48 protein-coding genes (1 of these 48 cut by a window edge) are annotated in these 57,671 nt (G+C 66.3%); 18 read left to right on the top strand and 30 right to left on the bottom strand.

Going from position 1 to position 57,671, the window contains the following annotated elements:
- Window positions 1–108 precede the first annotated feature (108 nt).
- The 4 genes from crcB to OY559_RS09495 all read right to left on the bottom strand — a co-directional run bounded on the left by crcB (window position 109) and on the right by OY559_RS09495 (window position 5,102).
- Window positions 109–522 carry a fluoride efflux transporter CrcB gene (gene crcB, locus OY559_RS09510; RefSeq protein ID WP_277729808.1) on the bottom strand — a complete coding sequence of 138 codons (414 nt, stop codon included), beginning with the start codon at window positions 520–522 and terminating at the stop codon, window positions 109–111.
- Window positions 523–547: 25 nt separating this feature from the next.
- Window positions 548–1,915 (bottom strand): replication-associated recombination protein A, encoded by a 1,368-nt coding sequence (locus OY559_RS09505; protein WP_277729807.1) that lies wholly within the window; start codon window positions 1,913–1,915, stop codon window positions 548–550.
- A gap of 47 nt (window positions 1,916–1,962) precedes the next feature.
- Window positions 1,963–2,586, bottom strand: a complete 624-nt coding sequence (gene lolA, locus OY559_RS09500; protein WP_277729806.1) for an outer membrane lipoprotein periplasmic chaperone LolA — start codon at window positions 2,584–2,586, stop codon at window positions 1,963–1,965.
- 152 nt (window positions 2,587–2,738) lie between these two features.
- On the bottom strand, window positions 2,739–5,102 hold the full coding sequence (locus OY559_RS09495) for a DNA translocase FtsK (RefSeq protein ID WP_277729805.1): 2,364 nt from the start codon (window positions 5,100–5,102) through the stop codon (window positions 2,739–2,741).
- Window positions 5,103–5,389: 287 nt separating this feature from the next.
- Between OY559_RS09495 and trxB the strand changes: the two genes are divergently transcribed.
- From trxB to OY559_RS09465, 6 genes are all read left to right on the top strand, one after another.
- The gene (gene trxB / locus OY559_RS09490; RefSeq protein ID WP_192201158.1) at window positions 5,390–6,343 is read left to right on the top strand and encodes a thioredoxin-disulfide reductase; all 954 of its coding nucleotides are present in this window, start codon (window positions 5,390–5,392) and stop codon (window positions 6,341–6,343) included.
- 24 nt (window positions 6,344–6,367) lie between these two features.
- On the top strand, window positions 6,368–7,255 hold the full coding sequence (locus OY559_RS09485) for a metallophosphoesterase (protein ID WP_277729804.1): 888 nt from the start codon (window positions 6,368–6,370) through the stop codon (window positions 7,253–7,255).
- Between the two features lie 11 nt (window positions 7,256–7,266).
- Window positions 7,267–8,394 (top strand): GNAT family N-acetyltransferase, encoded by a 1,128-nt coding sequence (locus OY559_RS09480; protein ID WP_277729803.1) that lies wholly within the window; start codon window positions 7,267–7,269, stop codon window positions 8,392–8,394.
- 41 nt (window positions 8,395–8,435) lie between these two features.
- On the top strand, window positions 8,436–9,182 hold the full coding sequence (gene aat, locus OY559_RS09475) for a leucyl/phenylalanyl-tRNA--protein transferase (protein ID WP_277729802.1): 747 nt from the start codon (window positions 8,436–8,438) through the stop codon (window positions 9,180–9,182).
- A gap of 87 nt (window positions 9,183–9,269) precedes the next feature.
- Complete coding sequence (infA, locus tag OY559_RS09470) at window positions 9,270–9,488, top strand: translation initiation factor IF-1 (RefSeq protein WP_055943174.1); 219 nt, start codon at window positions 9,270–9,272, stop codon at window positions 9,486–9,488.
- A 197-nt stretch (window positions 9,489–9,685) separates the two neighbouring features.
- On the top strand, window positions 9,686–10,048 hold the full coding sequence (locus OY559_RS09465; protein ID WP_277729801.1) for a hypothetical protein: 363 nt from the start codon (window positions 9,686–9,688) through the stop codon (window positions 10,046–10,048).
- Between the two features lie 68 nt (window positions 10,049–10,116).
- On the opposite strand, the gene clpA is transcribed toward OY559_RS09465, so the two are convergent.
- Together clpA and clpS are read right to left on the bottom strand one after the other, a co-directional pair.
- On the bottom strand, window positions 10,117–12,396 hold the full coding sequence (gene clpA, locus OY559_RS09460) for an ATP-dependent Clp protease ATP-binding subunit ClpA (RefSeq protein WP_277729800.1): 2,280 nt from the start codon (window positions 12,394–12,396) through the stop codon (window positions 10,117–10,119).
- Between the two features lie 151 nt (window positions 12,397–12,547).
- On the bottom strand, window positions 12,548–12,868 hold the full coding sequence (gene clpS, locus OY559_RS09455; RefSeq protein ID WP_277729799.1) for an ATP-dependent Clp protease adapter ClpS: 321 nt from the start codon (window positions 12,866–12,868) through the stop codon (window positions 12,548–12,550).
- Window positions 12,869–12,966: 98 nt separating this feature from the next.
- Here clpS and OY559_RS09450 point away from each other — a divergent pair, with 98 nt between their 5' ends.
- From OY559_RS09450 to hflD, 4 genes are read left to right on the top strand one after another with little or no spacing between them, the layout of a single operon-like run.
- Entirely contained in the window at window positions 12,967–13,449 is a 483-nt protein-coding gene (locus tag OY559_RS09450) for a hypothetical protein (RefSeq protein WP_277729798.1), read from the top strand.
- Window positions 13,450–13,911 (top strand): NUDIX hydrolase, encoded by a 462-nt coding sequence (locus OY559_RS09445; protein WP_277729797.1) that lies wholly within the window; start codon window positions 13,450–13,452, stop codon window positions 13,909–13,911.
- Window positions 13,908–15,026 carry a tRNA 2-thiouridine(34) synthase MnmA gene (gene mnmA, locus OY559_RS09440; protein WP_277729796.1) on the top strand — a complete coding sequence of 373 codons (1,119 nt, stop codon included), beginning with the start codon at window positions 13,908–13,910 and terminating at the stop codon, window positions 15,024–15,026. The genes OY559_RS09445 and mnmA overlap by 4 nt, the downstream gene beginning before the upstream one ends.
- Window positions 15,023–15,634, top strand: coding sequence for a high frequency lysogenization protein HflD (hflD, locus tag OY559_RS09435; protein ID WP_277729795.1), 612 nt, complete (start codon window positions 15,023–15,025; stop codon window positions 15,632–15,634). The genes mnmA and hflD overlap by 4 nt, the downstream gene beginning before the upstream one ends.
- A gap of 63 nt (window positions 15,635–15,697) precedes the next feature.
- Here hflD and acnB read toward each other — a convergent pair whose 3' ends face one another.
- The 3 genes from acnB to OY559_RS09420 are packed head-to-tail and all read right to left on the bottom strand — an operon-like array spanning window position 15,698 to window position 18,946.
- Window positions 15,698–18,289: a bifunctional aconitate hydratase 2/2-methylisocitrate dehydratase gene (gene acnB / locus OY559_RS09430; RefSeq protein ID WP_277729794.1), complete on the bottom strand. Its 2,592-nt coding sequence runs from the start codon at window positions 18,287–18,289 to the stop codon at window positions 15,698–15,700.
- Between the two features lie 52 nt (window positions 18,290–18,341).
- Entirely contained in the window at window positions 18,342–18,743 is a 402-nt protein-coding gene (locus OY559_RS09425) for a type II toxin-antitoxin system VapC family toxin (protein ID WP_277729793.1), read from the bottom strand.
- The gene (locus OY559_RS09420; RefSeq protein WP_277729792.1) at window positions 18,740–18,946 is read right to left on the bottom strand and encodes an AbrB/MazE/SpoVT family DNA-binding domain-containing protein; all 207 of its coding nucleotides are present in this window, start codon (window positions 18,944–18,946) and stop codon (window positions 18,740–18,742) included. The genes OY559_RS09425 and OY559_RS09420 overlap by 4 nt, the downstream gene beginning before the upstream one ends.
- Before the next feature lie 231 nt (window positions 18,947–19,177).
- Here OY559_RS09420 and acnA point away from each other — a divergent pair, with 231 nt between their 5' ends.
- Both acnA and OY559_RS09410 read left to right on the top strand, forming a co-directional pair.
- The gene (gene acnA / locus OY559_RS09415; protein ID WP_277729791.1) at window positions 19,178–21,946 is read left to right on the top strand and encodes an aconitate hydratase AcnA; all 2,769 of its coding nucleotides are present in this window, start codon (window positions 19,178–19,180) and stop codon (window positions 21,944–21,946) included.
- A 234-nt stretch (window positions 21,947–22,180) separates the two neighbouring features.
- Complete coding sequence (locus OY559_RS09410) at window positions 22,181–22,660, top strand: LppP/LprE family lipoprotein (RefSeq protein ID WP_277729790.1); 480 nt, start codon at window positions 22,181–22,183, stop codon at window positions 22,658–22,660.
- Here the strand turns inward: OY559_RS09410 and OY559_RS09405 are convergent, their stop codons facing one another.
- Window positions 22,661–23,056: a nuclear transport factor 2 family protein gene (locus OY559_RS09405; RefSeq protein ID WP_277729789.1), complete on the bottom strand. Its 396-nt coding sequence runs from the start codon at window positions 23,054–23,056 to the stop codon at window positions 22,661–22,663.
- Window positions 23,057–23,217: 161 nt separating this feature from the next.
- On the opposite strand from OY559_RS09405, the gene OY559_RS09400 reads away from it, so the two are divergent.
- Together OY559_RS09400 and OY559_RS09395 are read left to right on the top strand one after the other, a co-directional pair.
- Window positions 23,218–24,897, top strand: coding sequence for a long-chain fatty acid--CoA ligase (locus OY559_RS09400; RefSeq protein WP_277729788.1), 1,680 nt, complete (start codon window positions 23,218–23,220; stop codon window positions 24,895–24,897).
- Window positions 24,898–25,162: 265 nt separating this feature from the next.
- Window positions 25,163–26,029, top strand: a complete 867-nt coding sequence (locus OY559_RS09395) for a crotonase/enoyl-CoA hydratase family protein (protein WP_277729787.1) — start codon at window positions 25,163–25,165, stop codon at window positions 26,027–26,029.
- A 178-nt stretch (window positions 26,030–26,207) separates the two neighbouring features.
- On the opposite strand, the gene OY559_RS09390 is transcribed toward OY559_RS09395, so the two are convergent.
- From OY559_RS09390 to prfB, 4 genes are all read right to left on the bottom strand, one after another.
- Window positions 26,208–28,400, bottom strand: coding sequence for an ATP-binding protein (locus tag OY559_RS09390; protein WP_277729786.1), 2,193 nt, complete (start codon window positions 28,398–28,400; stop codon window positions 26,208–26,210).
- Window positions 28,401–28,403: 3 nt separating this feature from the next.
- Window positions 28,404–29,543 carry a cyclic di-GMP phosphodiesterase response regulator RpfG gene (locus tag OY559_RS09385; protein ID WP_142125418.1) on the bottom strand — a complete coding sequence of 380 codons (1,140 nt, stop codon included), beginning with the start codon at window positions 29,541–29,543 and terminating at the stop codon, window positions 28,404–28,406.
- 356 nt (window positions 29,544–29,899) lie between these two features.
- Entirely contained in the window at window positions 29,900–31,411 is a 1,512-nt protein-coding gene (gene lysS / locus OY559_RS09380) for a lysine--tRNA ligase (RefSeq protein WP_277729785.1), read from the bottom strand.
- A gap of 102 nt (window positions 31,412–31,513) precedes the next feature.
- Window positions 31,514–32,639, bottom strand: a protein-coding gene (prfB, locus tag OY559_RS09375; RefSeq protein WP_277729784.1) for a peptide chain release factor 2 whose coding sequence is annotated in 2 segments (ribosomal slippage) — window positions 31,514–32,563 and window positions 32,565–32,639 — 1,125 coding nt in all. Because the reading frame shifts where the segments join, the coding sequence is not laid out codon by codon here.
- Window positions 32,640–32,754: 115 nt separating this feature from the next.
- Here prfB and OY559_RS09370 point away from each other — a divergent pair.
- Window positions 32,755–34,683 (top strand): tetratricopeptide repeat-containing diguanylate cyclase, encoded by a 1,929-nt coding sequence (locus OY559_RS09370; protein WP_277729783.1) that lies wholly within the window; start codon window positions 32,755–32,757, stop codon window positions 34,681–34,683.
- On the opposite strand, the gene OY559_RS09365 is transcribed toward OY559_RS09370, so the two are convergent.
- A complete protein-coding gene (locus OY559_RS09365) occupies window positions 34,680–35,564 on the bottom strand; it encodes a LytTR family DNA-binding domain-containing protein (RefSeq protein WP_277729782.1) in 885 nt (294 codons plus the stop codon). The genes OY559_RS09370 and OY559_RS09365 overlap by 4 nt on opposite strands.
- Before the next feature lie 154 nt (window positions 35,565–35,718).
- Here OY559_RS09365 and OY559_RS09360 point away from each other — a divergent pair, with 154 nt between their 5' ends.
- Window positions 35,719–36,930: an acyltransferase family protein gene (locus OY559_RS09360; protein ID WP_277729781.1), complete on the top strand. Its 1,212-nt coding sequence runs from the start codon at window positions 35,719–35,721 to the stop codon at window positions 36,928–36,930.
- 9 nt (window positions 36,931–36,939) lie between these two features.
- Here OY559_RS09360 and recJ read toward each other — a convergent pair whose 3' ends face one another.
- The 14 genes from recJ to hrcA form a co-directional block, all read right to left on the bottom strand.
- Window positions 36,940–38,667, bottom strand: coding sequence for a single-stranded-DNA-specific exonuclease RecJ (gene recJ / locus OY559_RS09355; protein ID WP_277729780.1), 1,728 nt, complete (start codon window positions 38,665–38,667; stop codon window positions 36,940–36,942).
- Window positions 38,664–39,617 carry a phosphoglycerate mutase gene (locus OY559_RS09350; protein ID WP_277729779.1) on the bottom strand — a complete coding sequence of 318 codons (954 nt, stop codon included), beginning with the start codon at window positions 39,615–39,617 and terminating at the stop codon, window positions 38,664–38,666. Before OY559_RS09350 ends, recJ begins: the two co-directional genes overlap by 4 nt.
- Before the next feature lie 4 nt (window positions 39,618–39,621).
- Complete coding sequence (greA, locus tag OY559_RS09345; protein ID WP_185742123.1) at window positions 39,622–40,086, bottom strand: transcription elongation factor GreA; 465 nt, start codon at window positions 40,084–40,086, stop codon at window positions 39,622–39,624.
- A gap of 8 nt (window positions 40,087–40,094) precedes the next feature.
- Window positions 40,095–43,340 (bottom strand): carbamoyl-phosphate synthase large subunit, encoded by a 3,246-nt coding sequence (gene carB, locus OY559_RS09340; protein WP_277729778.1) that lies wholly within the window; start codon window positions 43,338–43,340, stop codon window positions 40,095–40,097.
- Between the two features lie 131 nt (window positions 43,341–43,471).
- Complete coding sequence (locus tag OY559_RS09335; protein ID WP_277729776.1) at window positions 43,472–44,101, bottom strand: hypothetical protein; 630 nt, start codon at window positions 44,099–44,101, stop codon at window positions 43,472–43,474.
- Window positions 44,101–45,225 carry a glutamine-hydrolyzing carbamoyl-phosphate synthase small subunit gene (gene carA / locus OY559_RS09330; protein WP_277729775.1) on the bottom strand — a complete coding sequence of 375 codons (1,125 nt, stop codon included), beginning with the start codon at window positions 45,223–45,225 and terminating at the stop codon, window positions 44,101–44,103. The genes OY559_RS09335 and carA overlap by 1 nt, the downstream gene beginning before the upstream one ends.
- Window positions 45,226–45,450: 225 nt before the next feature.
- A complete protein-coding gene (gene dapB / locus OY559_RS09325) occupies window positions 45,451–46,170 on the bottom strand; it encodes a 4-hydroxy-tetrahydrodipicolinate reductase (RefSeq protein WP_277729774.1) in 720 nt (239 codons plus the stop codon).
- Window positions 46,171–46,250: 80 nt separating this feature from the next.
- Window positions 46,251–46,964, bottom strand: coding sequence for an MOSC domain-containing protein (locus OY559_RS09320; protein ID WP_277729773.1), 714 nt, complete (start codon window positions 46,962–46,964; stop codon window positions 46,251–46,253).
- Window positions 46,961–48,076, bottom strand: coding sequence for a prephenate dehydrogenase (locus OY559_RS09315; RefSeq protein WP_277729772.1), 1,116 nt, complete (start codon window positions 48,074–48,076; stop codon window positions 46,961–46,963). Before OY559_RS09315 ends, OY559_RS09320 begins: the two co-directional genes overlap by 4 nt.
- 19 nt (window positions 48,077–48,095) lie before the next feature.
- Complete coding sequence (locus OY559_RS09310; protein WP_277729771.1) at window positions 48,096–49,982, bottom strand: DUF3857 domain-containing transglutaminase family protein; 1,887 nt, start codon at window positions 49,980–49,982, stop codon at window positions 48,096–48,098.
- Between the two features lie 108 nt (window positions 49,983–50,090).
- On the bottom strand, window positions 50,091–51,209 hold the full coding sequence (gene dnaJ, locus OY559_RS09305; protein WP_277729770.1) for a molecular chaperone DnaJ: 1,119 nt from the start codon (window positions 51,207–51,209) through the stop codon (window positions 50,091–50,093).
- 128 nt (window positions 51,210–51,337) lie between these two features.
- Window positions 51,338–53,254 (bottom strand): molecular chaperone DnaK, encoded by a 1,917-nt coding sequence (gene dnaK, locus OY559_RS09300; RefSeq protein ID WP_277729769.1) that lies wholly within the window; start codon window positions 53,252–53,254, stop codon window positions 51,338–51,340.
- 104 nt (window positions 53,255–53,358) lie between these two features.
- Window positions 53,359–53,877: a nucleotide exchange factor GrpE gene (gene grpE / locus OY559_RS09295; RefSeq protein ID WP_142125400.1), complete on the bottom strand. Its 519-nt coding sequence runs from the start codon at window positions 53,875–53,877 to the stop codon at window positions 53,359–53,361.
- 42 nt (window positions 53,878–53,919) lie between these two features.
- Complete coding sequence (hrcA, locus tag OY559_RS09290) at window positions 53,920–54,969, bottom strand: heat-inducible transcriptional repressor HrcA (RefSeq protein WP_142125399.1); 1,050 nt, start codon at window positions 54,967–54,969, stop codon at window positions 53,920–53,922.
- An 89-nt stretch (window positions 54,970–55,058) separates the two neighbouring features.
- On the opposite strand from hrcA, the gene recN reads away from it, so the two are divergent.
- Window positions 55,059–56,726, top strand: coding sequence for a DNA repair protein RecN (gene recN / locus OY559_RS09285; RefSeq protein WP_277729768.1), 1,668 nt, complete (start codon window positions 55,059–55,061; stop codon window positions 56,724–56,726).
- Window positions 56,727–56,828: 102 nt separating this feature from the next.
- Here recN and fur read toward each other — a convergent pair whose 3' ends face one another.
- Entirely contained in the window at window positions 56,829–57,233 is a 405-nt protein-coding gene (gene fur, locus OY559_RS09280; RefSeq protein WP_277729767.1) for a ferric iron uptake transcriptional regulator, read from the bottom strand.
- 102 nt (window positions 57,234–57,335) lie between these two features.
- On the opposite strand from fur, the gene bamE reads away from it, so the two are divergent.
- Window positions 57,336–57,671, top strand: the 5' portion of a protein-coding gene (bamE, locus tag OY559_RS09275; protein ID WP_142125396.1) for an outer membrane protein assembly factor BamE. It continues 57 nt past the right edge of the window; only the first 336 of its 393 coding nucleotides appear in the window; the start codon lies at window positions 57,336–57,338; its stop codon lies beyond the right edge, outside the window.

The following is a 57,671-nucleotide window of genomic DNA, read 5'->3' as shown; positions in this document are numbered from 1 at the left end:
GGTGCGTTAAATTTTCGTTCGCGATCGCGCCGCTCGTCCGCTCGCAAAGCGGAAGCGTCATATAAAGGGATCGTTGGCCGGCCGCAGCAGTCGTCGGCGTTGTGGGCGCTACCAAGCCGGCGCGCGTACCGTATCGGCGAGGCGTGCGCCAAGCCACACCAGGAGCAATCCGGTGAGCAGGGTGACCGCCAGATAGCCCAACGCCATGCCTTGGCGTTCCGTCCGCGCGAACAACAGGCACTCCACCATCAGTGCCGAGTACGTGGTCAACGCGCCCAGCACCCCGACGAGCAGGAACGCGCGCCAGTACAGTGCGGAAGGCCCACGCCCTTCCAGCCAGATGGCGAGAAAGCCCGCTGCGAAGGAACCGATCATGTTCACGGCGAACGTGCCCCATGGAAATCCGGTTCCGAGTTGCCGCAGCAGCGCGCCCCCAAGCCAGAAGCGTGCCGCCGCACCCAGGGCGCCGCCGGCCATCACCAGCACAAGTTGTTGCCACCAGAGTGCAGCGTGTGCCGGCATCGGTCGTCTTCCGTCTATGGGGAGGTCATTCGTCGCGCCCTGCCTGCGTTCGCGCCCGATGGCGCGCCTCACGCAGGCGGTCGAGCTTTTCCTTGAGCTTGATCTCGAGGCCGCGCTCGACGGGGGCATAGTAGACCCGCTCCCCCATCGCATCGGGGAATGCCGTCTGGTCCAGTGCGATGCCGCCGGCAGCATCGTGGTCATACTGGTAACCGGTACCGTAGCCCAGTTCCTTCATCAGTCTGGTAGGCGCATTGCGCAGGTGCAGCGGCACGTCCTGCGTGCCGTACTCGCGCACATCGCGCTTGGCGGCATTGAACGCCATGTAGCCCGCATTGGATTTGGCGGTGCTGGCCAGATAGATCACCAGTTGCGCGAGCGCAAGGTCGCCTTCCGGACTGCCAAGCCGTTCGTAGGTATCCCAGGCGTCGATCGCCATCTGCAGGGCGCGCGGATCGGCCAGGCCGATGTCTTCCACCGCCATGCGCGTCATCCGTCGCGCCAGATAGGCCGGATCGCACCCCCCATCGAGCATGCGTGCCAGCCAATACACCGCGCCGTCGGGATTGGAACTGCGCACCGACTTGTGGAGCGCGGAGATCTGGTCGTAGAACTGCTCGCCACCCTTGTCGAAGCGGCGCGTCCGGTCGGCCAGCACCTGCACCAGCGTCTGCGGCGTGATGCGCCCGCCTTCGTCGGCTGCCAGCTCGGCGGCGATTTCCAGCAGGGTGAGCGCGCGCCGCACATCGCCATCCGCTGCGGTGGCGATCTCGAGCAGCGCGGCATCATCGACCTGCAGCCCGAGTCCGCCGAGTCCATGCTCCGCGTCATCCAGGGCGGCCTGCAGCGCGTGCCGGATGTCATCGGGCGAAACGGCTTCCATCACGTGCACACGGCAGCGGGACAGCAGTGCCGAGTTCAGTTCGAACGAAGGATTCTCGGTGGTCGCGCCGACGAAGATGATCGTGCCGCGTTCGATGTGCGGCAGGAATGCATCCTGCTGCGCCTTGTTGAACCGGTGCACCTCATCCACGAACAGCACCGTCCGCCGTCCGCCAGCGAAGCGCTGCGCGGCTTCGGCGAGTACCTGGCGCACCTCGGGCAACCCGGACAGCACCGCGGAGATCGCCTTGAACTCGGCGTCCGCATAACGCGCCAGCAACAGGGACAGCGTGGTTTTGCCACAGCCGGGCGGCCCCCACAGGATCATCGAGTGCACATGGCCGGATTCCACCGCGCGACGCAGCGCGCTGCCCGGCGCCAGCAGTCGGCGCTGGCCCACCATGTCATCCAGCGTGCGCGGCCGCATGCGCTCTGCCAGCGGCCGCAGCGCATCGGTGTCGATGCTCAGCAGGTCGGTCTGCGGTTCAAGCGGGGTGCGTGTCCTGGCCACGCGTCATTGTAACGTCGCGGCCAGTCGGAACTCGCTTGATGGAACGGTCAGGGACCACCGACCACGTCCACGCCCTTTGCGGGTGTGTACTTGAAGGTGCCGGCTGCGAACGCCGGGTTGCGCTTCCAGCCGGAGAAGTCGATCTCGGTGCGCTGGCCGACGGCGTCCTTCACCTCCATCTTTACCAGCGTGCCGCCGGTGAAAGCGAGCCGTGCGGTCTGGAAACTGGCATCGCCTTCCTGCTTCGGCGTGAGCGTCAGCCACTGCACGCCACCCTGCCCTGCGGCTTCGGCGACCTTGAACTGCTGGTCCAGCTTGCCGGGATCGATCAGTGCGGCCAGCGGACTGTTTTCTTCCTCGATGCCCTGCTCGCGCACGGTGGCCTGCTGCAGATCGGGATCGTAGACCCACACCTGCTTGCCGTCGGCCACGATCAATTGTTCGTAGGGCTTGTTGTATTCCCATCGGAACAGGCGCGGCGCGGACAAGGCCACGCGACCGCTGGAGCTTTCCTTGAGCTTGCCGCCGCCGTCGTAGACCTTCTGGGTGAACTGGCCATCCAGGCCTTTCAGGCCGGTGGTGAAGGTCTTCAGTTCATCGCGTGCACCGGCAAAGGCACTGGTGGCGAGCAAGGCAGTGGCGAGGACGGCTAGGCGTGCGGTGCGGAGCATGGTGTGTTCCGGAATGAAGGGCATGGAGCGGAGTGTGGCCGGACGAAACTGAACAGGGCATTGGCGCCCGGCTGTTGTGGGAGCGACGTCAGTCGCGATGACGCGTTGCCGAAGATCGATCGCGACTGACGTCGCTCCCACAGAATCAGGCCTCAGCGCGGCGGAGGCGGCGCGAGGACCTGGCGGTCGCCGTTGTGCTCGGGCGGGGTCACCACGCCGGCCGCTTCCATGGCTTCGATCAGGCGCGCGGCGCGGTTGTAGCCGATCTTCAGGCGGCGCTGCACGCCCGAGATGGAAGCACGGCGGCTCTCGGTGACGATCTTGACCGCTTCGTCGTACAGCGGGTCGGACTCGTCGCCGCCACCGCCCCCGGATTCCGGCAGTCCGGTCGGGCCGACGACGATGCCGTCGCCCATGGTCTGGACTTCCTCAAGCACGCCTTCGATGTAGTCGGCGCTGCCGCTCGCCTTCAGGTGCTCCACAACGCGGTGCACTTCCTCGTCGCTGACGAAGGCGCCGTGGATGCGCTCCGGCATCGCCGTGCCCGGCGGCAGGTACAGCATGTCGCCGTGACCGAGCAGCGTTTCCGCGCCGGACTGGTCCAGGATGGTGCGCGAGTCGATCTTGGAGCTGACCTGGAATGCGATGCGGGTGGGAATATTGGCCTTGATCAGGCCGGTGATGACGTCGACGGATGGACGCTGCGTGGCCAGGATCAGATGGATGCCGGCGGCGCGCGCCTTCTGCGCCAGACGGGCGATCAGCTCTTCGACCTTCTTGCCGACGATCATCATCATGTCGGCGAACTCGTCGATGAAGATGACGATGAACGGCATCGGTTCGAGTGGACGTGGCGCTTCGGCCAGATCCGGGTTGGGCTTGAACAGCGGATCCATCAAGGGCTGGCCCGCGTCCATCGCGTCCTTGACCTTCTTGTTGAAGCCGGCCAGGTTGCGCACGCCGACCGCGCTCATCAGCTTGTAGCGGCGCTCCATCTCCGCCACGCACCAACGCAGACCGTTGGCGGCCTCCTTCATGTCGGTGACCACTGGCGCCAGCAGGTGCGGAATGCCCTGGTAGACGCTGAGCTCCAGCATCTTCGGGTCGATCATCAGCATGCGCAGGTCTTTCGGCGACGCCTTGTACAGCAGGCTCAGCACCATCGCGTTGACGGCCACCGACTTGCCCGAACCGGTGGTGCCGGCGACCAGCAGGTGCGGCATGCGCGCCAGGTCGGCCACGGTCGGCCGGCCGGCGATGTCCTTGCCCAGCGCCAGCGTCAGCGGGCTGCCCGACTTGTCGTATTCCTTCGAACGCAGCAGTTCACTGAGGTAGATCATCTCGCGGCTGGTGTTGGGGATCTCCAGGCCGATAACCGACTTGCCCGGGATCACGTCCACCACGCGCACCGACTTGACCGACAGGCCGCGGGCGATGTCCTTGTCCAGCGAACTGATCTGGCTGACCTTCACGCCGGGCGCGGGCTCCATCTCGAAGCGCGTGATGACCGGTCCGGGATAGGCACCGACCACCTGCGCGTCGATGCGGAAATCCTTGAGCTTGAACTCGATCTGGCGCGACAGGGTTTCCAGTGTTTCTTCGGAATAACCCTTGGTCTGCGGCTTGGGATCATCGAGCAGCGACAGCGGCGGCAAGCCGGACTCGTCGCCGCCGGTGCCGTGGAACAACGGGATCTGCTGCTCGCGCTTGGCGCGTTCGCTTTTCTCCACGATGGCCGGCGCGGGCGGCTCGATCTTGACCGGCTCGCGCTTGGCGCGGGCGATGGCATCGGTCTTGCGGACGGTCTCGCGCTCCTCGCGCATCGCCCGCGTCTGCTGCCACTCGTTGGCCTGCTGGCTGCCGCGGCGAAACAGGTCGGGCAACATCAGCACGTACTTGCCGATGCGCTCCATCACTGCGAACCAGGACAGCCCCGTGGCCAGTGTCACCGAGGTGAGGAACAGCACCAGCAGGAACAGGTTGCCGCCCAGTCCGCCAAACAGCTTGAGCAGCGACTTGCCCACCAGCGTACCGAGGATGCCGCCGGCACCGGCGGAAAAATGTTCGGCCGGCACGCCACGCAAGTGCAGCAAGCCCGTCGCGGAAATCAGAAAGCCGACCATGCCGATCAGGCGCAGCGCTGGCCCGAGGTCAGCTTCGCCATCGCCGTCGGTGTCCATGCCGAACAATGCGATCCACGCGATCGCGCCCAGGATCAGCGGCAACAGGAAGGCCACGTAGCCGAACAGCCACAACAGCATGTCGGCAAGATACGCACCCGCCAGGCCGCCCATGTTGTGGACCGGCGCGGTCAGGCTGCCCGACTGCGACCAACTGGGATCCTGCGGTGAAAACGTGAAGAGGCTGGCCAGCAGATACAGCAGCAGTGGCGCGATGGCGATCAGGGCCAGATCACGCCAGAGGCGTTGCCTGCGCGGATTCGGAGGCGACGCCTGCTTGCGCGCAGGCGTGTTGCCGCCCTTGGATTTGCCGTTGTCCGGGAGCTGCTTCGCCACCTTTGGACCAGACCTTAGGAAATTTCTGTTAGTGATTGATAGTAAACGAATCATGTCCGCGGCAACAGCCTGACCATCTCACCGCGACGAACGATTGCCCGACCCCAGACAGCAAAAAACGCCACGTGGCTGCGCAGCGTCTTCATTCGATCCGTCCGGGCTTGCGCATGCACCACCGCTTTCCACCCGCGCGCCTTGATTCGCCGGATACGCACCGCCACTCTATGGGCCTGCGGACGATGCGGACAGCGTCGTTGCCAGCCCGACAACCCCTCACGCGAGTATACATGAGCACTTCGAAGCACTGCCGCCTGTTGATCCTGGGCTCCGGCCCCGCCGGCTGGACCGCTGCCGTCTACGCCGCCCGCGCCAATCTGAAGCCCGTCGTGGTCACCGGTCTGCAGCAGGGCGGGCAGCTGATGACGACCACGGAGGTCGACAACTGGCCAGGCGATGCCCACGGCCTGATGGGCCCGGACCTGATGGCGCGCATGCAGGCGCATGCGGAGCGGTTCGAGACCGAAGTGATCTTCGACCACATCCACACGGCCGACCTGTCCAAGCGTCCGTTCAAGTTGATCGGCGACAGCGGCGAATACACCGCCGACGCGCTGATCATCGCCACCGGCGCGACCGCGAAGTACCTGGGCCTGCCCTCGGAAGAAGCCTTCAAGGGCCGCGGCGTGTCCGCCTGCGCCACCTGCGACGGTTTCTTCTACCGCGACCAGGACGTGGCCGTGATCGGCGGCGGCAATACCGCGGTCGAGGAGGCGCTGTACCTGTCGAACATCGCCCGCAAGGTCTACCTGGTGCACCGCCGCGACACGCTGCGTGCCGAGAAAATCATGCAGGACAAGCTGTTCGCGAAGATCCAGGCCGGCAAGATCGAGCCGGTGTGGCACCACACCGTCGACGAGGTGCTGGGAAACGATGCCGGCGTCACCGGCATCCGCGTGAAGTCGATGCAGGACGGCAGCACGCGCGACATCGACGTGCACGGCTTCTTCGTCGCCATCGGCCATACACCGAACACCGGCCTGTTCGAAGGCCAGTTGGACATGAGCAATGGCTACCTGAAGATCCGCTCCGGCATCGAGGGCAACGCTACGGCGACGACGATCCCGGGCGTGTTCGCGGCCGGCGACGTCACCGACCAGCACTATCGGCAGGCCATCACCTCGGCCGGCTTCGGCTGCATGGCGGCGCTGGATGCCGAACGCTTCCTGGACAAGGACGGCTGATCCGGGCAACGACCTCTTCCACGGATGGACAAGCTGCTGATCAAGCAATGCCTGTTCCACGGAAGCTGGCTGATCTGGCCGTTCGTGGCGTGGCTGGTGTGGCGGCTGCGTGAGCGCCGTGGCCGCTGGCTGATCGTCCTGCTGCTGGCCGGCTGCCTGCTGTTCGCATGGGCCCGCTTCGTCGAGCCGCAGCGCATCCGGGTGCAGGAGACCACGCTGACGGGCACCGGCGCGCGGGCCAGGCTGGTCCTGGTCAGCGATATCCATCTGGGCGTCTACAAGAACAGTCGGTACCTGCAGCGGTTGGTGGACCGGATCAATGCCCAGCAGGCCGACGCGGTGGTGATCGCCGGTGACTTCACCTACGAACCCGATGGCAAGTCGCTGCAACAGATGTTCGCGCCGCTCGCGGAGCTCCATCTGTCAACGTACGCCGTGCTCGGCAATCATGACCAGCAGTCGCCGGGCCCCGATATCGATGCAGAGCTCCGTTCCGCCCTCGCGACGCACAACGTCAGGGTGATCGAAGGCGAAATCGTCGCCGTGCGCGGGTTCCGTCTTGCCGGACTGGGCGATCGCTGGGCGAACAAGGACGATCCCGGCTTCCTTGCGGCCTTGCCTTCGACCTCGCCCACCCTGGTGCTGACCCACAATCCAGACAGTGCGATCGACCTCGATCCGGACCAGTCCGCACTGGTGCTCGCCGGCCACACGCATGGCGGGCAGATCCGCATTCCCTGGCTGTACAAACGCGTGATTCCCAGCCAGTACGGCTTCGATCGCGGCGAGCAGTTGCTGCGCACGCCCCATGGCGCAGTTCGCGTATACACCACCGTCGGTACCGGCGAGATCGGCCTGCCGATGCGCTTGTTCAATCCTCCGACCATCGACGTGCTGGACCTGCGTCCGTAGCATCGCTGCCGATGACTGCAGTCCGTTTCTTCTCCTCCCTCGTCAACGTGCCTGCATCCGCGTGGGATGCGTTGCACGATGCTCGCAACCCTTTTGTTTCCCATGCGTTCCTGCACGGGCTCGAAACCCAAGGCTGCCTGCGAGAGGAATGGGGCTGGACGCCGCATCACGCAACGGTATGGGACGGAGACCTGCTGGTCGCTGCAGCGCCGGGCTACCTCAAGGAGAACTCGCACGGCGAGTTCGTGTTCGACCACGCCTGGGCGCACGCATACGCGCAGCACGGACTGGACTATTACCCCAAGTGGCTGGGCGGCGTGCCCTACTCGCCTGTCACGGGGCCCCGGCTACTGGCATCGGATCCTGGCCATCGCGCCTTGCTGCTGACATCGATCCAGGACGAAGCGCTGCGGCTGAACCTGTCCTCCGCCCACATCAACTTCCCGACACCTGCCGAGGACGCAGGCTTTCCAGAGGGCTGGCTGCCCCGCATCGACGTGCAGTACCACTGGCGCAATCCTGGACACTGGTGCGACTTTGACGGCTTCCTTGCGGATTTCGACCACAAGCACCGCAAGAACATCCGCCAGGAGCGCGCGAAGGTGCATCGCGCCGGTGTGAGCTTCCGGATCGTGCACGGCGATGAGGCCAGCGAGGCCGATCTGCAGGCGGTGTTCGGCTTCTACCTGCGTACCTTCCACGACTACGGCAACCCGCCGGCACTGACGCTGGAATTCCTCCAACATCTCGCCACCTCACTGCCCCGCAACCTGGTGATGTTCCTGGCCGACCACAACGGCCGCGCGATCGCGGGGGCGCTGTGCCTGCGCGGAGGCGACACGCTGTACGGCCGCTACTGGGGCGCGGAGACCGCGTTGCCGGGGCTGCATTTCGAGACCTGCTACTACCAGGGCATCGATTATTGCCTGCGCGAGGGATTGAAGATCTTCGAGCCCGGCGCCCAGGGCGAGCACAAGATCGCGCGCGGATTCCTGCCCACCTTCGTGCACTCGCGTCACTGGATCGCCCGTCCGGACTTCTCCGCAGCCCTGGCCGCCTGGTGCAGTGAAGAAGCCGTGGCCGTACGCCGCTATGTCCGCAGCCTGCAGGCACATGCACCGTTCAAGCATCGCGACTGAACCCGGCGCGTCGCGCCATGAATGCCCCCTACAATCGCGGCATGCGCCAACGGCCGTTCGTCCTGTCTTCCGACCCCTACGCCCCCTTTCCTCACGCGGGCACCGCCATGCGCGAACCGGCCGGGTTGCTGGCGATCGGTGGCGACCTTTCCCTGCCGCGCCTGCTCAACGCCTACCGGCACGGCATCTTCCCGTGGTTCTCGGACGGCCAGCCGCCGCTGTGGTGGTCGCCCGATCCCCGCATGGTGTTCCACACGGACGGCGTACGGCTGTCCTCGCGCTTCCGTCGCGAACTGAAGCGGAGCGCATGGCAGGTCCGCGCGGATACCTGCTTCGAGCAGGTCATCACGGCCTGCGCGCAATCGCCAAGACCGGGACAGCACGGCACCTGGATCACGTCGGGCATGCGGCAGGCCTACATCGACCTGCACCGGCAGGGGCACGCGCACTCGGTGGAAGTCTTCGATGGCGACCGCCTGGCCGGCGGTATCTATGGCGTGGCGATCGGCCGGATGTTCTTCGGCGAAAGCATGTTCAGCCATCTATCCGGCGCCTCGAAGGTCGCGCTTGCCGCGCTTGCGACGCGCCTGCGTGAGTGGGGCTGGCCGCTGATCGACGCACAGGTGGAAAACGATCACCTCCACTCCCTGGGAGGGTGCCTCGTGCCTCGCGAGACCTTTCTGGAACAGGTCGCCTGCCTGGTCGACCTGCCGACACCGGAAGGCGCCTGGACCGCGCGGTTCGGTGTGCTGCCCACCGCCCTGCTGTCGCAACCCTCGGTGCCATAACGGAATTTTTGCACCCGGGGCCTGGCTGGCGTACAATGCCCGGCTTCATGGCACCCGCCATCTCCTCGCGGCACAGCACAGGCATACATGTCGAAAGACGATTCCATTGAATTCGAAGGCACCGTTGCCGAGACGCTGCCCAACACCATGTTCCGGGTCAAGCTGGAAAACGGCCACGAAATCATCGCCCATATCTCCGGCCGCATGCGCAAGAACTACATCCGCATCCTGACCGGCGACAAGGTGAAGGTCGAAATGACCCCCTACGACCTCACCAAGGGTCGAATCACCTATCGCATGAAGTAATTCACGCAACTATTTGATTTGAAAGCGGCCAATGGCCGCTTTCTGCGTTTATGCGCCCGTGCGAAGGCGCGGGTGGGGATGCCATGACTTCCGGCACCGGGTCGCTGGTAAGGACCACCAACGGCAGATTTGAAAGCGGGGACCGATGCGTAGCGTGACCGTAGCCAATTCCGGCTGCCAACGCTTCGAGCGGTGCCATGAACCCACGTCTTCTTCCCTCCCTGCTGTTCGTTGCCGGCCTGGCCCCCTTGGCGGCACAGGCGGGCGAGCCGGTCACCGCGTGCGTGAGCCTGGGCAACGACCAGGAAATCATCCGGGCCGGCAGTGGTGAGCAGTTCTATCTGCGTGACGGCCAGAGCCACTACCGGGTCGCATTCCGGAACAGCTGTGCCGCCATCACCATGACGCCCACCGTGGAAATCTCCACGAATGGCCAGCTGGGTCAACTATGCCCGCAGGACACCGAAGTGATGACGAAGCGCGGCAACTGCCGCGTCAGCGCCGTGGAGCAGATCACAGCCGATGAGTTCGCTGCCCGCAAGCGACGTGCGCGACAGTAAGGACGCCGTAAGGGAAAGGCGGCCCGGAGGCCGCCTTTTCTGACATGGTCGCGTGAGCGTCCGGCCGGCTACACCGTCGCCGGCAACAGCCTTTCCGGTTCAGCCTGCGCATCGACCACCAGTTCGCCATCGCGTACGTCGATGCTGACCCGGCCGCCCTCCACCAGCTTGCCGAACAGCAGCTCGTCGGCCAGCGGACGCTTCACCTTGTCCTGGATCAGGCGGGCCATCGGGCGCGCGCCCATCAGGGGATCGAAGCCGTGCTGCGCCAGCCAGTCGCGTGCCGCCGGCGTGGCGGACAGGCTGACGTGCTTCTCCTGCAGCAGCATTTCCAGTTCGATGACGAACTTGTCCACCACGCGCAGGATGTGCTCGAAGCCCAGCCCCTGGAACTGCACGATGGCATCCAGCCGGTTGCGGAATTCAGGGGTGAAACTACGACGGATCACTTCCATCGCGTCCGTCGAATGATCCTGCTGCATGAAGCCGATCGTGCGGCGTGAGGCCTGCGCCGCACCGGCGTTGGTCGTCATCACCAGGATGACGTTCTTGAAGTTCGCCTCGCGACCGTTGGTATCGGTCAGTACGCCGCGGTCCATGACCTGCAGCAGGATGTTGAAGATGTCGGGATGCGCCTTCTCCACCTCGTCCAGCAGCAGCACGCAGTGGGGTGTCTTGACGATCTTCTCGGTCAGCAGGCCGCCCTGGTCGAAGCCGACGTAGCCCGGCGGCGCACCGATCAGGCGGCTGACCGAATGCGGCTCCATGTACTCGGACATGTCGAAGCGGACCAGTTCGATGCCCAGCTGCAGCGCGAGCTGCTTGGTCACCTCGGTCTTGCCCACGCCCGTCGGACCGGCGAACAGGAAGTTGCCGATGGGCTTCTCCGGGTTGGCCAGGCCGCTGCGCGCCAGCTTGATGGACGATGCCAGCGTTTCGATGGCGGGGTCCTGCCCGAAGATGACCATCTTCAGGTTGCGCTCCAGATGCTGCAGCACGTCCTTGTCGGACGAGGACACCTGCTTGGCCGGGATGCGCGCCATCTTGGCGACGATGGTTTCGATCTCCTCTACGTCGATCAGTTCCTTGCGCGTTTCCAGCGGCAGCAGGCGCTGGCGTGCGCCGGCCTCGTCGATGACATCGATGGCCTTGTCCGGCAGCAGGCGATCGCCGATGTGCTTCACCGACAGATCGACGGCCGCCTGCAGTGCGTCATCGGCATAGGTCACGCCGTGGTGCGCCTCGTACTTGGGCTTCAGGCCCTGCAGGATTTCGTAGGTCTCGCCCACCGTCGGCTCGACGATGTCGATCTTCTGGAAGCGACGGGCCAGTGCCCTGTCCTTCTCGAAAATGCCGCGGTACTCCTGGAACGTGGTCGAACCAATGCAGCGCAGGTCGCCCGACGCCAGCGCCGGCTTGATCAGGTTCGAGGCATCCATCGTGCCGCCGCTGGCCGAGCCGGCGCCGATGATGGTGTGGATCTCGTCGACGAACAGGATGGCGCCGGGGATCTTCTTGATCGCCGCCAGCACGCCCTTCAGGCGCTTCTCGAAGTCGCCGCGGTACTTGGTGCCGGCGACCAGCGCGCCGAGATCCAGCGAGTAGATGACCGCGTCCAGCAGGACCTCGGGCACCTCGCCTTCGACGATGCGCTTGGCCAGGCCCTCGGCGAGCGCGGTCTTGCCCACGCCGGCTTCGCCGACGTAGAGCGGGTTGTTCTTGCGGCGGCGGCACAGGACCTGGATGGTCCGCTCGATCTCGTCGCCACGGCCGACCAGCGGATCGATCCTGCCCTGGCGCGCCATGTCGTTGAGGTTGGTGGCGAATTCGGTCAGGGCGTCGCCCTTGCCTTCCCCCTCGCCCGCCTCGGCCTTGCCTTCGCCTTCCGGCTGACCTGTCCCCTCGTTCTCTTCGCCCTGTTTGGCGATGCCGTGGGACAGGTAGTTGACGATATCCAGCCGCGTCACGTCCTGCTGGTTGAGGAAATAGACTGCGTGCGAGTCCTTTTCACCGAAGATGGCGACCAGCACGTTGGCGCCGGTGACCTCTTTCTTGCCCGACGACTGCACGTGGTAGACCGCGCGCTGCAGCACGCGCTGGAACCCCAGCGTCGGCTGCGTGTCGCGGCCATCGTCTTCCGCCAACCGCGAAACCGACGCTTCGATCGCCTGCTCCAGATCGGCGCGCAGGCGATTGGCGTCGGCACCCGTAGCCTTCAGGACGGCCTGCGCCGAGGGATTTTCCAGCAGCGCGAGCAACAGGTGCTCGACCGTCATGAATTCGTGCCGTGCTTCGCGGGCGCGCTTGTAGCACTGGCCGATGGTTTGCTCGAGGTCTTTACTGAACATGATTGCCTCCGGGGCCTATGCCGACAATATGCGGCTTGGCGGGCGGTTTTCCATCACCCTACCGGATTTCAGTGTTCAGGGATCGTTGCCTTGTACTCCACAGCGGCGCCCCCACACCGTTTCCGTCCCGGCAAGCCTGCGCCGGACCCCCTCAGGACTTCTCCATCGTGCACAGCAGGGGATGCTGGTTCATACGGGAAAACTCGTTGACCTGGGCCACCTTGGATTCGGCCACCTCCCGCGTGTAGACGCCGCAGACGCCACGTCCACGGGTATGCACATGCAGCATCACCTGGGTCGCCTTTTCCAGGTCCATGGCAAAGAACTGCTGCAGGACGGTCACCACGAAGTCCATCGGCGTGTAGTCGTCGTTGAGCAACAGTACCTGGTACAGGGGGGGCGGCGCGACCTCGGGCCGGCTGGTCTCCACCATCAGGCCATGGTCGCGTTCGGTTTCGTTCTTTCGGGACATGAGCGAATTATAGGCGTGGAAGCCGGCCCTCGCCGCCCGCATGGACGCCATGCGTGACCCCGGCCACAATGCGCCTTCCGAATACTGCCGAGCCGACCATGAAACCTGCGCTGTCCCGTTTGTCCTCCGCTGCCCTGCTGTGCGCCACTGCGATCGCGACGCCCGTGTTCGCAGCCGACGCCTCGGTGGACGCCCGGCTGACGGCGCGCGGGATCCAGTTCGAAGTGGACGCCGACGGCGACTACAAGGTCACCTATTCCTACAAGCAGGAGAATCGGACCCAGCTGGTGTTCGTCTCCGGCCGCACCGAACACGTCAACGGCATCAGCATCCGCGAGGTGTTTTCGCCGGCCGGCCGCGTCGCCGCCGACGGCATCGATGGCGCCAAGGCGCTCGCGCTGATGGCGGACAGCCGCACCAAGAAGCTGGGCAGCTGGGAGCTGTCGGGCGACGTGCTGTACTTCGTCATCAAGCTGCCCGACAGCGTGGACGGCGCTGCGCTGGAAGCGGCGATGGACATCGCGGCGGAAACGGCGGACAACGAGGAAATCGAGCTCTCCGGCGATAAGGACGAACTGTAAGTGAGCTACCGCGAGGGACGCTTCTGGCAGCCTGACGTGACCGTGGCCACGGTGGTGGTCCGCGACGGCAAGCTGTTGATGGTGGAAGAGCGTGCGCAGGGTCGACTCGTGTTCAACCAGCCGGCTGGCCACCTGGAACCCGACGAAAGCCTGCTGGAGGCCGCCCGCCGCGAGACCCTCGAGGAAACCGGCTGGGAGGTCGAACTGACCGCCTTCGTGGGTGCCTATCAATGGAAAGCGGAGACGGGGCGGCACTACCTGCGCTTCGCCTTCGCCGCCGAGCCGGTGCGCCATCTGCCGGACCGTCCGCTCGACGACGGCATCGTGCAGGCCGTATGGCTGACCCCGGCCGAACTGCAGGCCCGATCCGACCGCCACCGCAGCCCGCTGGTGTGGCAGGTCGTGCAGGACTTCCTCTCGGGACGTCGCTCGCCCCTGTCCACGCTGCAGCAGATCGCATGAGCCCGCCACGCGTCATCGTGGGCGTCTCGGGCGGCGTGGATTCGTCCGTCGCCGCTCTTGAACTGGTGCGTCAGGGCGAATCCGTCGCGGGCCTGTTCATGCAGAACTGGGCCGATGACGGCTCCGGCGATTGTCGCGCCGAAGACGACCGGCGCGACGCGGTCGCCGTCTGCGGCCGGCTCGGGATTCCGTTCCACTTCCGCGACTTTTCGAGCGAATACTGGCAGGGCGTGTTCGAACACTTCCTGGCCGAGTACGCCGCGGGCCGCACGCCCAACCCCGATGTGCTCTGCAATCGCGAAGTGAAGTTCAAGCACTTCCTCGATGCCGCCCGCGACCTGGGCGCCGAGAAGATCGCCACCGGCCACTACGCGCGCGTGGACCGGGTGGACGGACGTTGGCGGCTGCTGCGCGGCGTGGACCGCAGCAAGGACCAGAGCTACTTCCTGCACCAGTTGGGCCAGGCGCAGCTGTCGGCCACGCTGTTTCCCATTGGCCAGTTGCAGAAATCGGACCTGCGCCGCATCGCACGCGACGCCGGCCTGCAGACGCATGACAAGAAGGACTCCACCGGCATCTGCTTCATCGGCGAGCGCGATTTCCGCGAGTTCCTGGGACGCTATCTGCCGGCCCGCGGAGGCGAGATGCGCGACCCGCAGGGCCAGGTGATCGGGGAGCATCCGGGGGTGTTCTATTTCACGCTGGGCCAGCGGGAAGGCCTGCAGATCGGCGGTGTGCGGGGCCGGCCCCAGGCACCCTGGTATGTCGTGGGCAAGGACGTCGTCCACAATGTGCTGTACGTCGACCAAGACACCCAGAGTCCCTACCTGATGTCCACGCGCCTGTGGACAGAATCGGCGCACTGGGTCGCCGGCAACCCGCCTGCCGGCCGTTTCACCTGCACGGCGCAGACCCGGTACCGGCAGCCGGACGAACCGTGCGAAGTACGGGTGCTCGACGACGGTACGGTCGCGGTGGAATTCGCCACGCCACAGCGCGCCGTCACGCCCGGGCAGTCACTGGTGCTGTATGACGGCGACGAATGCCTGGGCGGCGCGGTCATCGCGCGCACCGATGCACCTCTTGAATTGAAACTCGCGGAGCAAGCAGCTTGAGCAACAGATATTCCGACCGCGTCCTCGCCCTCGCCGGGTTGGCACAGGCGCTGCACCAGGTGCGACGCATCGCCGAAACCGGTCAGTCCGAGGGATCTGCCGTGCAGGCCGCCCTGGACAGCGTGTTCCGCATCGATGCCGCGTCGCCTGCAGAGGTCTACGGCAGCGTGGCCGGGGTCGCGCCCGGCCTGCGCGTCCTGCGCAGCTATCTGGCGAAAGAAGCCCACGACGAAGCCCTGCCCCGCCTGGCGATGGCGGTGCTGCAACTGGAGCGTCGCTTCGTGCGCGAGAACGACACGGTGCATGCGGTCACACGCGGACTGGGCGAGATCGCGCCCCGCGCCGGACAGCAGGGCAGCACGCATCCGGACGTGCTGTCCGCGCTGGGCGGGCTGTACGCCGACACCATCAGCCACCTGCGCCCGCGTGTGATGGTCCAGGGCAATCCGCATTACCTGGGCCAGCCCGGCGTAGTGGCCGAGATCCGCGCGATCCTGCTGGCCGCGGTGCGCTCGGCCGTGCTGTGGCGGCAGTTGGGCGGGTCGATGTGGGATTTCGTACTCGGCCGCCGGCAGATGCTGGAGGCGGTGGAGGACTGGCTGGCCTGATCCTGTGGAACGTGCAGGAAAAAGGCCCGGCATTGCCGGGCCTTTTTGTTTCCTGCCGGAGGATCAGGCGGCGACCGTCTTCGCCACGTCCTGGTATTCCTCGATCTGGTCGAAGTTCATGTAGCGGTAGATCTCGGCGCCCTTCTCGTTGATCACGCCGATGTCGGCCATGTATTCGGCCTTGGTCGGGATCTTGCCCAGGCGCGAACAGATCGCCGCGAGTTCCGCCGAACCCAGGAACACGTTGGAGTTGCGGCCCAGGCGGTTCGGGAAGTTGCGGGTCGAGGTGGAGAACACCGTCGCGCCCTCGCGCACCTGCGCCTGGTTGCCCATGCACAACGAGCAGCCCGGCATTTCCATGCGCGCACCGGCGGTGCCGAACGTGCCGTAGTGGCCTTCCTTGGTCAGCTCCGACGCGTCCATCTTGGTCGGCGGCGCGACCCACAGGCGGGTCGGGATGTCGCGCTTGCCTTCCAGCAGCTTGGCGGCCGCACGGAAGTGGCCGATGTTGGTCATGCACGAGCCGATGAAGACTTCATCGATCTGCGTGCCGGCGACATCGGACAGCGTCTTCACGTCGTCCGGATCATTCGGGCAGGCCAGCAGCGGCTCGTGCACCTCGGCCAGGTCGATCTCGATGACGGCGGCATACTCGGCGTCGGCATCCGGCTCCAGCAGCTGCGGGTCGGCCAGCCATTCCTCCATCTTCTTGATGCGTCGGGCCAGCGAACGGGCGTCGGCATAGCCTTCGGCGATCATCCACTTCAGCAGCGTGATGTTGCTGGTCAGGTACTCGATGATCGGCTCCTTGTTCAGGCGCACGGTGCAGCCCGCGGCCGAACGCTCGGCCGACGCATCGGACAGTTCGAACGCCTGCTCCACCTTCAGGTCCGGCAGGCCTTCGATCTCGAGGATGCGGCCGGAGAAGATGTTCTTCTTGCCCTGCTTGGCGACCGTCAGCAGCCCCGACTTGATGGCGTAGTACGGGATCGCGTTGACGAGGTCACGCAGGGTGACGCCGGGCTGCATTTCGCCCTTGAAGCGGACCAGCACCGATTCCGGCATATCCAGCGGCATCACGCCGGTGGCCGCGGCGAACGCGACCAGGCCGGAGCCGGCCGGGAACGAGATGCCCACCGGGAAGCGCGTATGCGAGTCGCCGCCGGTACCGACGGTGTCGGGCATCAGCATGCGGTTGAGCCAGCTGTGGATCACGCCATCGCCCGGACGCAGCGAGATGCCGCCGCGGGTGGAAATGAATTCCGGCAGCGTGTGGTGCGTCTTCACGTCGACCGGCTTCGGATAGGCCGCGGTGTGGCAGAAGGACTGCATCACCAGGTCGGCCGAGAAGCCCAGGCAGGCCAGGTCCTTCAGCTCGTCGCGGGTCATCGGGCCGGTGGTGTCCTGCGAACCCACCGAGGTCATCTTCGGCTCGCAGTACGCGCCCGGACGCACGCCCTGACCTTCCGGCAGGCCGCAGGCGCGGCCGACCATCTTCTGCGCCAGCGAAAAACCCTTGCCGCTGTCGACCGGCTGCTGCGGCTGGCGGAACAGGTCCGTCGCCGGCAGCTTCAGCGCTTCGCGCGCCTTCGCGGTCAGACCGCGGCCAATGATCAGCGGGATGCGGCCACCGGCACGCACTTCGTCGAACAGCACGTCGGACTTCACCTGGAACTCGGCGATCACTTCACCGTCCTTCAGCGCCTTGCCCTCGTACGGACGCAGTTCGACCACGTCGCCATGGTTCATCTGCGACACGTCGAGTTCGATCGGCAACGCACCCGCGTCTTCCATCGTGTTGTAGAAGATCGGGGCGATCTTGCTGCCCAGGCAGACGCCGCCGAAACGCTTGTTCGGGATGAACGGGATGTCCTCGCCGGTGAACCACAGCACGCTGTTGGTCGCCGACTTGCGCGAGGAGCCGGTGCCGACCACGTCGCCGACGTAGGCGACCAGGTGGCCCTTGTCCTTCAGCGACAGGATTTCCTGGATCGGCCCGCGCTTGCCGTCTTCTTCCGGCACGAACGGCGCGTCGGGGCGCTTGTTCTTCAGCATCGCCAGCGCGTGCAGCGGGATGTCGGGACGTGTGGTCGCGTCCGGTGCCGGCGACAGGTCGTCGGTGTTCGTCTCGCCGGGCACCTTGAAGACGGTGACGGTCAGGCTGTGCGGCACTTCCGGCTTGCTGGTGAACCATTCGGCGTCGGCCCAGCTCTTCAACACGGCCTGCGCGTGGGCGTTGCCCTGCTCCGCCTTCTCCTGCACGTCGTGGAAGCTGTCGAACATCAGCAGCGTGTGCTTCAGGCCTTCGGCGGCGGTCGCGCCGAGTTGGGCGTTGTCCAGCAGGTCGATCAACGGGTGGATGTTGTAGCCGCCCAGCATCGTGCCCAGCAGCTCGGTGGCGCGCTGCGGGGTGATCAGCGGGGTCTTCTCGGTGCCGAAGGCTACGGCGGCCAGGTAGGAGGCCTTGACCTTGGCGGCGTCGTCGACGCCGGCGGGCACGCGGTGGGTGATCAGGTCGACCAGGAAGTCTTCTTCGCCGGCCGGCGGGTTCTTCAGCAGTTCGATGACCTCGGCCGTCTGCTGTGCCGTCAGCGGCAGCGGCGGGATGCCCAGCGCGGCGCGCTCGGCTACGTGGTGGCGATAGGCTTCCAGCATGGATGACTCCGGTCGTTCGATGGTGCGGTGGAAAGGGAAATCGGGGTGCTGCTTATTCGCTCGCGGGCACGATCAGTTTCAGGCCCTTGAAATAGTCGCGGTGGAAAGCGGTATCGAAGGTGATCAGGCCGTCGCACTGCAACAGCGCGTGCGCGCCCACCAGGAAGTCGGCGATCGGTCGCACCTCGCCGGAGCGCTGGCGGTGCCGGCGATGCATCTCGCCCGCCCGCACGGCGGACTTGGCTTCGACGGGATTGAAATGGACGCCCATTTCCTCGATGGCAGCCAAGGCATCCGCACCGTTGCGCAGGGAAGCGCACAGCTGCGCCAGCGCGGCATCGCAGACGACCACGCGCCCACTGCCCAGGCTCTGCCGCAGGCCGGCTTCCACGGCGTCCGCGCGCAGGCCATCGGTCAGCAGTTCGATCAGGACCGGGGCGTCGACGGCGATCATTCGCTGGGCGTGCCCTTGGCGGCTTCGCTGTCGAGGGAGAACTTGCCACGCACGCGCGAGATCGCGTCGTCCACGCTCTTCCGCAACACGATGCGGCTACCTTCCAGCTCGACCTTCAGCACGCTGCCCTTGGTCAGGCCCAGCGCATCGCGCACGGCCTTGGGCAGGGTGATCTGTCCGCGTTCGGCAACGGTGGCTTCCATCAGCGGGCCCTCTTGAGTATGGAGGAATTATACATACTTCCTTAGGCATACCCCAGTACAGGAGCCCGCCGCGCCACCCCGGTCGCCGCCCGTCCCGGACTTCGGCTTTGGTCGGGTCACGACAGTCTCAGTCTTGGCGGATAATCCGGGCAAGCCTCGACAAGACGCACAGGAACCAAGCCTTATGCTGGTCCTGCGCCCCTTCCCCCAACAGCTACAGGAGCCTCCGCGATGAGTGATTCCTTCGCCACCCGCCGTACCCTGGACGTGAACGGCACGTCCTACACGTATTTCAGCCTGCCGGCCCTGGCCGAGCGGCTGGACCCGAAGGGCGGCCTCGCCCGCCTGCCCTACTCGCTGAAGATCCTGCTGGAGAACCTGCTCCGCTGCGAGGACGGAGTCACGGTGCTCCCCGAGCACATCCAGGCCGTGGCCCAGTGGCAGGCCACCCAGGAACCGGATACCGAGATCGCCTTCATGCCGGCCCGCGTGGTGCTGCAGGACTTCACGGGAGTCCCCTGCGTCGTCGACCTGGCGGCCATGCGCGACGCGGTGGTGAAACTCGGCGGCAATGCCGACCAGATCAACCCGCTGATCCCCTCCGAACTGGTCATCGACCACTCGGTGCAGGTGGACGTGTTCGGTAGCGCGGATGCGCTGGACCTCAACGGGAAGATCGAGTTCGACCGCAACAAGGAGCGCTACGGTTTCCTGCGCTGGGGCCAGAAGGCGTTCGACAACTTCAAGGTGGTGCCCCCGAACACCGGCATCGTCCACCAGGTGAACCTGGAGAACCTCGCGCGCGTGGTGATGACCGGCGAGCAGGATGGCCAGGCCATCGCCTATCCCGACACAGTCTTCGGCACCGACAGCCACACCACCATGATCAACGGCATCGGCGTGCTCGGCTGGGGTGTGGGCGGCATCGAAGCGGAGGCCGCGATGCTGGGACAGCCGTCGTCGATGCTGATCCCCCAGGTCGTCGGCTTCAAGCTGACCGGCAGGCTGCCCGAGGGCGCCACCGCCACCGACCTGGTGCTCACCGTCACCCAGATGCTGCGCAAGCTGGGCGTGGTGGGCAAGTTCGTCGAGTTCTACGGCGACGGCCTGCAGCACCTGCCGCTGGCCGACCGCGCCACCATCGGCAACATGGCACCGGAGTACGGTGCGACCTGCGGCATCTTCCCGATCGACACCGAGTCCTTGACCTACCTGCGCCTGTCCGGACGCAGCGAGGACCAGATCGCGCTGGTCGAGGCCTATGCCAAGGCGCAGGGCCTGTGGCACGACGCCAGCAGTCCGCACGCCGAATACAGCGCCACGCTGCACCTGGACATGGGCGACGTGAAGCCCTCGCTGGCCGGCCCCAAGCGCCCGCAGGACCGGGTGTTGTTGCAGGACATGAAGCAGAACTTCCGCGACAACCTGGTTCCCTTCGTCGATGCGCGCCGCAAGCGCATCGATCTGGTGCAGGAGGATCGCCTGAAGAATGAAGGCGGTGGCGGCACCGCCGTGGGCGCCCACGAGGCCGCGCACGAATCTTCGCCGGACAGCGGCGCCGGCTGGAAGCTGCAGGATGGGTCGGTCGTCATCGCCGCCATCACGTCCTGCACCAACACCTCCAATCCCGCCGTCATGCTGGGGGCCGGCCTGCTCGCCCGCAATGCCGTGGCCAAGGGATTGAAAGCGCAGCCCTGGGTCAAGACATCGCTCGGCCCGGGGTCGCGCGTGGTCACCGACTACCTGGAGAAGGCCGGCGTGCTGTCCGACCTGGAGAAGCTCGGTTTCTACGTGGTCGGCTATGGCTGCACCACCTGCATCGGCAATTCCGGCCCGCTGCCCGACGACGTGTCGGCCGCCATCGCCAAGGGCGACCTGGTGGTCGCCTCGGTGCTGTCGGGCAACCGCAACTTCGAGGGCCGCGTGCACCCCGAAGTGAAAATGAACTACCTCGCAAGCCCGCCGCTGGTAGTGGCCTACGCCATTGCCGGCACCACCGACATCGACCTGACCACCCAGCCGTTGGGCACCGGCGGCGATGGCCAGCCGGTCTACCTGAAGGACATCTGGCCCACCAACAAGGAAATCGGCGACTTCATCGCGCGCACGGTGGGGCCGGAGATGTTCGCGAAGAACTATGCCGACGTGTTCAAGGGCGACAGCCGGTGGAACACGATCGCCTCACCCGATGGCGCGCTCTACGCCTGGGATGGCGGCTCGACCTACATCAAGAATCCGCCCTATTTCGATGGCATGTCGATGGACGTGGGCAACATCGACGATGTGCATGGCGCGCGCGTGCTCGGGTTGTTCGGCGATTCCATCACCACCGACCACATCTCGCCAGCAGGCAACATCAAGAAGGATTCGCCGGCCGGGCGCTTCCTCCAGCAACGCGGTGTGCAGCCGGTGGACTTCAACAGCTACGGCAGTCGCCGCGGCAACGACGACGTGATGGTGCGCGGGACCTTCGCCAACATCCGCATCAAGAACCTGATGTTCGGCGGCGAGGAAGGCGGCAACACGCTGTACTTCGGCAGCACGCCGCCCGAGAAGATGTCCATCTACGACGCCGCAATGAAATACAAGACCGACGGCGTACCGCTGGTGGTCATCGCCGGCAAGGAGTACGGCACCGGCTCGTCGCGCGACTGGGCGGCCAAGGGCACCAACCTGTTGGGCGTGAAGGCGGTGATCGCAGAGAGTTTCGAGCGCATCCATCGCTCCAACCTGGTCGGCATGGGGGTACTCCCGCTGCAATTCGTCGATGGACAGAACGCGCAGTCGCTCGGCCTGGATGGATCGGAGACGTTCGATGTCACCGGTTTGCAGGACGGCGCCGCCAAGGTCGCCACGGTCAGCGCACGCAAGCTCGACGGCACCGAGCTGAAGTTCCAGGCCAAGGTACTGCTGCTGACGCCCAAGGAAGTGGAGTACTTCCGCCATGGCGGGCTGCTGCATTACGTGCTGCGCCAGCTGGCCGCACGCAAGGCTGCCTGACGCATCCCCGACGGAGTTGCCGGAAGAAAAGAAACAGGGCCGCCTCCGGGCGGCCCTTTTCATGTACAGGAGGGCCGTCCGGACGGGGCTCGTACCCCGGCCCCTCGCGCAATCAGTCCGGCGTCGATCTCGCCTCCACCTGATCTTCGGCAACGGCCTTCGACACGTTGCCGGTCGCACACGCGGGTTGCGTTGTCCCGGAGAGAACCTTCGTTCGACGGCGGGAGCCAGCACGTGAACATCATGATCCTTCGCTCGTGTGTGTTGCTGGCGTCCACCTGCCTCGCAGGCGCCTTGGCCCCCGTCGTGCTCGCAGCGTCGCCTGACGCCGAACAAGCCAGGCGCATCGCCGAGCAGTACGTCGCCGGCAAGCAGTCGGCAGGCGGGAATCCGCAGGAAGGCTATGAGGCGGGCGATGTCGTGGTGAGCGACCTCGACGGCGATGGCCAGGACGAGATCGTCGTTCTGTGGACCATGTACGGCCCCACCTACTGGCACCATGGCGTCGCGGTTCTGGCAAAAAACGGAACGCGCTACGTGCCGGCAGGAGAAACGCAGGAACCCCTGGGCAGCGTGGAAGCCATGACGGTCCGCGAGCGCGTGGTGGAACTCAAGACGAAGTGGCCTGGTCCGGATGATCCACGCTGCTGCCCCACTGTCGCCAGGACGCTCCGCTACCGATGGACACCCGGAAAGCTCACGCCGGTGAAGTGATCACCGGGCGTCCTCCCACTGCGCGTGGTACACACGCCAGTCTCCGTCTTCGCGATGCCAGGCCGTCGTCACCTCGTAGGCGCCGGCCTGCTCGGGCAGGAATCGACCGTTCCCGCCCGTCAGCAATACCTGGAATGCTACCGAAGCACTTTCGCCATCCACCCGCACATCGAGCGGCCCCGTGGTGGCGCCGATGCGCGCATTCGCCAGCGTGTGCATTTTCAGGAGGTTGTGCAACGCAGCATGATCCATGCCGCCATCACCACTGAAGTCACGACTCACGCCGTCCATGAAATCGCCGACGCGGCCCTCTTCCACGGCCGCCTGCATGTCGTCGAACCGTTGCCGCAGCTCCGCCTCGGGTGTATCGGTCGTGCACGCGACCAGGCCCAGCATCAGTCCCAGGAGACACCCGACTCCCTTCCACCTCGATGTCGACATCGAAACCTTCGCCTTTTCCATCCGGAACGGTATGCTCCCGACAGGCGCCCGTGACCGGGCGCTCGCCCACAGTTCGCCGCAAGGCAGCCCGAAGACCCTGGGGAGGGAGCAGAACGATGAGTCAGGAACGTCCGTGGTTCAAGAGTTATCCGCAAGGCGTGCCGCAGGAAGTGGACCTGGAGCAGTACCGCTCCATCGTGTCCGTCTTCGATGAGGCGATCAGCAAGTACCGCGACCGCCCCGCGTTCCGCAACTTCGGCAAGACCCTGACCTACGGCGAGATCGACAAGCTCAGCCGCCAGTTCGCGGCCTACCTGCTCGGCGAACTGAAGCTCAAGAAGGGCGACCGCGTCGCCATCATGATGCCGAACTGCCTGCAATACCCCATCGCCATCTTCGGCGTGCTTCGCGCAGGACTGACGGTCGTCAACGTCAATCCGATGTACACCCCGCGCGAACTGAAGCACCAGTTGGTCGATTCCGGCGCGAGCGTGCTGCTGGTGGTCGACAACTTCGGCAAGACCGCACAGGAGGCCCTCGCGGGCACGCAGGTCAGGCAGGTCGTCACCACGGCGCTGGGCGACCTGGTCGGTTTCCCCAAGGGGGCCATCGTCAACTTCGTGCTGAAGTACGTGAAGAAGATGGTGCCGGATTACGACATCCCCGGCACCGTGCGGTTCAAGGACACGTTGACACTCGGGCAGTTGCATACGCTGCCCGAGGTCGACATCGATTCCGGCGACATCGCCTTCCTGCAGTACACCGGCGGCACCACCGGCGTGGCCAAGGGCGCGATGCTCACGCACCGCAACCTCGTGGCCAACATGCAGCAGGCCGGGGTGTGGGTCGGAACCGGCCTGGACTACGGCAACGAAGTGATCATCACCGCGTTGCCGCTGTACCACATTTTCGCGCTGACGGCGAACTGCCTGGTCTTCATGAAGCTCGGCGGACTGAACCACCTGATCACGAATCCGCGCGACATGCCGGGCTTCGTGAAGGAACTCAAGGCCACCCGCTTCACCGCGATTACCGGCGTCAACACGCTGTTCAATGGCCTGCTCAATACGCCCGGTTTCGATGAAGTCGATTTTTCCAATCTCAAGATGACGCTCGGCGGCGGCATGGCCGTGCAGCGTGCGGTGGCGGAGAAATGGAAGAAGGTCACCGGCGTGACGCTGGTCGAGGCCTACGGGCTGACCGAGACGTCGCCTGCGGCCTGCATCAACCCGATGAACCTGCACGACTACAACGGCGCCATCGGCCTGCCGGTGCCCTCGACCGATGCCTGCCTGAAGGACGACGATGGCAACATCGTGCCTGTCGGCGAGGTCGGCGAACTGTGCATCAAGGGCCCGCAGGTGATGAAGGGCTACTGGCAGCGCCCCGAGGAAACCGCGAACGTCATGGACGCCGATGGCTGGCTGCATACCGGCGACATGGCGAAGATGGACGAGAACGGCTTCTTCTACATCGTCGACCGCAAGAAGGACATGATCCTGGTCTCCGGCTTCAACGTGTATCCGAATGAGGTCGAGGACGTCATCGCCGGCCTGGAAGGAGTGCTTGAAGTCGCCGCGATCGGCGTGCCGGACGACAAGTCGGGTGAAGCCGTGAAGGTCTTCATCGTGAAGAAGAATCCCGACCTCACCGTCGATCAAGTGAAGGCCTACTGCCGCGACAACCTGACCGGCTACAAGCAACCACGCCACATCGAGTTCCGCACGGAGCTGCCCAAGACCAACGTCGGCAAGATCCTGCGCAAGGAATTGCGGGAGCCCTCCAAGGCATCCTGAACCCTGTTCATGTGTCTGAAGAAGGCCGGCCATGTGCCGGCCTTTTTCTTTTTGTTCAGGACTTTAGAGGCGAATTCTAGACGCGCATCACAAATTTTGATGCTGGCATGCCATTGGCGCGCTTTCCCTCGCACAAGCGCGCGCGTGCACTGGATTTTAATTATTCGTTCAGGTGTAGGATCGGCGCGTGATGCCACCTGCGTCACACAAATCCGTCACCCGCTTCCCCTGCCGCGCGGGCAAGAAACCCTCCATGGAGCTCCTCATGAACAACGTCGAAAAACTGCAGCGCACCCGTGCCTTCCCGACCATCCGCGTCGAATCCGAACCCAGCGGTGATGCCCACTGGCTGTACATGCATTCCGATGCCGCACCCGGCGTGCGTCCGTGCTTCCGCAGCCAGATGCTCGACGATGTGCTCAGCTTCACCAACTCGATCACCTTGCGCGAATCGCAGCGCCAGCCCGGCAAGCTGCGTCATCTGGTGATCGCATCCGATGCGAATGCGTTCAACCTTGGCGGCGACCTGGAACTGTTTTCGCAACTGATCCGCGAGAACAACCGCGACCGGCTGCTGAGCTACGCACGCCGCTGCATCGATGGCGTGCACCACCTCAATACCGGCCTCGGCGGCGACGTCCGCACCATCGCATTGATCCAGGGCGACGCCTTGGGTGGCGGCCTTGAGATCGCGCTGTCCTGCCACACGATCGTGGCGGAGGAAGGCGTGGACATGGGACTGCCGGAAGTGCTGTTCGGCCTGTTCCCGGGCATGGGCGCCTATTCCTTCCTGTGCAAGCGCGTGTCGCCGCAGATCGCCGAGAAGATCATCCTGGAAGGCAACATCTACACCAGCGACGAGCTGTACCGGATGGGCGTGGTCGATGTGCTGGTACCGAAGGGCCAGGGTGCTGCCGCCGTGCAGACCATCATCGACAAGCAGCGCCGTTCACCGCACGCGCATCTGGCGCTGAATGCCTGCCGCAACCTCGCCCAGCCGGTGGGTTACGACGAACTGATGGGCATCACCGAAGTGTGGGTGGATACCGCGCTGACCCTGGGCGACAAGTCGTTGAAGATGATGGAACGCATCGTCCGCGCGCAGGAGAAGCGGTCCATCCGCGCCGCCTGAAAGCTGCGCGCGTCGCCTGCTGCAGACTGGCAGGAAAAATCAGGGGGTTGAAGCGCGCCTGAGCGCCTTCAAGGGCGAGTCCGGGTCACCGTACTCGCCAGGGACCATCCATCCCGCAGGTGGATGTCCGACGTCATGCGCTTCGTCGGCCGCCGCTGAACAGCGGCGGATCCGTGCGTCACGATGAAGTGCCCTCGCCGCCTTTCTCGACGGCACCCCGCACGCGTTGCCGCGCATCCAGCGCCGCGCGACCATGGCTGAGGTGCGAGTTGAGTGCCGCCAGGCGGTGCCGCCATTCACGCGTGATCTGCCAGTCGGCCAGGCTCATCATTTCGCCTGCGGCTGCCGCAAGCTTCACCAGGCCCAGGTTGCTGGCCACGCCTTTCAGCGCATGCGCGTGCTCGCGCAGGTGTTCGCCGTCGCCCCGCTCCATCGCATGCGCCATGGCGCCGATGCACCCATCCGCATCGTTGAGACACTGCTCGATGAATTCGCGTTCGAAAGCTTCGCCCATGCCGAGCGCGGTGAGTTCGTCCAGCACGCTGACATCGAGCACGCCGTCAGACACTTCAGCACGTGCGGGCGTGGCCACCGTCGCGGTCGCGGAGACACGACCGGACGTGGCGATGTCCGCCAGCGCGTCCAGCAACCGCGTGGCGACCACGGGCTTGGCGAGGAAAGCACGGGCACCGGCCTGTTCACAGCGCTGGATCGATTCCGGCGTGACATCGGCGCTGAGGATGAGGACCGGCGTGCGACTGCCACTGCCGGCTTCCATCACGCGAAGTTGCTTGAGTAGATCCAGGCCGCTCAGGCCGGGCATGTGCAGGTCGCAGATCACCGCGTCGTAGGATGCCGATTCCAATGCATCGAGGACTTCTTCGCCGCCATTGACGCAGGTGATGCGGTGCCCTGCCTTCTGCAGCAGCCGTTGCACGACCATGCGGTTGGCCTCATGGTCGTCGGCCACCAGGATCTGCATGCTGCGCACGCGCGCACGATGGCGCAGGAACGGATCGGAGAACGCGATGATGTTCTCTGCGCTGGAAGCTTCGGGTTCTTCCTGCAACCATTCGGCATGGCCGTGCACCGCCGGCACCATGACGCGCTCCGGCACCGCTTCGAACGGCAACTCCACCCAGAAGCAGCTGCCGCGCTGTTCGTTGCTCTCGAAGCCGATCGTCCCGCCCATCGCTTCGGTCAACCCCTTGGCGATGGTCGTTCCCAGGCCAGTGCCGCCGTAGCGTCGCGACAGGCTGCCGTCGGCCTGTTCGAACGCCTCGAACAGCCGCTCGCGCAAGGCGACAGGCACGCCGATGCCGGTATCGGTGACGGTGAAGCGCAGGCGCATGTGCTGCCCCTCGACCATCGTCGGCGCGACCGCCACGCGGACTTCGCCCTCATCGGTGAACTTCACCGCATTGCCCGCGAGGTTCAACAGGACCTGGCGCAGATGGCCGGCGTCACCGCGCAGCTTCAACGGGATCGCATCGTCGACATGCCCTTCGTAGCGGACCTGCTTGCCGCGCGCCTGCGGCATCAGGATCAGCCCGATGCTCTCCACCAGCTCGCGCGGCGCGAACTCGACCACGTTCAGCTTGACCTTGCCCGCCTCGATGGCGGAGATATCCAGCACGTCCTCGACCAGGCCCAGCAGCGTACGCGTGGATGCCTGGATCGTGGACAGGCATTCGCGCTGTTCGGCATCCAGGCGCGTGGTCGCCAACAGTTCCGACATGCCCGCCAGGCCATTGAGCGGCGTGCGGAACTCGTGGCTCATGTTCGCCAGGAACCGGCTCTTCGCCTCGTTGGCGCGGCGCGCCTCGTCGGTGGCTCGGGTCAGGTCGCGCAACAGGCCGGAGAGGTACATGGGCACGGCGATCAGGCCAAGCACCAGGCCGACACCCAGGGTCATGTTGCTGCGCCAGTAGTCGTTCATCGCCACCACGGTCGCGAACGCGGCGCTTGCCATCGCAACAGCGACCACCAGGTAGCGGTTGCCATAGCGCAGGCCATTGCCCACCGTGATCCACATCAGTACGACGTACGCCCACGAGAGCGGCTCGCCCATGCCGATCATGGCAGCGGCAAGCAGTCCGTAGTCGGCGATCATGCCCAGCCCGCGACGGACATGGGACTTGCCCGGCTGCACCAGCAGCCAGGCGAAGATGCCAAGACTGTTGACCAGGCCCGAGGTGATGATGGTCAGGACGATGGTGTATTCGTCCGCCGGGAGTGCAGCGCGCGAGGACGGCAGCAGCGCATAGGTCAGGATGATGGAGATCAGCGCGACGCGGATCAGCGCCTGGCCGTGTTCGCTGTCGCCACGATGCGCCAGGCGGGACTTGATCCATGCAAGGACATTGGACATGGCTTACTCCATCCCTGGACGGCTCTGCACCGTCGAGTAGCGTTCACAGATGTCGTCCAGCCGCGCCCGCCCACGGATCAGCGCGTCGACACATGCGGGATCGAACAGGCGACCGCGCTGTGCATACAGATAAGCCAGCGCCGCGTCCTTTTCCCAGGCCTTCTTGTACGGCCGCGGTGAAATCAACGCATCGAAGACATCCGCAACCGCCACTATCCTCGCTTCCAACGGGATCTGCTCACCCACGAGGCCATCGGGGTAGCCGCTGCCGTCATAGCGTTCATGGTGGCGCAATGCGATCAGGGCGCCGGTCTGGATGAAACGGTTCTGGCTGCCCGACAGCAACTGGTGGCCGATCTTCGGGTGGCGACGCATGACATCGGTCTCTTCCGCCGTCAGCGGGCCGGCTTTCATCAGCACCGAATCCGGGATGGCGATCTTGCCCATGTCGTGCAGCGGGGCGGCCATTTCGATGGTGCGTACTTCGTCTTCGGGCAGGCCGAGCTGTTCGGCGATCAGGCCGGCCACATGGGCCATGCGCTCCAGGTACGCACTGGTGCCGCTGTCGCGATATTCGATGGCACGCGCCAGGCGCGACAGCGTTTCGCGCTCGCGCTCCTCGACCTCGTGCATGCTGGACAGCAGGCGCTGCTCCAGCGAGAGCGCACGCTGCTTGACGTTCTCGGATTGCTGGCGGAGCTGCAACAGGTTGCGGCAGCGGGCGCGCAGTTCGCGCGGACGCACCGGCTTGACCAGGAAATCGATGACACCCGCCTCGAGGGCGGCCTGGCGGATGGGTTCGTCGCCCACCACGGTGATCAGGATGATCGCGATGTCGCGATGCATCGGCAGTCGCCGGAAGCGGCGGGCGAATTCCAGCCCGTCCATGCCCGGCATGCGGTAGTCCAGCAGCAGCAGGTCGGTGCGGTTCTTCTCGCACCACTCCAGCGCGGCCAGCGGATCGCCGAAGTCATGGACGGTCAGTTCGGACGCGATGTCCTCGATGACATGGCGCAGCATGGTGCGCGCGGACGTCTGATCGTCGACGATGACGATATTCAAAGCGTTACCCACCCCTTGAGGCCACATCACGTGGCTGTCGGGCAAGGATACTCCGGCGGTGGCAACGCTCGCATCTAACATGTCGGCAGTCCTGTTCGGCGGCGCGGACCCGGGCAGGGTCCGTGATCCACGAAGGGAACCGATGCGAATCCCGGGGCCCCCTCCCCTGATCTCTATCGGCGCAGGCGGCGGAAAATTGACCGGCCTGCGCGTCAATCGTCGCAGGAAGCGTGCCAGCCTTGGCCAGGAAGTATCAGGACAGAACATAGTGACCTCCGTCACGGAATGAGGCCTTCCGGTCCGTCCTTGGCGCGGGGTACAGCGGTGTGAAAGGCCCGGCAGCGGCTCCGTCGCAGGCCTGTGGCCCTGCCGCGTCAAACTGACAGGAGCCCATTCTGCCCCTGAGCGTCACTCTCTTGACGCTTGGGGCTTGCCCGTCAGCCTTGGCTTTCCGGGCGCATGTAGGGGAACAGAAGCACGTCACGGATGGAGTCCGAACCGGTCAGCAGCATGACCAGGCGGTCGATGCCGATGCCCAGCCCGCCGGTCGGTGGCAGGCCGACTTCCAGCGCCCGGATGTAGTCGGCGTCGAAGTGCATGGCTTCGTCGTCTCCGCCCTCCTTCGCCTGGACCTGGGCCATGAAGCGCGCCGCCTGGTCCTCCGGGTCGTTGAGCTCGGAGAAGCCGTTGGCGAGCTCCTTGCCGTTGATGAACAACTCGAAGCGGTCTGTATAGCCGGGTTGATTGTCGTTGGCGCGGGCCAGTGGCGACACCTCGACCGGGTGATCGGTGATGAAGGTCGGCTGGACCAGGGTGTGTTCCACGGTCTTCTCGAAGATCTCCAGCAGCAGCTTGCCCCAGCCATAGGACGGCTTGACGTGGATATTGAGCCGCTCGCAATGGCGCACCAGCGCATCCCGGTCGGTGCAGTCGGCAGCACTGATCTCGGGGTTGTGATGGCGTACGGCCTCGTCCATGCGCCAGCGGCGGAACGCCGGTTCCAGATCGATGTCCTGGCCGTCCCACGCCACCTGCCCCGTGCCCAGCACCTCGTGCGCCACATCCCGGATCACGCCCTCGGTCAGGTCCATGATCTCGGTGTACGTGGCGTAGGCCTCGTACAGCTCGAGCATGGTGAATTCCGGGTTGTGCCGCGTGCTGACACCCTCGTTGCGGAAGTTGCGGTTGATCTCGTAGACACGCTCCAGCCCACCGACCACCAGCCGCTTCAGGTACAGCTCGGGCGCGACGCGCAGGTACAGGTCCAGGTCCAGCGCGTTGTGATGCGTGGTGAAGGGCTTGGCCGCGGCGCCGCCGGGGATGTAGTGCATCATCGGCGTCTCCACTTCCAGGAAGCGGCGCGCATCCAGCCATTCGCGGATCGCGCGGATGATCCGCGAACGCTTGATGAAGACATCGCGCGCCTCTGGCGTGACGATCAGGTCCACGTAGCGCTGGCGGTAGCGCTGCTCCACGTCGGACAGGCCGTGCCACTTGTCCGGCAACGGACGCAGCGCCTTGGTCAGCAGGCGGAAGGCATCGGCCTTCACCGACAGTTCGCCGGTACGGGTCCGCGTCAGTCCGCCTTCCACGCCGACGATGTCGCCGATGTCCCACCCCTTGAATGCATCGTAGGTCTCGCCCAGCGCATTGGACTGCAGGAACAGCTGGATGCGGCCGCTCTCATCCTGGATCTGCACGAAGCTGGCCTTGCCCATCACCCGCTTCGCCATCATGCGTCCCGCGAGCTTCACGCGCCGGCCACCCTGCTCGAGCGCCTCTCCGCTCCACAGCTCCGCGTCCTGGTACTGCACCTGCAGGTCGCCCGCGTAGTCGGTGCGACGGAAGTCGTTCGGGTACGCGATGCCCTGCCCGCGCAATGCCGTCAGTTTGGCGCGGCGCTCGGCGATGAGGCTGTTCTCGTCCTGCGGAAGCGTGTGGTCTGTCATGGGGTCGTATCGTGTCCTGGGACGTGGGAGCGACGTAAGTCGCGAACGAGTGCCGGAAGAGCTCGCGACTTGCGTCGCTCCCACAAGTGACTCGTGGGCGGATCAGGCGTCGATGCGTTTCGAGCCCGCTTCCAGGCCCGACTTGAGGCTGGCCTCCACGAACTCGTCCAGGTCGCCGTCCAGCACCTTCTGCGTGTCCGTGCGTTCGATGCCGGTGCGCAGGTCCTTGATGCGGCTCTGGTCCAGCACGTAGTTGCGGATCTGGCTGCCCCAGCCGATGTCGGACTTGGTGGCTTCCACCGCGTCGCGCTCGGCGTTGCGCTTCTGGATCTCAAGCTCGTACAGCTTGGCGGCCAGCATCTTCATCGCGTTGTCGCGGTTCTGGTGCTGGCTGCGGCCGGTCTGGCAGGCGACCACGATTCCCGTGGGCACGTGGGTGATGCGCACGGCCGATTCGGTCTTGTTGACGTGCTGGCCACCGGCACCGGAGGAGCGGTACACGTCGGTCTTCAGGTCGGCCGGGTTGATGTCGATGTCGATGTTGTCGTCAACTTCCGGCGACACGAACACCGAGGTGAAGCTGGTGTGGCGGCGGTTGTCCGAATCGAAGGGCGACTTGCGCACCAGACGGTGCACGCCGGTCTCGGTCTTCAGCCAACCATAGGCGAAATCGCCTTCCACCCGCAGCGTGGCCGACTTGATGCCGGCCACGTCACCGCCGCTGGCTTCCATCAGCTCGGTCTTCCAGCCGCGCGACTCGCACCAGCGCAGGTACATGCGCAGCAGGATTTCCGCCCAGTCCTGGGCCTCGGTGCCACCGGCACCGGCCTGGATGTCGACGAAGGCATTGGAGCTGTCCATCTTGCCGGAGAACATCCGCTGGAACTCCAGCTTGTCCACGTGCGCGGCATAGCGCTCGACGTCGGCCACCACGGCATGCGCGGTGTCCTCGTCGCTCTCCATCTCCGCCAGTTCCAGCAGTTCGCCGGCACCGGTCAGGCCGTCCTCGATGTCGCGGATGCCGTTGACCGTCTTGTCCAGCAGGGAGCGCTCGCGGCCCAGCTGCTGCGCGTACTCGGCGTTGTTCCAGATATCCGGGCTTTCCAGCTCGCGGTTTACTTCTTCCAGGCGCTCGCGCTTGGCATCGTAGTCAAAGATACCCCCGAAGCGAGGCCAGCCTGTCCTGCAGGTCGGCGATGCGCTGGCGGATGGGATTGAGCTCGATCATGGGGGCTGTGACGGGGGATGGAATCGGTCGGCAAGGATACCAGAGCAGTGCGCCACACCGTTTCCGGAATGGTTCTTGCACCGCACCCGATGCCCTGCACAGAGTCACCCCAGGCATGACCAGCCCCATTGCCCCGTCCGCATCGCTGCTGTCCGGCCTGCTCGGCCTGGCGCTGGCGTCCGCCTTTTCCGTGGCCTGCGCGGGCGATGCGCCGACGGCGCCCGTGGCGGAGCGCGCAAGCCAGGTCAGCCAGTGCCTGAAGCTGAGGCGCGACGAACCCGCCAGGGCGGTCGCGCTGGCGGATGCGCTGCTGCAGGCGAAGGACCTGAGCGTCGAGGATGAGCTCAAGACGCTGAGTTGCCTGGGCATCGCCGCCGGCCTGAGCGGCGACCCGGCACGGGCGATCGACGCCGCCGAGCGGATGGAACGGCGCGTCGATGGCACGCCGGACCTCGCACCCGCGCTGCAGATGCGGGCGCACTCGCAGATCGGGTCGATCTACCAGGGCGCCGGACACATCCGCGCCGCGGAGGCAGCCTATCTTCGCGCCTACGACGTCTCTTCACGGCTCGACCAGCGCGATGCCGCCCTCGTACAGGCCGCCACGCTGACCAACATCGGGCTGATCCATGCCGACTATCTGGCCTCGCCCGAGGTGGCCGACGCGTACTACCGCCGGGCATTGGCAGCGGCCGCCGCCGTGGGGCTGGAAGACCCGTTGATCCTGCACAACCACGCGCTCAACCTCGTCGCGCTGGAGCGCGATGCCGACGCCATGCGGGTCATCGACACGGGCGAGGCCATGGCCGAGCGCCAGCAGGCCCATACGGTGATGCAGCGCCTGCGCAGCGAGCGTGCCGGCCTGTGGGTACGGCAGGGCCAGCTGGAACGTGCCCGACCTGTGCTGGCATCGGCGATCCGCGAACAGGCGAAGCACAGGGACCTGCCCGGCCAGGCGGGCTCGCTGGCGAAACTGTCGGTGCTCCAGCGCAAGGCCGGCGAACACCGGCAGGCATTGCAGACCGCCCGCGCCGCCTGGGCATTGGTCGACAACCAGCCTCAGCCGCAGAAGCAGCGCGAAGTCCTGCTCGCCTGGATGGCAGCGCATGCCGCACTGGGGGAGGCAGACGAAGCGCTGGCGGTTGGCGCCCGCCTGCATGGGCTGGAGATGGAAGCGCTGAGGCATCAGCGGCTGGAGTTGCTGGCCGATCTACAGGCACGCAGCGATAGCGCGAGTGCCCAGCGTGAACTGGAGCAGATGCGCCACCAGGCGCAGATCCGCGCGCTGAACGACGAGAAGTCCACCCTCCTGCGTCGGACTGGTGTGGCATTGATGACCATGCTGGTACTGGCGGGCGTCGGCTTCGGTCTGTTGCAGCGTCGCAAGAACCGGCAACTGCGCAAGGTCAGCGCCACCGATCCCCTGACCGGCCTGCGCAATCGCCGCGCCGCCACGGAGTCGCTGAAGGCCATGTCGCTGCAGCGGCCCGCCGCCGGTACGCGCCATGTGCTGTTCCTCATCGACATCGACCACTTCAAGAAAGTCAACGATGGCCATGGCCACCACGCCGGCGACCAGGTGCTGGTCGCGCTCTCGCGCCAGCTGCGCGAACTGGGGCGTGCGGACGACACCATCGCGCGCTGGGGTGGCGAGGAGTTCCTGATGGCCTGCGCGGACCTGACCGAGGCCCAGGCCTGCACGGTGGCGGCGCGCGTGCAGGAAACGCTCTGCGACCTGCACGACCTCGCGCCCGGCCAGCGCTGGCCTTTGACCGTCTCATTGGGCTTCGCGCCTTTCCCGTTCTTCGACAACATCACGGGCGGCTGGGACTACGCACTGCGCATGGCCGACCGCGCCCTGTACGCCGCCAAGGACCGTCGCAACGCCTGGGCCGGGCTGTGGGGGCGGGCCCTCCCGCCAGGCATGGCCCTCCAGGCCTTGCTGGAAGAGCCTGAAGGTGCCATTCGCAGCGGCGCCATCGAACTGGTGGCCAGCTACGTCGTGGAACGTCTTCCGCGCGTGCCGGTGACGCGCGTCGCCTAGACGGCCTCCGCCCCGGTCCGCTGGCGCAGGTCCTGCCGGTAGCGGCGGCTGCAGGGCAGCGCGTTGCCATCCTTCATGTGCACGCGCGCATCACCGGTGTCCAGCGGCTCGATCGACGCCACCTGGTCCAGGCTGACGATGTAACTGCGGTGGATGCGCGCAAACCTGCGCGGATCCAGCCGCGTCTCGATGCCGGCGATCGTGCTCCGCAGCGGATAGTCGTGGCCGCGCACACGCAGGTTGACGTAGTTGCCCGAAGCCTGCAGCCACTCGATGTCGTTGGCCGCCACCAGGAACTCGCGGCCCAGCTTGCGCACCAGGAAGCGCTCCGGCCGGTCCACCGGTTCCAGCGGCGGACCTTCGTCCGGTTCGGCGAGCAGGCTGGCTTCGCCCTGCCAGCGGCGCAGCAGGAAGCGGTAGCCCTCCACCAGCAGGACGATCGTGGCGAAGCTGCGGATATCCTTCAGGTATTCGTAGACCAGTTCGCGAGGCCACGGGCCGAACTCGTAGGCCATGCCCTGGCTGCGGTAGGCCAAGACGCGCAGCGCGACCATGCCGGCCACGTGGATGACGCAGACCACGATGCTCGCCAGCAGGTACTCGGGTATCCGCCGGCGCCAGTTTTCCCAGTGCAGGGGGAAGCGTCGGGTGTACCAGGCGATCGCCGGGATCAGGACCAGCAGCCACACCAGCGCGCTGCTCACCTCCCAGACGGCCGGCTCCCAGGCCTCCACGCCGGAGCCCTGCCGCCGCATGTCGATCAGCGTGGTCATGCTGTTGCCGATGCAGTTGGCACCGATCATCGCCACCCAGAATCCGATCTCCACCCATCGCCGCCAAGGCAGGTAGCGTTCGTAGGTCGGCGGGGCGCGTTCCGTCATGTGCGCATTCTAGCCCGCGCCCTCCGCCCCACCGCTGCGGTTCGTCACTTGCTCCCCTCGATTGGCCCCTGCCCGTCCACCACGCGTCCCTTCGCGATGGCGCGGACATGCGCGGCGCCCGACGCTGGCCGCCTTGTCGATGAAGGAGACGACCATGCAACGCCGCCACGATCTGGACTGGGTCCGCGTCTGTGCCTTCGGGCTGTTGGTGCTGTACCACGTGGGCATGTACTACGTGACCTGGGACTGGCACGTGAAGAGTCCGGATGCCAGCCATGCACTGGAGCCTTTCATGATGCTCAGCTCCCCCTGGCGACTGTCGCTGCTGTTCCTGGTGTCCGGCTGCGCCACGGCATTCCTGCTCGGCAAGGCGCGGCAGGCCGCCGATGCTGCGGGTGGCCGGATGCGCTTTCTCGGAAGCCGTTCGTGGCGGCTGCTGGTGCCGCTTGTCTTCGGCATGCTGGTGATCGTGCCACCGCAGTCCTACTACGAGGTGGTCGAACAGCTGCCCGGCGGCTACCACGAAGGCTACCTGGCGTTCTACGCACGCTACCTGACCGGTCATGACGGCTTCTGCGATGCCGACGGCTGCCTGGACGTGCCGACCTGGAACCATCTGTGGTTCGTCGCCTACCTGTGGGTCTATACCGTCGCGCTGTGGCTGCTCTGGAAGCTCGTGCCGCGCGCCATCCATGCAGCGGAGCGCCACCTGGGCCGCTGGCTTTCCGGCATCGGCGTGCTGGCCGGTCCCGTGCTGTTCCTCGGCGTGGCGCGCATGCTGATGATCGGCCGCTTCGAGCAGACGCATGCCTTGGTGGACGACTGGTACAACCATGTGCAGTACTTCGGGGTGTTCCTGCTCGGCTTCCTCATCGCCCGCGCGGACGGGGTGTGGGATGCCATCGAACGCCAGCGCTGGCCCGCCGTGATGTCCTGGCTGCTCAGCTGGGCCGGGCTGGTTGCGTACTTCGCGCATTTTGCCGACGTGGCACCGCCCGACTGGGCACGCATGGGAATGCGGATGGTCTGGGGCCTGAACCAGTGGTGCGCCATCGTGGCGGTACTCGGTTTCGCCCGCCACGTGAATCCCGCCGACAACCGTGCGCTGCGCTATCTGGTGCCGGCGGTGTTTCCCGTCTACATCCTGCACCAGACGGTCACCGTGGTCGTCGCCCACCACCTGAAGCCGTTGGCGATACCGCCGATGGTGGAGGGTCCCTTGCTGGTGGCGATCACCTTCGCCGCGTGCTTCGCCGGCTATGAAGCGATCCGGCGCGTGGGATGGTTGCGGCCCTTGTTCGGATTGAAGCGGACCGGGAAGGTGGCGTCCCGCAGTCCGGAACCCCTGGCCTTGCCCGAGCGCTGACCGGCGCCCTCAATCGGCCGGTTGCCAGTGCCGGACCAGCAACTGGATGCCACGACGGTTCTGCCAGTCGTCGGTGTCCAGTTGATAGGCGGCCTGGATGCGGGAAGGCGGTGGTTGGTCGTGCCAGCCGTTGAACTGGATCGCGTTCAACGGGGCCGCATGCCCGGGCAGGCGCAACGAGAACTTCAGATGCTTCTCGCCCACCACGCGCCAGTCCATCACGTCGAAAAAACCATCGAACACGGGTTCCGGGAATCCCGGTCCCCACGGCCCTGCACCGCGCAGCGCTTCGGCATGCACGCGATCCAGTTCGCCGGGCTGCAGTTCGCCATCGCTCAGCAGTTCTTCCTGCAGCAAGGCGTCATCGAGCATCGCGAGGGCATGGCGGTGGAAGGCATCGCGGAACGCCGGCAAGGTACTTTCGTCGAGTGACAGCCCCGCTGCCATGGCGTGGCCGCCGAAGCGCTGCACCAGGCCGGGGTTCGCGGTGTCGATGGCCGCCAGCGCGTCGCGGATGTGGAAGCCGGGAATCGAGCGCGCCGATCCGCGCAGCGTCGTGCTGCCAGGCTCTGCGGGCGCGAACGCGACCACCGGACGATGCAGGCGCTCTTTCATCTTCGAGGCCACCAGACCCACCACGCCGGGATGCCACTCCGGGTCGAACAGGCACGGCGCCAGTGGCGCCCGCCCCCCTTCCGCGACGTCGATGCGCGCAAGCGCGGCCTGGGCCTCGTCGACCATCTGCTGCTGCACACCACGACGCTCGGCGTTGATGCCTTCCAGCACGCGCGCCATCTCTTCGGCCTGCGTGGCATCGTCGGTCAGCAGGCAGGCGATGCCCAGCGCCATGTCTTCCAGCCGCCCGGCAGCGTTCAGGCGAGGCGCGATCGCAAAGCCGATGTCGGCCGCCGTCAGGCGCGCAGGATCGCGGCCCGCCACGCGCATCAACGCCTGCAATCCCATGCATCCCTGTCCCGTGCGCAAGCGGCGCAGCCCCGCACCGACGAGGGCACGGTTGTTCGCATCCAGGGGCACGAGATCCGCCACGGTACCGACGGCCACGAGGTCGAGCAGCCTGGACAGGTCGGGTTCCGGCCCGGGGAACACGCCGCGTTCCCGCAGCAACCGTCGCAGGGCAAGCAGCACATAGAACATCACGCCGACACCGGCCAGCACCTTGCTCGGGAACGGGTCGCCGCGCAGGTTCGGATTCACGATGGCATCGGCCGGTGGCAACGCCTCACCGGGCAGGTGGTGGTCGGTGACAAGCACCTGCCAGCCACGCGACTTCGCCGCCGCGATGCCGGCATGGCATGCGATGCCGTGATCGACCGTGACGAGCAGATCGGGCTGCATCGCGGCGAGTTCATCCACCAGCGAAGGCGACAAGCCGTAGCCATGCACCATGCGGTTGGGCACGGCGGGCGTCACGTGGCGCGCGCCCAGCAGGCACAGGCCGCGCACGCCGACGGCACATGCCGTGGCGCCATCGCAGTCGAAGTCGCCCACGATGACGATGTGCCGGTCCTGCGCGATCGCATCGGCGAGCAATGCCGTGGCCCCGGCGAGTCCGCCGAGCTGGTCCGGCGGCAACAGCTGCGCCAGGCGTGGTTGGGCCTGGTCCATCGAGAGCGCACCGCGGGCTTCGTAAAGGCGCTGCAGGAGCACTGGCATGCCTTCGGGCCACTGACCATGCGCCGCAATGGTGCGACGGCGGATGCGGGGCGATGACGTCATGCCGGAACGTGGTCCGGGCGTACCGTATCCAGACGCTGCATCGGGCGGCGCCAGAGGCGCCAGCGCTGTTCGCGGCGCAGCGAGAACAGCGCGCCATCCTCGAAATCCAGGGTCAGCATGTCCAGCTCGCGCTTGCGCAGGGCGTCCAGCAGGGGCTGAAGCGCATCACGGCAGAGCAGATCCAGATTGCGCAGATGACGCAGGTCGATCAGCGCGTCCACACCGCCCTCGCCGTTCGCGTGCACGGGCTCCACTCCGGCCGCATGCGCCAGCGACTGCAGCAGCACATCGTGGCCTTTCACCTGGCGGAAACCGGTGCGCACGAAATCCGGCAGCAGGCCGCCGCCCCAGAACCACAGCGAGTTCACCGGCGGCTTGCCCTGCGCCACGCGTTGCGCATTCCAGGGATGGTTGTGCAGCAGCACCTGCGCTTCGCTGAGCAGGGCACGCCAACGCCGGCCCGCGTCGCCTTCCGGCAGATGCGCGAACAGGTCGTCGCCCAGCACGTCATTCACCGGCGCGAACGCCGGAAGTTTCGCGTCGGGCGGCAGGCGCAGGTACCAGCGGGCAGGATCCGGCGCGTCCAGCAGCATGCCGGCATCGCCGAACAACGGCTTCAGTGCCGGCAGCAACTGCGCGGTGTCCTCTTCACCCAGCGCGAGCGCCTCGCCATGCGCCAGCATGCGCGCACCACTCATGTCGGGCGATACGCGCGCAGGATCCGCGCGCAGCCACAACGCACCGGCGGCATCCCGTGCATCGCGCTGGCGCGTCAACGCCGCGACCGGCCAGTGGTCCGGCACCAACTGGAAGTGGCGCCGCAGCTGCGCATGTTCGCCGACGTCGCCGGTCGTGCGATCCGCGCGCCCCAGCGCCCGCGCCACATCGGCCGGCAACGCCTGGCCCACCAGGCGGGTACGCGGAGGCAACAGCAGCGTGGCCTGCGCCATCGGCTCAGTCTGCGTAGGAGACGCTGACGATTTCGTATTCGCGCTGGCCAGCAGGCGCGTCGATCGTGACGCTGTCGCCCTCGTGCTTGCCGATCAGCGCCCGGGCCAATGGCGACGAGATCGCGATCAGGCCCAGTTTGATGTCCGCCTCGAGGTCACCGACCACCTGGTAGCGTTTCTCCTCGTCGGTGTCGACATCGGCCAGCACCACACGGGCGCCGAACACGATGCGCGTGCCGGCGTTGAGCTTGCTGACGTCGATGATCTCGGCGTGCGACAGCTCGCCTTCCAGTTGTTTGATGCGGCCTTCGATGAAGCCCTGCTGCTCGCGCGCCGCATGGTATTCGGCGTTTTCCTTCAGGTCGCCGTGTGCGCGCGCTTCGGCGATGGCGGTGATCACTTCCGGCCGCTTCACCGTCTTCAGCAGATCCAGTTCCTGGCGCAGGCGCTGCGCGCCCTGCATGGTCAATGGGGCTCTCACCCTTGAAGCTCCTTGTGCAGTTCCTGCAATGCCAGCACCGGGCCCGTGCCACGGTATTCCAGCGAATGCACCAGCGCCTTGGCGCCGGCAACGGTGGTTGAATAGGTGACGCGGTGCTGCAAGGCCTCGCGCCGGATCGAGAAGGAGTCGGCGATGGCCTGGCGTCCTTCCGTCGTGTTGACGATATACACGATCTCGCCGTTCTTGATCAGGTCCACCACGTGCGGACGGCCCTCGACCACCTTGTTCACCTGCTCGCAGTCGATGCCGCGCTCACGCAGCCATGCGGCGGTGCCGGCGGTGGCCACGATGCTGAAACCGCGGCCGACCAGCTCCTGCGCCACCGGCAGTACGCGCTTCTTGTCCGGGTCGCGCACCGAGATGAACACCTTGCCGACCGGCGGCGCCTTGATGCCGCCGGCTTCCTGCGCGCGCGCCATGGCGGCGCCGAAACTGCGGCCCACGCCCATGACCTCACCGGTGGAACGCATTTCCGGGCCCAGGATCGGATCCACGCCCTGGAACTTGGCGAACGGGAAGATCGCCTCCTTCACCGAGTAGTAGTCCGGCACGATCTCCCGGGTGGCGCCCTGCCCGGCCAGCGTCTTGCCGGCCATGCAGCGGGCCGCGATCTTGGCCAGCGGCATGCCGGTGGCCTTGGACACGAACGGCACCGTACGCGAGGCGCGCGGGTTCACTTCCAGCAGGTAGACGATGTCGTCGCCACCATCCTCGGCCGCCTGGATGGCGAACTGGGTATTCATCAGGCCGACGACCTTCAGCGCCTTGGCCAGTTCCACCACCTGCCGGCGCAGTTCGTCCTGCGTCCTGGCCGACAGCGAGTACGGCGGCAGCGAGCAGGACGAATCGCCCGAGTGCACGCCCGCTTCCTCGATGTGCTCCATCACGCCACCGATCAGCACGTTGCCTTCGGGGTCGGCGATGATGTCCACGTCCACTTCCACCGCATTGTCGAGGAAGCGGTCCAGCAGCACCGGCGAATCGTTGGAAACCTTGACCGCGTCGCGCACGTAGCGGGCCAGGTCGGATTCGCCATAGACGATCTCCATCGCACGTCCGCCCAGCACGTACGACGGGCGCACCACCAGCGGGTAGCCGATCTCGCGGGCCAACAACAGCGCTTCCTGGTCGTTGCGGGCGATGCGGTTCGGCGGCTGCTTCAGGCCCAGCCTGTCGACGAGCTGCTGGAAGCGCTCGCGGTCTTCGGCCAGGTCGATCGAGTCCGGCGACGTGCCGATGATCGGCACGCCATTGGCTTCCAGGGCCTGCGCCAGTTTGAGCGGGGTCTGCCCGCCATACTGCACGATCACGCCCTTGGGCTGCTCCAGTTCGACGATGGCCAGCACGTCTTCCAGCGTGAGCGGCTCGAAGTACAGGCGATCCGAGGTGTCGTAGTCCGTGGACACGGTTTCCGGGTTGCAGTTGACCATGATGGTTTCGAATCCGTCCTCGCGCAGGGCGAGCGCCGCATGCACGCAGCAGTAGTCGAACTCGATGCCCTGCCCGATCCGGTTCGGGCCGCCGCCCAGGATCATGATCTTGTCGCGGTTGGTCGGCTCGGCCTCGCATTCGTCCTCGTAGGTCGAGTACAGGTAGGCGGTGCTGGTGGCGAACTCGGCCGCGCACGAGTCCACGCGCTTGTAGACCGGCTTCACGCCCAGCGCCTTGCGCAGCACCCGCACGGCGGCTTCATTCGTGTTCGCCAGTTGCGCCAGGCGCGCATCCGAGAAACCCATCCGCTTGAGCTGGCGCATGCGCGCCTTGTCCAGCGAGCCGAGGCCATCGGTGGCCAGCTGCTGCTCGGCGGCGATGATCTCTTCCATCTGGTCGAGGAACCACGGATCGATGAACGACAGCGCGTGCACCTGCTCCACGCTCATGCCGGCACGGAAGGCGTCGGCGACATGGAACAGACGCTCCGGGCCGGGCGCCTTCAGTTCGCGGCGCAGGGTGGTCAGGTCGTCTTCGCTGGTGAGGTCCAGGCCGGTCGGATCGAGGCCGACCTTGCCGGTTTCCAGGCCGCGCAACGCCTTCTGCAGCGATTCCTGGAAGGTGCGGCCCATCGCCATCACCTCGCCCACCGACTTCATCTGGGTAGTGAGGCGCGCATCGGCCTGCGGGAACTTCTCGAACGCGAAACGCGGGATCTTCGTGACCACGTAGTCGATCGCCGGCTCGAACGAGGCCGGGGTCAGGCCACCGGTGATCTCGTTCTTGAGTTCATCCAGCGTGTAGCCCACGGCCAGCTTGGCCGCGACCTTGGCGATCGGGAAACCGGTGGCCTTGGACGCCAGTGCCGACGAGCGCGACACACGCGGATTCATCTCGATGACGACCACGCGGCCGGTCTGCGCATTGATGCCGAACTGCACGTTGGAGCCGCCGGTATCCACGCCGATCTTGCGCAGCACGGCGATGGAGGCATCGCGCAGGCGCTGGTATTCCTTGTCGGTCAGCGTCTGCGCGGGTGCGACGGTGATGCTGTCGCCGGTGTGCACACCCATCGGGTCGAGGTTCTCGATGGAGCAGACGATGATGCAGTTGTCCGCCGTGTCGCGGACCACTTCCATCTCGAACTCCTTCCAACCGAGCACCGACTCTTCCACCAGCACTTCGGTGGTCGGCGACAGTTCCAGGCCGCGGGTGACGATGTCGATGAGTTCTTCGCGGTTGTAGGCGATCCCGCCACCGCTGCCACCCAGGGTGAAGCTGGGGCGGATGATGGTGGGATAGCCGACGCGGGTCTGGATCTCCAGCGCTTCTTCCAGCGTGTGCGCGACGGCAGCCTTGGGACATTCCAGCCCGATCTCGCCCATGGCCACGCGGAACAGCTCGCGGTCCTCGGCCATGCGGATGGCTTCGCGCTTGGCGCCGATCAGTTCGACGCCGTATTTCTCCAGCACGCCGTTGTCGGCCAGGTCCAGCGCGCAGTTCAGCGCGGTCTGGCCACCCATGGTCGGCAGCAGCGCGTCGGGCTTCTCCTTGGCGATGATCTTCTCGACCGTCTGCCAGTTGATGGGCTCGATGTAGACCGCATCCGCCATTTCCGGATCCGTCATGATGGTCGCCGGATTGCTGTTGACCAGCACCACCCGGTACCCCTCTTCCCGCAGCGCCTTGCACGCCTGCGCGCCGGAATAATCGAACTCGCAGGCCTGGCCGATGACGATCGGGCCTGCGCCGATGATCAGGATGGTTTTAAGGTCGTTGCGCTTGGGCATGGGAATCTACTTCTCGGATTGTGTGGGGCCGCCACCCTGGGCATCTGCTCCAGGGGCGCGTCCGGCAGGGGCGATGGACGGACCACGCTCCACCTCTTTTCCCGGCGCGCACGGGCGCGCACGGGTGCACATCACATCAGGGCGCCTGGCGACACATCGCACGCCTTCATGCCCTGGAACATCATCTTGATGGCCGCCATCTCGCCCACCGACTTGCCGTCGGCCTTGCCGCCGTCGCCAGCGAGCACATCGCCGAAGCCACTCAACGCGCGGAAATCGCGGTACTGGGGATCGCGCGCGATGGTGAGCAGCGCCAGCAACTGGTCGGCACTGGCCGTCCGCATCAGGTCGGCGGGATCCAGGTCGGTGTCCGTCTTCGCCGAGGCGATGCCCGCCTGCACGATGCTGCCGAACACCGGCGCCGCCGTACGCGCCAGCTGCAGTTCTTCGGCGAACCGGCCCGGATGTGCCTGTGCGTACTCGGCCACTTCAGCCCGCTTCACTCGGCGGAAGCCGTCGCGGGAAAGTTCGCTGCGCAGGCAGGCCAACTGCACGGGCGTGACGGCATCGGGCTTGTCCTGCACCGGCCAGGCGGGATTCTCGCCGGCCGCCTCTTCCATGATGGCGCCGACCGGTAGCATGCTGACCAGCACGTCGGTCATCTCGTCGATCTGCTTCTCGCCCGGCGTGGCGGCCAGGGCCGGCATGGCCAATGGCAGGGCGAACGCGATCAATGCGGCGGCGGCAAGGCGCACGCGCATCAGCGCGCCTCCATCGAGGCCACGAACCGGTCGAACAGCGGCGCTACGTCATGCGGCCCCGGCGATGCCTCCGGATGCCCCTGGAACGAGAACGCGGGTGCGTCCGTCAGTTCGATGCCCTGGTTGGTGCCGTCGAACAGCGAACGATGGATCACGCGCACGTTGGCCGGCAGCGTCGCTTCATCCACCGCGAAGCCGTGGTTCTGCGAGGTGATCATCACGCGGCCCGTGTCGATGTCCTGCACCGGGTGGTTGGCGCCGTGGTGGCCGTGGCCCATCTTCATGGTCTGCGCGCCTGCGGCGAGCGCCAGCAACTGATGGCCCAGGCAGATGCCGAAGGTCGGGATTTTCCTGGCGATGAACTCGCGGATGGCCGTGATGGCGTAGTCGCACGGCGCCGGATCGCCCGGGCCGTTGGACAGGAACACGCCATCCGGCTGCAGCGCGAGCACGTCGGCGGCGCTGGTCTGCGCGGGCACCACGGTCACGTCGCAACCGCGTTCGGCCAGCATGCGCAGGATGTTGTGCTTCACGCCGAAGTCGTACGCCACGACCTTGAACTTCGCCGGCGCCTGCACGAAGGCGTTGCGGTCCAGGTCCAGCTGGCCGTCGCGCCACGGATACGGTTTGTCTGTGCTGACCACCTTGGCCAGGTCCATGCCCTTCAGGCCGGGGAACTTGCGGGCCGCTTCCAGCGCCATCTCCGCGTTGATGCCGTCGCCCGCCATCAGCGCGCCATTCTGCGCGCCGCGCTCGCGCAGGATGCGCGTCAGCTTGCGGGTGTCGATGCCGGCAATGGCCACGATGCCGCGCGACTGCAGCCACTCCGGCAGCGCCTGCTGGCTGCGCCAGTTGCTGGGGCGGCGCGGCACGTCGCGCACGATAAGACCGGCGCACCAGACCTTGGACGCTTCGTCGTCCTGGTCGGTGCAGCCTGTATTGCCGATGTGGGGATAGGTCAGGGTGACCAGTTGGCGGGCGTAGGACGGATCGGTCAGGATTTCCTGATAGCCGGTCATCGCGGTGTTGAACACCACTTCGCCGACCGAAAGGCCGTCGGCGCCTACGGAGTCGCCCTCGAATACGGTGCCGTCTTCGAGTACGAGAATTGCGGGTCGTGTCACGGGGTTCGCCTTGGGGTGGAGGAACCCTGCCCCACCGACTTGCGGCTGCAAGAAACCGCGAACGCGGCATTTATCCGGTCCGTGGCGATGGGTAACAGGCGAGCGGGAATTGTACGGGGATGGCCTGTTCAGCGCCACCGTTTTTTTGCCCGCCCGACGGACAGCGCCTGCTGCAGCGAGGCGTGTTCATATTCCGGCGTCCGTATCGGCGCGGCCGGCCCGCCTTCAATCCAGCAGATCCCGCACCTGATAGGCGCCGGGCGGACGTCCCGCCAACACGCGCGCCACGTGCAGGGCACCGCGCGCGAAGACATCGCGATGCGTGGCACGGTGGGTCAGCTCGATGCGCTCGCCGAGCCCGGCGAACTGCACGGTATGTTCACCGACAATGTCGCCGGCCCGCAGGCTGGCGTAATGCACCTGCGCGCCCGCGCTGCCGGCGGCCTGTCCCAGCGTCAATGCGGTGCCGGACGGGGCATCCTTCTTGTGGACATGGTGAGACTCCACGATGTCCACGTCCCACCCAGGCAACGCCGCCGCCACGCGTTCGACCACGTCGGCCAGCACCGCCACACCCAGGCTGAAATTCGTCGCCCACACCAAGGGAATGCGCCCACTGGCCGCGGCCAATGCTTCCTGTTGCGCGGGGGATATGCCGGTGGTGCCGGAGACCAGCGCCCGGCCACGGGCGGTACACAGCGCCAACACCGGGTCGAACCCGTCGGGCAGGCTGAAGTCGATCGCCGCATCGAAGTCGGGCACGCCCGCCAGTTCGCTGGCCGCAAAGTGCGGCACGCCGTCGACCACACGCTGCGAGGGTGCGCGCCGTGTCACGGCCGCCACGGTCTGGTACAGCGTTGGCTGCTCGGCCGCCAGGCGAAGCAGGGCCTGCCCCATCCGGCCGGAGGCACCATGGATCAGGAGACGTATCGGGGAAGTGTCCATGCAGGCATGGTAGCGGGGGCTTGATGCCAGCGCGACCCGGCGACGCGATGAAGGCCGGGACCCAAGCGCCGTGCGTTGCGTCATTCGTGCGAAGACGCGCCCGTCAACCGTTTACGCCAATCCTCGACCGCGCCCTGCGCAAGGCGGCGCTCGAACAACGTCCGCCATGACGACACCAGCGGCAACACCAGAACATCGCGTAGCAGGGCGGGCTCTGGCGATCGCCGGTACAGCAGATCGATCAGGCGCGCGAGTGGCCAAGCGGGATGTGGCCGCGCCTCCAGCGTCATGCGGTCACCTGCCTGCACGTCGCCCTCTTCGAGCACGCGGTAGTACCAGCCGGTCCGCCCCGCATCCTGCACGCGACGGGCCATGTCGGGCACGGCGAAACGGTCCGACAGTTTCCAGCATGGCTGCCGGGACTGGGATACCTCCACCAGCGCCGTCCCCAACCGGAAGCGGTCGCCAAGACAGATCGCATCTTCGGTCATGCCGTGGGTACTGATGTTCTCGCCGAATGCACCGGGAGCATCGAGCAATGGATGCGCCCCGATATCGTCGCGCCATCGGTCGTAGTGGTCCGCGGGGTAGTGATGGATGGCCTTGTCCGGCCCGCCATGCACGCGCAGGTCGCCCTGCTCGTCACCCGCAATGCCGAGCGTGGTGATCCGCTGCCTGCCCTCCAGCGGTGATTTCGCTATCGCGCTGCGGCTGCCGGAACGGGTGAATTCGACCGCCTTGCCCGCGAGTACATCGCAGATGGTCAACGACACCGCCTCCGTCGGCGCGCTCACGCCAACACCTTCCCCAGGCCCGCGCCGTTGATGTCGCCCACTACGCGTGCCAGCGCCATGGGGTCCACGTCCGCGTCGAATCCGATGCGGAAATGCACCTCGCCCTCCGGCGTGCGCGATGAATGGATCGATGACAGGCTGACGGCGTGCCGCTCGAACACATGCAACAGCGCACGCAGGGAGCCCGGCCTGTCTTCCGGCAGGTGCACGCTGAGCGCCTGCGCGCCGGCAAGATCGGCCAGCAGGTAGCCGATGCGTTCGTAACTGTAGTTGCCCTCGGCCAGTGTCGTGTCGCCGAAGGCGTCGCGGTTCTCGCGCAGGAATTCCTCGCGGAACGCCGCGCGCGCCTTGTCCGTTCCCTCACCGACCAGGGACGCCATCCGGGTGATCTGCGCACCCAGCGCCCGCAATGTTTCGGCGGCATAAGGATTCCCGAACTGGATGTCTTCGTAGATGGCCGGGTTCAACGACAGGATGCGCGCGATGATCGCCGCATCCATCTCGAAGGAGGCGGAGCGGAACGGCATCAACGCCGCCAGGTCACCGACCCGTGCCGCCTGCCCGCGCAATACGCCCGCCTGGGCCAGATGCGAGGCATGCACCATGGCCTGCACGAGTGCCATGACCCGGTCGTGCTGCTCCGGCGTCGCCTGCACGCACTCGGCCTCGATTGCAGCAAGGAGCGACACCACCCAAGGCCGCCATGTGTCGAGGCGCGCCTCGCAGACCACCATCACCCTGCCCTTCAGGGTCGGGGCCTTGGGCGGCGCGGTCATCGGATGCAGGCCGACCACCTCGGCGCGCGAGGCCAGCATCGCCGCTACCGGCACAGCCTTGATCGAGGTGACATCCAGCCACAACCGGCCAGCCTCGCTTCCCCCGGCAAGCGCCGCATACCGGGCGACCAGCGCCCCGGTGTGGCGGATCGGCGCCGAGAAAACCAGGACGTCCGCCCGCCGCACGAGTTCGACCTCGTCTGCCGAGGCGGGATCGGCCGGGTCGTGGCCGATGACCTCCAGACCCATGCGCACGCGGAAGAAATGCTGCAGCCAGCGGCCATAGGCGCCTGCGCTGCCGACGATGCCGATCAGCGGAGAGAGATTGGGCGTCACGCGCTGCACCGAGCGGCGCTCACTGCTTCACCGCTCCTTCCTCTGTCAGGTAGACCACCTGCGCGCGCAGGTCGGGCATGATCTTCCGCATGACCTGGGAGAAACCCTCGTTGTACTCGGGCGAGCACACCGGTCCCGGCGTCCGGTCATCCAGTGTGCGCCGGACATACAAGCGGGTGCCTTCCTGGCGGAACGTCGAGGCGTAGCTCAGCGTACCCTCGTGCAGGCTGACGTCCTTCGGCACGGCGATGATCCGCATCAAGGCAGGAAACTCGAACGTGTATTCCTCGTCCGAGTGGTAAGCGCCGCAACTGCTCTCGCCTTCCGGCTGGTCCGGGTCGCCGAGCTGCGAGGCCACCAGCATGGAGACCGGGGTGAAACTGAGGAACCAGGGCTGCACCTGGAAGCCGCCGGTCGTCGGAATCATCCGGTCGACCTCGAAGTCCGCCTCCATGTTGAAGGTCTCCAGCATCGGCACCGGATCGTCGTACGTCACCTTGCCGTTCGCGGTCAGGGCGTTCCCCCGGAAGTAGTTGCGGACCAGCTTGTCGGCGTCGCCCGCGCCAAAGTTGCGGAACTGCGACCGCGCCGCGACGGCCATGCGCCCGCTCAGTTCCACCCGCTGCGTGCCCTTGATCGAGCCGTCGGGCTGGATGCGAATGGCCGTGCGCAACTTCTGCCATTCCGAGCCCACCTGCGTCGCCGGCGTCGTGGCGCCGTCGCGATGGCCGTCCACCAGCAGCACCGGCTTTCCAGCAGCGCCGTCCGGCAGGCTGCCGAAGGGTGCCGTGGCCGCGGTGGAGTCCACGTACAGGTCCAGGCTGGGGATGTAGTTGATCACGTGGTTGACGACCGACGCGACTGGGATGTCCGGCAGTGTGTACGTGCCTCCCGCATTGATCAGCGCCTGGGTGCTGTCGATGCCGCGCGCCTTCAGCAGCGCTTGCAGCAGGGTCGCGTGGTCCTTGCAGTCGCCCATGCGGTTGTCGAGGACCACGTCCAGGTCGCGCGGCACCACGGCGCCCAGGCCGATGCAGTTACCCGCATAGGTGATCTTCGTGGAGACCCATTCGTAGAGCTTCTTCGCCGTCTCGCGCGGGTCCTTGCTCTTGCCCGAGATCTCCGCGGCGAGCGTGCGCAACCGGGGCGTCAGTGCGGCCTTGGCGTTGGCCGGGCCACCGTAGGCCGCCGCGATGTCGGCGTAACTGGCGAAGGTGGAGAACGCGTAGCCCGGGTAGCGGTCGGCGGTGAAGACCGTATCGCGCAGGCTCTCGCGGTCGACTGGCTGGCGGTTGCTCCATTGCCAGCGCACGATCCGGCGGCCGTCGCGCGTTTGGACCGCGGGCTGGGTCATCTGCCAGTTGCGCCACGTGGCCTGCATCGCCTCCGGCGCATCGATGGTCACCTGCACGTCGCCGTAGTACGCGGCCGGGCTGTAATTGCGGATCACCGAGAAATGGCCCGGAAACATCGGCTGGGTGGCCGTCACCCGGTACGTGAACACCGTGATGTCGCCGACGGCGAGTTCCGGGAACACGACGGTAAGCGTCGTCTGGTCGGAGTAGATGGGCGAATCGCCCTCCCGCCCCGAACTGCTGCTGACCTGGTAGTTGCCCTTGGGCACATCGACGCGGCGGCCATCCGGCTTCAACGTGTAGGCTTCGACCACCTCGGCCTTCTGGATGCTGGTGCTGTAGCTGACCGACGCATCCTTAGCGGCTTCCAGGGCGCTGTCCTTCAGCACCTTGATCGCAGTTTCCTGCTCCTGCACGAAACTGCCATCGGCATTGAGCACGAATCGCGTCGACTCGCGCTCGACCTGCAACGGCCGGTCATCGGCCGCCCATGCGGGCGCCAGCACGACCAGCGCCAATACTCCCCACCACTTCCCCTTGTTCGTATGCACACGGCCTCCCTTCATCGTGGACTGAATGAAAACGGCCCCGGGGTCGCCGGGGCCGTCGCAGGATGCCACAAGCTGCTCGCCCGCGCGGGCGGCGGGTAGCGCAGGAAATCAGGACGTCATCCGGTCCCAGAAGCCCTTGACGCCATCCAGAAACGTGGCCGACTTCGGCGAGTGCTTGCGCGCTTCGTCGCCGCTGAACGTGGCCTCGAACTTCTCCAGCAGTTCGCGCTGCTCGGGCGTCAGGTTGACCGGCGTCTCCACCACCACGCGGCAGTACAGATCGCCTTCGCTGCGGCTGCGCACGGACTTGACGCCCTTGCCGCGCAGGCGGAACAGCTTGCCGGTCTGCGTTTCGGCGGGAATGCGGATCTCCGCCTCGCCACGCAACGTGGGCACGCGCACGGTATCGCCCAGCGCCGCCTGCGAAATGCGGATCGGCACCTCGCAGTGCAGGTCGTCGCCATCGCGCTGGAAGATGTCGTGTTCGCGCACGCGCACTTCCACGTACAGGTCGCCCGGCGGCGTGCCGGGCGGGCCGGCCTCGCCTTCGCCGGTCAGGCGGATGCGGTCGCCGTTGTCCACGCCCGCCGGGATCTTCACCGACAGGACCTTCTCTTCCTCGACGCGGCCCGCGCCGTGGCACTCGGTGCAGGGATTCCTGATGGTCTGGCCCCGGCCACCGCAGGCGGGGCACGCCTGCTGCATGGCGAAGATGCCCCGCTGCATGCGCACGTTGCCGCGCCCGCCGCAGGTGCCGCAGGTCTCCACCTTGCCGTCGGCCGAACCGGACCCCTTGCAGGGCGCACAGGCGACCAGCGTGGGGATCTCGATGCGCTTCTCGACCCCGGCGACGGCCTCTTCCAGGTCCAGCTCCATCACGTAGCCGACATCCGCGCCACGACGTGCCGCGCGGGCGCCGCCCCCGCCGAAGATGTTGCCGAAGATGTCGCCGAAAATATCGCCCATGTCGGGGGCGCCGGGACCACCGCCGCCCATGCCGTGCTCGAACGCGGCGTGTCCATGCGCGTCGTAGGTACGGCGCTTGGCGCCGTCCGAGAGGACCTCGTAGGCCTCCTTGCACTCCTTGAACGCGGCCTCGGCGGCGGCATCGCCCGGGTTGCGGTCCGGGTGGTGCTTCATGGCGCAGCGGCGATAGGCCTTCTTCAGGTCTTCGTCACTGGCGTCGCGGGCCACGCCCAGGACTTCGTAGTAGTCGCGTTTGCTCATGGAGCCGTGATTCGTGAGGGGTTATGGGTGATTCGCAGAAGCAACTGTCTGCCCGATGCCCAGGATCCGCGACGGAAGAAGTGGAGCTTGCGCTCCACCCTTCCGGATCACGAATCCCGAATCACTCGTCACGGCTTCTTGTCGTCCTTCACCTCGGTGAACTCCGCATCGACCACGTCGTCCGCAGCATTGCCCTGGCCCGCATCAGCGGCACCCGGCTGCTCGGAAGCGGCGGCCGCATACAGCGACTGGGCGGCCTCCTCCAATGCCTTGGACTTGGCTTCGATCTGCGCCTTGTCGTCGCCCTTCATGGCGGTGTCGAGGTCGGCGATGGCGGCCTCGACGCGGCCGATCACGTCACCCGGCACCTTGCTGCCGTGCTCGGTGATGGCGCTGCGGGTGGCGTGCAGCAGGCCGTCGGCCTGGTTGCGCGCCTGCACGAGTTCCTGGAACTTCTTGTCCTCTTCGCGATGCGCTTCGGCATCGGCGACCATGCGCGCGATCTCGTCCTCGGACAGGCCCGAGCCGGCCTTGATCTCGACCTTCTGTTCCTTGTTGGTCTTCTTGTCCTTGGCCGACACGTGCAGGATGCCGTTGGCGTCGATGTCGAACGACACTTCCACCTGCGGCATGCCGCGCGGCGCCGGCTCGATGCCGGACAGGTCGAACTTGGCCAGCGACTTGTTGAAGCGGGCCTGCTCGCGCTCGCCCTGCAGCACGTGCACCGTCACCGCGGACTGGTTGTCCTCGGCGGTGGAGAAGGTCTGCGAGGCCTTGGTCGGGATGGTGGTGTTCTTCTCGATGATCTTGGTGAACACGCCGCCCAGCGTTTCGATGCCCAGGCTCAGCGGAGTCACGTCGAGCAGCAGCACGTCCTTGACGTCGCCGGCCAGCACGCCGCCCTGGATCGCGGCACCCAGCGCCACGGCCTCATCGGGATTGACGTCCTTGCGCGGTTCCTTGCCGAAGAACTCGGCCACCGCCTGCTGCACCTTCGGCATGCGGGTCTGGCCACCGACGAGGATCACCTCGCCGATGTCGCTGGCGCGCAGGCCGGCATCGTTCAGCGCGATGCGGCACGGCTCGATGGTCTTCTTCACCAGGTCTTCCACCAGCGCTTCCAGCTTGGCGCGGGTCAGCTTGATGTTGAGGTGCTTCGGACCCGAGGCGTCGGCGGTGACGTACGGCAGGTTCACTTCGGTCTGCTGCGAGCTGGACAGCTCGATCTTGGCGCGCTCGGCGGCGTCCTTCAGGCGCTGCAGCGCCAGCGGGTCCTTGCGCAGGTCGATGCCCTGGTCCTTCTGGAATTCCTCGACGAGGTAGTCGATGACGCGCTTGTCGAAATCTTCGCCACCCAGGAAGGTGTCGCCGTTGGTGGCCAGCACTTCGAACTGCTTCTCGCCGTCGACGTTGGCGATCTCGATGATGGACACGTCGAACGTACCGCCACCCAGGTCGTAGACCACGATCTTGCGGTCGGCGCCGCCGTCACCCTTGTCCAGGCCGTAGGCCAGCGCGGCCGCGGTCGGTTCGTTGATGATGCGCTTGACGTCCAGGCCGGCGATCTTGCCGGCATCCTTGGTGGCCTGGCGCTGGCTGTCGTTGAAGTAGGCCGGCACGGTGATGACGGCTTCGGTGACAGTCTCGCCCAGGAAGGCTTCGGCCGTCTTCTTCATCTTTTCCAGGATGCGCGCGGAGATTTCCTGCGCCGACAGCTTCTTGCCGTCGTTGGTCTGCACCCAGGCGTCCCCGTTCTCGTGCGGGATGATGGCGTAGGGCACCAGGTCCAGGTCCTTCTTCACTTCGGCGTCGGTGAACTTGCGGCCGATCAGGCGCTTCACCGCGTAGAAGGTGTTCTTCGGGTTGGTGACCGCCTGGCGCTTGGCCGAGGCACCCACCAGCACTTCGCCGTCCTTCGTGTAGGCGACGATGGAGGGCGTGGTGCGGTCGCCTTCCGAGTTCTCGATGACGCGGGCCTTGCCGCCGTCCATGATCGCCACGCACGAGTTGGTCGTGCCGAGGTCGATGCCGATGATCTTGCCCATGGTGGATGCTCCCTAGCAAATTCTGTCTGGATCCGGCCGGTGGCCGGGTGGATGGTCTCGATATAGGGGTGCGATGGCGCCGTTCAAGCGCCCCGCGAGTGCGTTCAGTCGTGTTTCGCCACGACGACCAGGGCCGGACGCAGCAGACGGCCATTGAGTACATAGCCCTTCTGGAACACCTGCACCACGCTGCCGGGATCGGCGCCGGGCGCGTCCGCCTGGCTGATGGCCTGGTGGTGCTCGGGGTTGAAGGCTTCACCGGCCGGGTCGAGCAGGGTCAGACCGTTGTCGCCAGCCACCTTCAGCAGTTGCTTGTATGTCAGCTCAAGCCCGTCGCGCAGTGGACTGGGCTCATTGCCCGCCGCTGCGAGCCCGGCATCCAGACTGTCGAACACCGGCAGCAGATCGCCCAGCAGGCGTTCGTTGGCGAACTTGCGGGCCTGCTCGATGTCGCGCGCCACGCGCTTGCGCTGGTTGTCCAGGTCGGCGCGCTCGAGCAGCGACGCCGCGCGCAGCTGGTCCACTTCGTTGCGGAGGGTTTCCAGTTCGGCGATCAGCGCGCCTTCGACGTCCTGCGGCTCGTTGCCGCCGCCCAGGTCGGAATCGTGTTCGTGTTGGTTCATTTCGGGTCCCATCGCGGCAAGTCCGGCCGCCCAAGCCCCAACCTATGGGGCCGGCGTTTCCGGATTCAAGGCCGCGCCGAGCACATCCGCCGCCGCCTGCACCACCGGGATGACCCGGTCATAGGCCATCCGGGTAGGCCCGATGACGCCCAGCACGCCCAGCACCTGCCCGCCCGCCATGTACGGAGCGGTCACCACCGAGACGCCATCATGCGGCGCCAGGCCGGTGTCCTCGCCGATGAAGATGCGTACGCCGGGCGCGCGGATCGTGCGCTCCAGCAGCTGCAGGATCTCGCGCTTGCGGGCGAAGGCCTCGAACAGGTCCCGCAGCCGTTCCAGGTCGGACAGTTCCTGCACCCCCATCAACCGGGTCTGTCCTGCCAGCACCACATCGTCGTTGGGTGGCGTCAGGGCCTGCTCCGCCAGTTCGATGGATTCGGCCAGCAGCCCTTCCATTTCGGTCTGCGCCCTGCGCAGGTCGTGCAGCAGGTTCGCGCGAATCTCGGACAGCGGCCGGCCGGCGAACTGGGTGTTCAGGTAGTTGGCGATGCGCTCCAGTTCCGGGCGCTCATAGGCGCGCCGTGTTTCGATCACCCGGTTCTGCACGTCGTTGTCGGCGAACACCAGGATGGCCATCACCCGCTGGCCATCCAGCGGGACGAAGTCGATGTAGCGGAAGGCGAACTGCTCGCGCCGCGGCACGCTGACCACGCCGACGAAATGGGTCATGGCCGACAGCAGCTCGGAGGCGTTGCCCAGCAGCGCCTGGGTGCCGGCGCCGGCCGGCAGCTCGGAGCGCAGCCGGGCCACTTCGCCGTCCCCCAGCGACTTCACCTGCACCAGGCTGTCCACGAACACGCGGTAGCCCTGCGCCGTCGGGATGCGCCCGGCCGAGGTATGCGGCGAACTGAGCAATCCGACCTCCTCGAGTTCCGAGAGGATGTTGCGGATCGTCGCCGAACTGACTTCCAGCCCGGCGTGCCGGGCCAGGGTCTGCGACCCCACCGGCTCGCCGTCGCGGATATAGCGCGAGATCAGCGTGCGCAGCAGTTGGCGGGCGCGCGGATCCAGCGGGGGCGACGGCGAATTCATGTCCGTTAGATAACGTTGCGCCCGCGGCATTGCAAGTCGAACGCCCCGGTGTCTCAGAACCTGAGCCGGCACCGCTTACAATCCGCCGCATGCTCAGACACCTCGCCATCAAGGATTTCGCCGTCGTCCGCGCCGCCGAGCTGGAGTTCGGCGATGGCATGACCGTCATTTCAGGCGAAACCGGCGCCGGCAAATCGCTGCTGGTGGACGCGCTCGGCTTCCTGTCCGGCCTGCGGGCCGACAGCGGCGTGGTCCGGCATGGCGCCGAACGCGCGGAACTCTCCGCCGAGTTCTCGGCCGGACCGGGGTCGCCGGCACAGGCGTGGCTGGCGGACAACGAACTGGATGATGACGGCCAGTGCCAGCTCCGCCGGGTGATCCGCGCCGATGGCGGCTCGCGTGCATGGATCAATGGCCGCAGCGTGACGCTGTCGCAGCTTTCCGATCTCGCGGCCCGCCTGGTGGAGATCCACGGCCAGCATGAACACCAGGCCCTGCTCGCCCGCCAGAGCCAGCTGGACCTGCTGGATGCCTTCGCCCGCAACGGCGACGAGCGCAGCGCGGTGCGCGGCGCGGCGCAGAAGTGGAGCACCCTCCTGCGCGAACGCGAACAGTTGTCCGGCCAGGGCGATGTCTCTGACCGGATCAATTATCTGGAGCACCAGTTGGCCGAACTGCAGCGCGAGGACCTGTCGCCGACGGCGCTTGACGCACTGGTGGCCAGCCATCGCCGCCAGGCCCACGCCACCGGCCTGATCCAGGCCTGCGACGCGGCGCTGGGCCAGCTGGCCGGCGAGGAAGCCCCGTCGCTGACCCGCCACCTGCAGCAGGTGCGCGCCGACCTCGCCCGCCAGGTCGAGCACGAGCCCCGGCTGCGCGACGTGGATGCGCTGCTGGAGGGCGCGGCGATCCAGGTCGAGGAAGCCCTATCCCTGCTCGGCCAGGTACGCGACGATCTCGATGGCGAACCCCTGCAGTTCGATGCGCTGGAGCGCAAGCTCGCCCGCGTGCACGACCTTGCCCGCAAGCACCGCGTGCCGCTGGACGGCCTGCAGGAGCAGCATGACCGGCTGGCGGCCGAACTGGAATCGCTGCGCGGTGCCGGCGAACGCCTGCTCCAGCTCAACGGCGAGATCGATACCGCGCGGGCGCATTGGCGTGACGCTGCTTCGGCCCTGACCCGCACGCGCCAGCATGCGGCCAAGACCCTCGGCGCCACCACGACCGCTCTGATCGGCGAACTGGGGATGGGCGGCGGTCGTTTCGAGATCGCGCTGGAGGCCCAGGACGGCGAGCGCCCGGACCCGACAGGCGCGGAACGCGTGGAATTCCTGGTATCCGCCAACGCCGGCCAGCCGCCGCGGCCGCTGCGCAAGGTCGCCTCCGGCGGCGAACTCGCACGCATTTCACTGGCGATCGAAGTGGCTGCGCTCGGCCTGGATGCCGTTCCCACCATGATCTTCGACGAAGTGGATACCGGCATCGGCGGCGCAGTCGCCGAGATCGTCGGCCAGAAACTGCGCGCCCTCGGCGCCCAGCGACAGGTGCTGTGCGTCACCCACCTGCCCCAGGTCGCCGCGCAGGGCCATGCGCACTATCGCGTCAGCAAGGCACCGGTCGATGGCATGACCCAGAGCGCGGTCGAGAAGCTGGCGGCCAAGCAGCGCGAGGAAGAGCTGGCCCGCATGCTGGGCGGCGTGGAAGTCAGCAAGGAGGCGCATGCCGCGGCCAAGCGTCTGCTGGCCAACGCGGTCTGACAGCGTCAGTTTTTCAATTGTGGGAGCGACGTCAGTCGCGATGACCGGCCGCGGTGCTTCATCGCGACTGACGTCGCTCCCACAGCCGGGACTCTCGAAGCGTCAGCGCTTCTTGCGCACGTACAGCACCAGCGAGTGCTCTTCCAGCTCATAGCCGTGCTTGGCGGCGATCTCGCGCTGCAGCTTCTCGATCTCGACGCTCTCGAACTCGATGATCTTGCCGGTGTCCACATCCACCATGTGGTCGTGGTGGCCGCCGCGGTCCAGTTCGTAGACGGCCTGGCCGCCCTCGAAGTTGTGCTTCAACACCAAGCCTGCGGCCTCGAACTGGGTCAGCACGCGATACACCGTTGCCAGGCCGATTTCGTCACCGTGATCCAGCAACTGGCGATAGATGTCTTCCGCGCTCAGGTGGTGCTGGGAATTCTTCTGCTCCAACAACTCCAGGATGCGCATGCGCGGGTGGGTGACCTTGAGGCCGACTTTGCGAAGGTCCTGCGATTCCATGGCGTCTCCGTTCACTCTCGGTTTAGCGCCAGCTGCCTGAAGCTCGGTTGCGGCGGTGCGCGGGAGTGTATCATCGGCCCGGTTTCCTACAGTACCTGCCCCATGCGCAAATTCCTGCTGGTCGCCGTCCTTGCTTCCGCCACTGCCGGCTGCGGCATTCTCTACAAGCAGCCGATCTACCAGGGCAACCTGCTCGAAAAGACGGCCGTCGACCAGTTGCAGGCAGGCCAGACCAAGCAGCAGGTGCAGTCGTTGCTGGGCAGCCCGTCGATCGCCGATCCGTTCCATGCCGACCGCTGGGACTACACCGCCAGCAACCGCACCAATCGCCGTGGCACGACCGAGATCAAGAATCTCACCCTGGTCTTCAACGGCGACGTGCTGGCCAGCTGGGAAGGCGAATACTTCCCCGAAGCCGACCTCCAGCTGTCGCGCGAC

Source organism: Pseudoxanthomonas sp. SE1, from assembly GCF_029542205.1.
Taxonomy (GTDB): domain Bacteria; phylum Pseudomonadota; class Gammaproteobacteria; order Xanthomonadales; family Xanthomonadaceae; genus Pseudoxanthomonas_A.
This window is presented reverse-complemented; position numbering and strand designations above follow the sequence as displayed.

Coding starts and splice junctions, on each gene's coding strand:
- crcB (WP_277729808.1), bottom strand. CDS start 522: ATGCCGGCACACGCTGCACTCTGGTGGCAACAACTTGTGCTGGTGATG.
- lolA (WP_277729806.1), bottom strand. CDS start 2,586: ATGCTCCGCACCGCACGCCTAGCCGTCCTCGCCACTGCCTTGCTCGCC.
- trxB (WP_192201158.1), top strand. CDS start 5,390: ATGAGCACTTCGAAGCACTGCCGCCTGTTGATCCTGGGCTCCGGCCCC.
- OY559_RS09485 (WP_277729804.1), top strand. CDS start 6,368: ATGGACAAGCTGCTGATCAAGCAATGCCTGTTCCACGGAAGCTGGCTG.
- OY559_RS09480 (WP_277729803.1), top strand. CDS start 7,267: ATGACTGCAGTCCGTTTCTTCTCCTCCCTCGTCAACGTGCCTGCATCC.
- aat (WP_277729802.1), top strand. CDS start 8,436: ATGCGCCAACGGCCGTTCGTCCTGTCTTCCGACCCCTACGCCCCCTTT.
- infA (WP_055943174.1), top strand. CDS start 9,270: ATGTCGAAAGACGATTCCATTGAATTCGAAGGCACCGTTGCCGAGACG.
- OY559_RS09465 (WP_277729801.1), top strand. CDS start 9,686: ATGAACCCACGTCTTCTTCCCTCCCTGCTGTTCGTTGCCGGCCTGGCC.
- clpA (WP_277729800.1), bottom strand. CDS start 12,396: ATGTTCAGTAAAGACCTCGAGCAAACCATCGGCCAGTGCTACAAGCGC.
- clpS (WP_277729799.1), bottom strand. CDS start 12,868: ATGTCCCGAAAGAACGAAACCGAACGCGACCATGGCCTGATGGTGGAG.
- OY559_RS09450 (WP_277729798.1), top strand. CDS start 12,967: ATGAAACCTGCGCTGTCCCGTTTGTCCTCCGCTGCCCTGCTGTGCGCC.
- mnmA (WP_277729796.1), top strand. CDS start 13,908: ATGAGCCCGCCACGCGTCATCGTGGGCGTCTCGGGCGGCGTGGATTCG.
- acnB (WP_277729794.1), bottom strand. CDS start 18,289: ATGCTGGAAGCCTATCGCCACCACGTAGCCGAGCGCGCCGCGCTGGGC.
- OY559_RS09425 (WP_277729793.1), bottom strand. CDS start 18,743: ATGATCGCCGTCGACGCCCCGGTCCTGATCGAACTGCTGACCGATGGC.
- OY559_RS09420 (WP_277729792.1), bottom strand. CDS start 18,946: ATGGAAGCCACCGTTGCCGAACGCGGACAGATCACCCTGCCCAAGGCC.
- acnA (WP_277729791.1), top strand. CDS start 19,178: ATGAGTGATTCCTTCGCCACCCGCCGTACCCTGGACGTGAACGGCACG.
- OY559_RS09405 (WP_277729789.1), bottom strand. CDS start 23,056: ATGCTGGGCCTGGTCGCGTGCACGACCGATACACCCGAGGCGGAGCTG.
- OY559_RS09400 (WP_277729788.1), top strand. CDS start 23,218: ATGAGTCAGGAACGTCCGTGGTTCAAGAGTTATCCGCAAGGCGTGCCG.
- OY559_RS09395 (WP_277729787.1), top strand. CDS start 25,163: ATGAACAACGTCGAAAAACTGCAGCGCACCCGTGCCTTCCCGACCATC.
- OY559_RS09390 (WP_277729786.1), bottom strand. CDS start 28,400: ATGTCCAATGTCCTTGCATGGATCAAGTCCCGCCTGGCGCATCGTGGC.
- OY559_RS09385 (WP_142125418.1), bottom strand. CDS start 29,543: ATGTTAGATGCGAGCGTTGCCACCGCCGGAGTATCCTTGCCCGACAGC.
- lysS (WP_277729785.1), bottom strand. CDS start 31,411: ATGACAGACCACACGCTTCCGCAGGACGAGAACAGCCTCATCGCCGAG.
- OY559_RS09370 (WP_277729783.1), top strand. CDS start 32,755: ATGACCAGCCCCATTGCCCCGTCCGCATCGCTGCTGTCCGGCCTGCTC.
- OY559_RS09365 (WP_277729782.1), bottom strand. CDS start 35,564: ATGACGGAACGCGCCCCGCCGACCTACGAACGCTACCTGCCTTGGCGG.
- OY559_RS09360 (WP_277729781.1), top strand. CDS start 35,719: ATGCAACGCCGCCACGATCTGGACTGGGTCCGCGTCTGTGCCTTCGGG.
- recJ (WP_277729780.1), bottom strand. CDS start 38,667: ATGACGTCATCGCCCCGCATCCGCCGTCGCACCATTGCGGCGCATGGT.
- OY559_RS09350 (WP_277729779.1), bottom strand. CDS start 39,617: ATGGCGCAGGCCACGCTGCTGTTGCCTCCGCGTACCCGCCTGGTGGGC.
- carB (WP_277729778.1), bottom strand. CDS start 43,340: ATGCCCAAGCGCAACGACCTTAAAACCATCCTGATCATCGGCGCAGGC.
- OY559_RS09335 (WP_277729776.1), bottom strand. CDS start 44,101: ATGCGCGTGCGCCTTGCCGCCGCCGCATTGATCGCGTTCGCCCTGCCA.
- dapB (WP_277729774.1), bottom strand. CDS start 46,170: ATGGACACTTCCCCGATACGTCTCCTGATCCATGGTGCCTCCGGCCGG.
- dnaJ (WP_277729770.1), bottom strand. CDS start 51,209: ATGAGCAAACGCGACTACTACGAAGTCCTGGGCGTGGCCCGCGACGCC.
- dnaK (WP_277729769.1), bottom strand. CDS start 53,254: ATGGGCAAGATCATCGGCATCGACCTCGGCACGACCAACTCGTGCGTG.
- grpE (WP_142125400.1), bottom strand. CDS start 53,877: ATGAACCAACACGAACACGATTCCGACCTGGGCGGCGGCAACGAGCCG.
- hrcA (WP_142125399.1), bottom strand. CDS start 54,969: ATGAATTCGCCGTCGCCCCCGCTGGATCCGCGCGCCCGCCAACTGCTG.
- recN (WP_277729768.1), top strand. CDS start 55,059: ATGCTCAGACACCTCGCCATCAAGGATTTCGCCGTCGTCCGCGCCGCC.
- fur (WP_277729767.1), bottom strand. CDS start 57,233: ATGGAATCGCAGGACCTTCGCAAAGTCGGCCTCAAGGTCACCCACCCG.